Source organism: Azorhizobium sp. AG788 (assembly GCF_943371865.1).
GTDB lineage: Bacteria > Pseudomonadota > Alphaproteobacteria > Rhizobiales > Xanthobacteraceae > Azorhizobium.
In genome coordinates, this window is the sequence record NZ_CALRWL010000029.1 from 1 (window position 1) to 57,671 (window position 57,671).

The following is a 57,671-nucleotide window of genomic DNA, read 5'->3' on the forward strand; positions in this document are numbered from 1 at the left end:
GGGGCGCGGCGGTGTGTGCTGCCGCAGCTGTAATTCCGGCATGGCGGGATGCTATAGCGAGCCAGTGCGCATCCGAGGGGCCCATGACCGAGATCGCCACCCGCGTCTATAATCACACCTGGAAGATCGACCCCATCGTGCGGTCCGTGCTCGACACGGACTTCTACAAGCTCTTGATGGGGCAGATGATTTTCCGCCGTCATCGCGACGTGCAGGTGTCGTTCGCCATCCATAACCGCACCAGCCGGGTGCGGATCGCCGACATCATCGACGAAGGGGCGTTGCGGGAGCAACTGGACCATGTGCGCTCGCTGACCCTGTCGCGGGGCGAGTCCACCTGGCTGCGCGGCAACATGTTCTACGGCAAGCGCCAGATGTTCTCGCCGGACTATATCGCCTGGCTGGAGGGCTTCCGCTTTCCCGCCTACCATCTGGAGCGGCGCGACGGCCAATATGAACTGGTGTTCGAGGGGCCGTGGATCGAGACCACCATGTGGGAGGTCCCGGCGCTGGCCATCATCAACGAACTGCGCTCGCGCGCGGTGCTGAAAGACCTGGGCCGGTTCGAATTGCAGATCCTCTATGCCCGCGCCATGACGCGGGTGTGGGAGAAGATCGAGTTCATCAAGAGCCTCGGCCCGGTCAACCTCGCCGATTTCGGCACCCGCCGCCGCCACGGCTTCCTGTGGCAGGACTGGTGCGTGCAGGCGCTGCGCGAGGGCCTCGGCCCCACCTTTCTCGGCACCTCCAACTGCCTCATCGCCATGCGCCGCGAGGTGGAAGCCACCGGCACCAATGCCCATGAACTGCCCATGGTCTATGCCGCGCTCGCCCGCACCGACGCGGAGTTGCTCCAGGCGCCCTATCAGGTGCTGGCGGACTGGCAGGAGGATTATGACGGCAATCTGCGCATCATCCTGCCCGACACGTACGGCAGCACCGGATTTCTCGCCCATGCCCCGGACTGGGTGGCGCAGTGGACCGGCATCCGCATCGACAGCAAGGATCCCATCGCCGGCGGGGAAGAGGCCATCGCCTGGTGGCAGGCGCGCGGCCAGGACCCGACGCAAAAGCTGGCCATCTTCTCCGACGGCCTGGATGCGGACGAGGTGGCGCGCATCAACACCCGCTTTCGCGGCCGGGTGCGGCTGGGTTTCGGCTGGGGCACGTTGCTGACCAATGACTTCCGCGGCCTGGCGGCGTGTGGGGTGCTCGATCCCATCTCCATCGTGTGCAAGGTCATCGCCGCCAACGGCCGGCCGGCGGTGAAGCTGTCGGACAATCCCACCAAGGCCATGGGACCGCCGGAGGATGTGGCGCGCTATCGCCGGCTGTTCGAGGTGGAGCCGCAGGCGGCGCGGCGGACGGTGGTCTAAGCCGGCCGCGCGCTCAGAACCCGGCCCCGTCGAGACGGGCCCGGTCCAGGGGGGCGGCGGCGGTGGCCAGCAGCGAGCGGTAGCGGCGCCGTGCGCCCGCCACCGATCCGTCGTCATTGATGGCGGCTTCCTGCAATTCGGCCAAGGCCCAGTCATCGGGCACCGCGGGCAAGGCGATCACCTCCGGCATGCGGGCCACCAGTTCCAGCACGTCGCGCTGGGTGAGGGCACCGAGCGCATGGGCGGCCATCTGCCGTTGATGGGCGCGGCGATCGGGCGTCAGGGCATCCCAGCTTTCCAGCAGCGGATAGCGCGCCCGGGCCACCTCATGGGCGGCGCGGGCCATTCGCTCGATCATCTGCGCTGACATCATTCCGCCCTCGTCATTCCATTTTCTCGCAGCGGCGCGAAGATGCAGGACGTCGCCTTTCCCCATTCTTGCCGGGGCCGGGTTCGCGGGGCAGAATCGGCGCCATGGTGAATGCCCGGTTACCCGCGTCGTTCCGATGGGCCGTTGAAGCATGATGCCGAGTTGCGGGAGCCTTGCATGATCCAGTTGCGTTCGCCGTCCACCGTCCTGACCGCTCTGGCGGTGATGGGCGCGCTGGCTGCCGGGCCGGTCCGCGCGGAAGAGGCCGCCCCGCGTCCGCTGGAGGTGCTGCGCGGCGAGATCGACCGGGTGGACCAGGACCTGCTGCGCCTGCTCAATGAGCGGGCGGGCATCGTCGCCGAGGTGGGACGCGGGAAGACCAGCGCCAATGCCGCCGTGTTCCGGCCCGGCCGGCAGGCCGCGCTGATCCGTAAGCTCTCCGCCCCGGCGGGCCTGCAATCGCCGGCCACCCTGGCGCGGGTGTGGACCGCGATCATCGCCGGCTCGATTCTGCAGCAGAAGCGGGATTTCACCGTCGCCGTGGGCGATGCGGGGGATCTCGGCATCGCTTTGCTGGCACAGGATTATTTCGGCGCCCAGCCGGCCCTGGTGCGGCTGGCCTCTGCCGATGACGCCATTTCCGCGGTGGCCGCCGGGCGGGCGGATGTGGCGGTGATCGGCCTTCAGGGCACCTGGTGGCAGCGCCTGCCGGCCGGGTTCCATGTGGTGGCGGCCGCGCCTTTCCTCACCGCCGACCCGTCGGTTCCGCCCCAGGCGCTGATCGTGGCGCGCCAGCCCACCGACCCGTCGGGGGATGATCGCGCCCTGGTGCTGCTGCCGGCCAATGCGCCGCTGCCCACCGGCGGCCGGGTGCTGACCGAAGCGGGAAGCACCCGGCTGGCGGCGCTGCCCCCGGGGACGGCGCCGGTGGGGGTGAGCATCGGCCTCTATGCCAGCCCTCTGGATGCCCGCCGCGCGCCCTGACAATTTCATTCGCCCGCGCTAGGGTGCCGAAAAGGTGCAAAGAAAACCGCTGCGCAGCGCCGGTGCGGTGCGCATCCGAACTGGGTTGGAGGAGCAGGAATGTCCGTGTCTTTGGCTGATTTGAAGGTGAAGCTGTTCACCGATGGCGCCGACAAGGCGCAGATCGTGGAAATGGCCAAGCAGCCCTATATCGCTGGTTTCACCACCAATCCGTCGCTGCTGCGCAAGGCCGGCGTCACCGACTATGAGGCCTATGCCCGCGATCTGGTGGCGGCGGTGCCCGACCGGCACATTTCGTTCGAAGTGTTCTCCGATGATTTGCCCGAGATCCGCGCCCAGGCGCGCGTCATCGCCACCTGGGGGACGCACGTCCACGTCAAGCTGCCCATCACCACCACGCGCGGCGAATCGCTGCTGCCGATGGTGCGCGATCTGGTGCAGGACGGGGTGAAGGTGAACCTCACCGCCATCTTCGACGAGCCACAGGTGGTGGACGGTGTGGCCGCTCTGGCGGGCGGGGCGCCCTCGATCATTTCGGTGTTCGCCGGCCGGCTGGCGGATCTGGGCATCGATTATGTGCCGGCCATCTCCCGCGCGGTGGCGCTGGCACGGGCCACCAGCAATGTGGAAGTCATCTGGGCCTCCACCCGCGAAGTGTGGAACGTGATCGAGGCCGATCGGCTGGGCGTGCACATCATCACCGCCCCCGCCGACGTGCTGAAGAAGCTGCCGGCGCTGGGCAGCCGCACCGCGGCGGAACTGTCCCTCGATGCGGTGAAAGCCTTCCGCGCCGATGCACTGGCAGCCGGCCTGACCCTCGATCTGGCCGGTCGCGCCGCGGCCGAGTGAGCGAAAGGCCGCCCGCGCGGCGGCTTTCCGGCGGCGCGCGATTGCACAAGCGCAGCGCGGTGTTACACTCCCGACAAAGAGTGGATACGAGCGCGCGGCCATCGCACTGGCGGTGGCGCGCCGCGAGGGGATCAAGATGAGGGACGAGACGCACCGGCCCTCTCAGGGCGCGGAGCAGTCTTGCCAGGACCACACGGGTTCAGGCCGCATGGGCCTGGACCCGGCTGGTGTTGATCGCGCCGGGTTTGGGCGTTCCGGATCGGAGCGCGCGGTGACCGCGGGGTCCGTGTCCGATTGTGCGCCGCCGGTGCACATCGGGCCGGACTGTGACGTGTCAGGCCCGCCATGCGATGCGCAGGATGCACGCGGCCAAAGGGGGGATACCCCAGCGCCGGCCCATGACGGGCTCTATGCCGCCCTGGATCTCGGCACCAACAATTGCCGCCTTCTGGTGGCGCGCCCCACCGCCCGTAATTTCCGCGTGGTGGATGCCTTTTCACGCATCGTCCGCCTCGGCGAGGGCCTGACCGCCAGCGGTCGCCTCAGCGCTGCCGCCATGGGGCGGGCGGTGGGGGCGCTGGAAGTCTGCGCCGGCAAGATCAGCGCCCGCGGCGTCACCCGCATGCGGGTGATCGCCACCGAAGCGTGCCGCGCCGCTGAGAATGGCGACGAATTCTGCGCCGCTGTCACCGAGCGCACCGGCTTGGTGCTGGAAGTGGTGGACCGCCGCACCGAGGCGGGCCTGGCCGCGGCCGGCTGCGCGCCGCTGGTGGATCCCACCTGCGAGGGCGCCATCCTGTTCGACATCGGCGGCGGCTCCACCGAAGTGGTGTGGCTTGGCCGCCGCGCCGCCGGCGACGACGGCCCGCCCCGCGCCCGCATCCGCTCCTGGGCCTCGCTGCCCGTGGGCGTGGTGTCGCTCGCCGAGCGCCACGGCGGGGTGAAGGTCTCCCGCGATCTGTTCGAGGACATGGTGGCCGAAGTGGCCGACATGCTGGACGGGGTGCGCCAGAGCTGGGGCGTGCGCCAGCCGGGCCGCATGCATCTGCTGGGCACGTCCGGCACCGTCACCACCGTGGCCGGCATCCATCTGGGACTTGACCGTTACGACCGCACCCGGGTCGATGGCGCTTGGCTTTATGCCCGCGACATCTCCGAGGTGGTGGACCGCCTCATGGGCATGTCGTTCGAGGAGCGGGTGTCCAATCCCTGCATCGGCGCGCAGCGGGCCGATCTCGTGCTGGCCGGTTGCGCCATCATGGAAGCGGTGCGCGAAGCCTTCCCCACCGACCGGCTGCGGGTGGCCGATCGCGGCCTGCGCGAAGGCATGCTGGTGCAACTCATGCGGGCCGACGGGGTGTGGAAACGCAACCGCGGCCCGTCCCTAATTCAGCCGGAGCATCGCGTTTGACCACCTCTCCCCGCGGCCCTGACGCGCGTCCCCTGAAGGTGCGCGTGAAATCCTCGCGTGGCCGCACCACCTCGTCGCAGAAATGGCTGCAGCGGCAGCTCAACGACCCCTATGTGGCCCGTGCCAAGCGCGAGGGCTGGCGCTCGCGCGCCGCCTTCAAGCTGATCGAGATCGACGAGAAATTGCATCTGCTGCGCCGGGGCATGCGGGTGGTGGATCTGGGCGCCGCGCCCGGCGGCTGGAGCCAGGTGGCGGCCAAGAAGGTCGGCGTGTCCGAAGGCAACGGCAAGATCGTCGCCATCGACTTGCTGGAGATGGACCACGTCACCGGCGTCACCTTCGCCCAGATGGACTTTCTCGATCCCAAGGCGCCGGAACAGCTCCTGGCCATGCTGGACGGGCAGGCGGATGTGGTGATGTCGGACATGGCCGCCAATGCCACCGGCCACAAGAAGACCGATCATCTGAAGATCGTGGCGCTGGTGGAACTGGCGGCGGAATTCGCTCGCCAGGTGCTGGCGCCCGGCGGCTGCTTTGTCGCCAAGGTGATCCAGGGCGGCACCGAAGGCACGCTCCTGGGGGATCTGAAACGGGATTTCGCCGTGGTGCGGCATCTCAAGCCCGCCGCCAGCCGGGCGGATTCCGCCGAGCTTTATCTGGTGGCCACCGGCTTCCGCGGCAAGGCGAGCCCCACCGCATCGGACGACGCGGAGGGCTGAGGCCGCCTACGATCCCGGATGCACCTCGCCGCGCGGATCGGGCAAGGTGGAGTCTTTCTCGCGATGGCCGGAGACTTCCGCTCCGGCATCGGGGGGCAGGCGCAGGAAGCTGAACACCGACAGCGCGCTCACCACCGCCACCACCAGGAAGGCGGGGGTGAAGTCCCCCAGTTCCAGCACGGTCTCGCCGCGGACGGAGCGCATGGTCTCCAGCACCATGCCCACCAGCGCCACGCCCATGGAGAGCGCCACCTGCTGCGCCACGCTCACGAACGAGGTGGCCCGGCTCATCTCCGCCTGCGAGACGTCCGCATAGGCGATGGCATTGATGGCGGTGAATTCCAGCGAGCGGAAGAAGCCGCCCATCAGCAGCACCGCCACGATGGCGAAATGCGGCGTCTGCGGCGTGAACAGCGCATTGGCGGCGATGAAGGCCGACGACAGCACCGCATTGAACACCAGCACCCGCCAGAAGCCGAACCGCCGCAGGATCGGCTTGGCGGTGGTCTTCATCACCAGCGCCCCGGCGGAGGAGGCGAAGGTCAGCATGCCCGAGGCAAACGGCGACAGCCCGAAGGTCAGCTGCAGCATCAGCGGCAGCGCGAACGGGATCGCCCCCACGCCGATGCGGAACAGCGAGCCCCCCACCACCGCCGCGCGGAAGGTGGGGATGCGCATCAGGCTGAGATCCAGCACCGCATGGGGCGTGTGGCGGGCGTGGCGCACATAGAACACCAAGGCGATGACGCCGATCGCGGTGATGCCCCCGGCCATCCAATAGGGCACCAGATGCTGGCCGGTGACGGCAAAGCCGAACACCACCCCGGACAGGCCGATGCCGGACAGCACCAGGCCGCGCAGATCCAGCGGCGGCACGTCCTCCTCGCGCACATTCTCGATGAATCGGGTGGCGAGAATCACCCCCAGCACGCCGATGGGGACATTGATGAAGAAGATCAGCCGCCAGTCGAAATAAGTGGTGATGAAGCCGCCCAGAGGCGGGCCCATCACCGGCCCCAACAGGGCGGGAATGGTGAGCCAGGCCAGCGCCGACACCAGCTCGGACTTGGGTACGCTGCGCAGGATGACCAGGCGCCCCACCGGCACCATCATCGCCCCGCCCATGCCCTGGATGATGCGGTAGAGCACGAAGTCCATCAGGCTGGTGGACAGCCCGCACAGGATCGAGCCCAAGGTGAAGATCACGATGGCCGAGCGGAACACGGTGCGCGCCCCGAACCGGTCCGCCGCCCAGCCGGAGGCCGGGATGAACACCGCCAGACTCAGCAGATAGGAGGTCAGCGCCAGCTTGAGCGAGACCGGATCGTCATGCAGCGAGGCGGCGATGGCCGGCAGCGAGGTGGAGATGACGGTGGAATCCACCTGCTCCATGAACAGCGCGCAGGCGACGATGAGCGGGATCAGCACATGGCGGGGCAATGCGGTCGCGGGCATGCGCGCTCCGGGTTGGGGCAGCGGGTCGGGGGCCGGATCATGGCGCGCGAATCCGCCTCTCGCGTCCCATCTAAACCCGGATGCCGCCGGCCTCCAGTGCCGGACGGACAAATCGCGCGTCTGTGTGGGGCTGGCCTCCTTATGGCGGGCTTATATCCGGCGCGCGCCTTCCCGATGGCAGGCTTATGCCCAGACGCCCATTCTTCCCGTGGGTCGGGCGCCGCGGTGCGGTGCGCCGATCAATCCCTTGGGAGGCACCATGCCCCGTGCCCTTGATTATTATCGCGCGGATGCCGAACCGGCTCGCATCGAGGAACCTCCGGAACCGGGCACGCGCCTTGGCGCGGCAGCCGGCTTGGATGGCTTGGGCGATGTGGCCGCCGCGGCGCGCCTGCGCCCGCAGCATCATATCGTGGTGGTCGGGCGCGATAGCCTGTCCCTGGCGCTGGACCTGTGGCGCGCCGGTTTCGTCAATGTGGGCTGTGCGCCCCGCAGCCTGGATTGCGTCGCCCATGGCGCCGCCGATGCGCTGATTGTGGATCGCGCGCCCGAGGGGCCGGATCTGGGCCGCATCATCACCCGCAGCCGCTTCATGCTGCGCGACGGCGGCTGGCTGCTGTTGCATCTGCCCCAGGGCGGGGGCCGGGCCCTGCTGCCGGCGCTCAAGGCGCTGCTGGATGCGGCGGGCTTTGTCCTCGGCATGGGCCTGTGCGACGCCGATGGCCGCTGGATCACCGCCCAGCGTCGCCGGCCGGCGTTGCGGCTGGTGTGAACTCGCACCGGCTGTGAGCACGCCCTGACCGTTCACACCGGCCTGCGCACCGCGCCGGGCGCTGAAAGGCGCCCGGCGCGGTGATCGATCAGAAGAACCGACGGGAGGGTGCGGCCTCGCGCTCTTCCGCGGGCGCGGCGGCCTCGCGGGTCAGGCGGGCGGCTTCCTCGCCGCGGCGCACGAACTCGTCGAACGGATCCAGCTCTTCCGCCCGGGCCGGGGCGGCGGCTGGCGCCGGGTCAAAAGGGACGGGGGCGCGGTCCTCCACGCGCACCGCCGCAGGCACGGCGCGGCTGCTGTCGGTATAGCGGCTGGCCTTGGCCTCCAGCCACGGCAGCGGATAGGGCGCAGCGGCGAACGCCACCCCGTCATCCTGTTCCCAGGCCACCATATAGACCTGCTCCTCGGCCGGCAGGCCGGGCAGAGCAAACATCTGCGGGGCTTCGCGCACATGCCCGGTCCAGCCCACGGAATGGGCGAGCTGGAAGGCTTCGTCGAGGAAGAGGGTGAGCGTGGCGATCCGGTCCGCCCGCGGGGTGGTCCCCATGTCGAGGTCCATCAACTGCCGCAGATAGGCCTCCACGCTGTCGCCGGGCGCCCATTGGGCCCCTGTGGCGAACTGGTAGAGATGAACGCGGGCGCTTTCCATATGTGGCTCCGTCCTGGTTCCAACCCTGAAGGGCGGATGTCGCGGGGTAGCTTCGAACTGTGGCAGGATCGAGTGTAGCCGCGATTATCCAAATAAAGTGTAGCCAAGGAAACGCTGGGTGAGGAAAGCCGGCGACGCAATGCGCGGCCCTATCCTTGGCAGCGGCGAAACAGTCTAGCGCGCACGCCGGTGGAACCAGACGCCGGAGCGCACCGCGACGGCCAGCACCAGCCCATAGACCACCAGTCCTGCGGCGAGCGCCGCGAACAGCGCCGTGAGCGATCCGGTCAGACGCAAGGCCAGCCAGCCGCCGCCAATGGCCACCAAGACCCGCAGGAAGCCTGCCACCAGCGGCCAGAACAATCGCCCCGCCCCTTGAGATCCGAAGTAGAACGCCATGCCCAGGCCGAAGAAACCGTAGGCCGGCCCCACGATGCGCAAGTAAGTCGAACCGGTCTCGATCATGCCGGCATCCTGGCTGAACAGGCCCAGCCACGCGGCGGGCCAGAGCGCCGCGGCCAGGCCAATGGTCTCCGCCATGGCAAAGGTGATTCCGGCGCCCACCAGCGCGATATGCATGGCCCGCTCGCGCTGGCCGGCGCCGATATTGGTGCCCACCAGCGCCACCAGGGGGCCGCCGATGCCGAACACCAGGGGCACCAGCAGATATTCCAGCCGCGCCCCGGTGCCGAAGCCGGCCACCGCATCCACCCCCGCCGCCTCGCCCACCAGGCCGGTGGACAGAGCGATGGTGAGATTGGTCTGAACCGAGGTGATGGCGGCCACCGCGCCCACCCGCAGGATATCGCGGAACAAGGGCCACTGGAGGCGGGCGCGATGCAGCCGGGCCAGATTGCGCCCGGAGAGCACATACCAGCCCAGGAACAGCGTTCCGCAGACATAATAGAGCACCAGCGCCACCCCGCCGCCGGCAATGCCCAGGCCGGGCAGGGGGCCGAGGCCGAAGATCAGCAAGGGCGACAGCGGCACCAGCAGCAGGGCGCCGACGCAGATGACGAGGCCCGGCACAATCATGTTGCCGGTGCCGCGAATGACGCTGGACAAAGCGTTCATCACCCACAGGAACAGGTTGCCGGCGAACACCACATTCGAATAGCGCAACGCCGCATCCAGCGCGCCGCCCTCGCCGCCGAGCGCCGCATAGATGGGGCGCCCGAAGGTGAGCATCACGGCACTGAAGACCAGGCCAATGCCCAGGTTGATCAGCACCGCGTGCAGCACCAGCGCGTCCGCGTCGGCCCGCCGTCCCGCCCCGAGCGCGCGCGCGATGGCCGATGAGATGCCGCCGCCCATGGCGCCGCCGGCGATCATCTGCATCATCATCACCGCCGGGAACACCAGGGCCATGCCGGCGAGGGCGTCGGTGCCGAGATGGGAGAGCCACCAGGTCTCCACCAGGCCGGTGGAGGCCTGCGCCAGCATGATCAGGATGTTCGGCCAGGACAGGCGCAGCAGCAGCAGCACCGCCGGCTCCTGAAGCAGGCGCTGGGTGTGCGGGCTGAGGGCCGGCGGGGCGGGCGCTGCGGCCGAATCGCTTGGCGGCGGCCCCGCCGATGGGTCATGCCTCATGACCGCGTGCCCCGGTGGTGGGGCCCTTGCACCGGCGGCGCTACGGACGGGCGTGGGTGGGACGTCGAGTGCTTGCGATGCATTGCGCCACGCTACCCGTCGCGCCGGGGCTGCCGCAATGCACCTGCGGTTGCCGGACGAGGTTCCGGCGGCTCAGGCCTGAAGCTGCGACAGATAGCTGACGAAGGCTCCAACCGTTGGATGATCGGCGGTGACGGCGGGATAGAGCTCCACCCCGAACCATTCCTCCGCCTCCAGCACAAAATGCACCGCCATGGCCGAATCCAGCCCGAGGCCGGCAAAGCTGGTCTCCAGCGTGATGCGTGCGGGCTCGATGTCCAGAATGCTGGACAGGCGATCGCGGCAGAAGGCTTCAATCTCGGCGTCGGTGGCCATGGACATTCCGCTGTAGGGGGCTGTGCCCCGGAGGGAGGGCGGCGGGGCTCAGGACGAGGGATCCGCCAGCGGCTCGGTCGGTTGGGTCGCGCTCCACACCTCCAGCGAGCCATCCAGCCAGCGCAGGCGGGTGAGGTTGCGCTGGATCTTGCCGCTGGTGGTCTTGGGAATGGTGCCGGGGCGGATCAACACCACCTTGTGCAGCGAGACCTCATGATTGTTGACCACCGCCGCCTTGGCGGCGGCCACCACTTCATCCTCCACCAGAGCATGGCGCTGGGTGCGTTCGATCTCCTGCACCAGGATCACCTGCTCGGTGCCATTGGCGTCCATGACGCTGAACACCGCGCCGAAATCCCGCCGCAGCGCCGGATGGCTGTCGGCGACGGTGGCCTCGATATCCTGGGGATAGTGATTGACGCCGCGGATAATCAGCACGTCCTTGAGGCGCCCCACCAGATAGAGGTGCCCCATCGCATCCAGATGGCCCAGATCGCCGGTGCGCAGCCAGAGACCATCTTCTGCGGCGCCGGCGTCGTCACGGATCTGCGCCCCGAATGTGGCCGCGCTCTCCTCCGGTCGCCGCCAATAGCCGCCCGCCACGCTGGAAGCCTGGATCCAGACTTCGCCGATGCGGTTTTCGGGGGCGCGCTGGCCGCTGACGGAATCGACGATGGCCAGCGCCACGCCGTCCACCGCGGGGCCGCAACTGACGATCAACTGGCTGTCGCAGGGTTCCGCCGGGGCGATGCGCCGGTCCTGCAAGGCCTGGGCGCTCACCTCGCTCACGGTGACGCCGCTGCCGCGGGCGGCGGTGCTCACCACCAGCGTGGCTTCCGCCAGGCCATAGGTGGGCTGCAAGGCGGCGGGATCAAACCCATAGGGCGCAAAGGTTTCGGCAAAGCGCGCCATGGTGACGGCGCGCACCGGCTCGGCGCCGTTCACCGCCACCTTCCAGCCGCTGAGATCGACGCCCTCCATCTGGTCCGCGCGAAAGCGATCCACGCACAGATGGTAGGCAAAGTTCGGCGCGGCGGCCACTTCCGCCCCATAGGCATGGATGGCGCGCAGCCAGTTCAGCGGCCGGTGCATGAAGCCGGACGGGGTCATCAGCACGCAGGTGGCGCCCAGATAGAGCGGCTGCAACAGGTTCAGGATCAGGCCGAGGTCGTGATAGAGCGGAATCCAGCTCACATGGGTGGAGCCGGCGTGATTGCCGAACCGCCGCCGCATCATCTCCAGATTGTCGAGCAGATTGCCGTGGCTCACCATAACCCCCTTGGGGGTGGAGGTGGAGCCGGAGGTATATTGCAGGAAGGCGAGATCCTCGCGGGCCGGTGCGATCACCGGCAGGGACGGGCAGGCGGTGTCGCCTTCCGCCAACGCCACGGTGATGTGCCGGATGCCGGCTTCCGCCAGCCGCTGCCGCAAGGTGCCGCGGGGATCTTCGCCCTCGCCGGCGGGGCTCAGCGCGATGCGCGGGGCGCAATCGGCCATGATGGCGGCGCTGGAATCCTGGCTGGCGTTCCGCCGCGGCGGCATCAAGGGCACCGCCACCACCCCGGCCATCAGGCAGGCGAAATAGGCCACCACGAATTCCAGGCCGGTGGGAAAGATCAGCAGCGCGCGGTCGCCGGGATCGGTCTCCTGGCGCAACTGCTCGGCCAGAAGGGCGGCCTGCTGCCGAAGCCCCGCGAACGTCAGGCTGGCATCGGCGCCGGGTCGGCCGGAGACAAACACCAGCGCCCGCGCATCGGCGCTGGCATGGGCGCGGTGATCCAGCATGTGGACCAGGGAGGAAAAGGCGGTCATGGACGCCCGCCCGTCCTTGCGCCCAAGGGGGCCGTCCCGCGACCCGCCGCGGCCGGCCCGACGACTCCCCCCCGGTGTTCCGCCACCCGCAGCGTCGTGCTGCGGATTGCCCGTCCGGTCACCCACATGCCGTTAGCGTCCCCACCTCGTCGCGCGTTTGCGCGGACGTTATGATATTCAAACTGGCGCAGTGGATGTACATGGCGCAATTGCGTTCCAACGGCCACATGTTCCCACACGGAAATAGGGGAATTTGTGTCGCATAGAGGTAATATATGCGGGGCGTTCGGTTGAAGACCTCTGGTCCATGGCCGCTGATCGGCCGCGGCATGGGCCGCCCATGACGGCGCAGCCACAGGCCAGTCTGAGCGCCATGGGGCGTGAACTTCTGCCCAGCATGGAGGTTCGCCCCCCGGCCCTGCGGCGGCCGGACGGCTCGGTCTGGGTGATCTCCCCCCTGCCGGCGCGGGTCTTCCTGTACGGCCCCTTCCTGCGACTGCCCCGCGGTTCCTATCGTCTTAACTTCCGCTGCCGGCTGCGGTTTCCGGTTCAGGGCGCCCATCCGGTGCTGGGCCTGGAGGTGATCGCCCAGAACCGGATCCAACGGGCGTGGCGCGATTTCAACGCCGCCGAATTGCAGGCCGGCGACCTGGGCGTGACCTTCGAAGTGCCGGACGCGCTCAGCATCGAAGGCGGCGTGGACGCGCCGTTCGAGTTCCGTTTCTCCCATTTCGGCAACGCCGTGATCCAGATCACGGACGTGACGTTGCACCCTCTCGACGAGGGCACCCCCTCGCCCGAAATGGCGCCGGTCTGGCGGCTGCTTGGCCGCTTGCGGACCCTGCCGCGCCCCGGTGGGGTGCGGCTGTCGCCAGTCTCCATCAGCCGGCTGAAACTGGGTCGCGCCTCCGCCATCCTGCGCCTGCCGGCCGGCATCTATCGCCTGGAGGTGGCCGGCGTCGTGACCCGGGCCCGCGCGCCGGACGCGCCGGTGCTGGAGATCCGCGTGCGCACCCGCGACCGCGTACTCCTGGGGGAAGCAACCTTCCGCACCTCGGACCTCGCGGGCGGACGCTGTGCGTTCGCGTTCGAAGTGCCGTTGGATGTCAGCAGCGATGCGGGGGCGCCGCGAAGCCTCGACATTTCCATCCGCCATTTCCGCAATGGCTGGGTGAGCCTGACCGACCTGGACCTGCGGCGGCTGCTGCCGGCGGAGGCGGCGCTGGCAGCGCCGGTGTCCCGGCCCTCCACCTCGGGTCGGCGGGCGGGGACCAAGAAGGTGGTCATCTTCGGAAATTGCCAGGGCAATCTGGTGGCCGAGGCGTTCCGCGACAATCCCGGCTTCTCGCGCCATTTCTCGGTCAAGCACCATTTCATGGAGCTGCCCGCCAACCAGCACGCACAGGGCAAGCGCGACCTGGAGGAATGCGACCTGCTTCTCATCCAGGATATTCAGGAGTGGGAGCAATATCCGCTACGGGCGTTTGTTCCCGATTCTCTGCCGACCCTGCGCTATCCCTGCATTCGATTTGCCTCTCTCTGGCCATTCGACGCCTTCAACGGGCCGGACGACAAGCTGGCCCGCAACCGCGACCTGCCCAATTTCGAATTCACCTATTTCGACGGACTTCTGGCGCGCCTGCGCAAGGAAATCCCGGACCAGGATGAGCGCTTCGAGGCCTATCGCACCCTCAACGTCAGGGGCGTCATCGACGTCAAGCGCCGTCACGTGTTCGAGGAACAGCGCCTGTTGGCAATGGATGAAAAATTCTCCGGCGGGATCGGCGCCTATATTCTTGAGAATTTCCGCAAGAAGCAGCTGTTCTACACCACGGCCCATCCCAATGGGCGGATCCTGACCATGCTGATGAAACAGATCGCCAGGGAATTGGGCGTCCGCCAGCCGTTCTGGTTTCCCGGGCCGCTGGATTCCCTGCGCAGCCTGCAGGTGCCGATCCATCCCAAGATCGCCCGGGCCCTGGATGTGCGCTGGGTGAATGATGCCACCACCTATGCGGTCAAGGGCGAGCGCGTCACCTGGGAGGCGTATTTCCGAAAGTACATCTCCTACTACGGCTAGGGGAGGGGAGGCCCCGCCGGAGCGCCCCCTCTCTCTGCCAATTCGGCCCTCAACGCCGCCGTCTCGGCCTCAAGCGCCATGAGGCGGGCGGTCAGGTGCGCCGATGCGGCGGCGATCTCCGCGGCGGTGAACCGAGGGGTGATGTGTTGCGGGCAATTCCAATCGAAGGCCTCGATATGGAGCAGGAACATTCGCTCGGCACCGGCGGCGAGGGGGCCTGTCAGCCGGCTGCGCAACTCTTCATCATCAACCGGCCGGGCCTCGATGCGCGCATAGAGCTTCAGCCGGCGGCGCCGGGAATAGTCCATCAGGATCAGCGCCACGCGGTCATGGGCGGTGACATTGCCAAGGCTGATATACTGCCGGTTGCCGCGAAAATCCGGGAAGGCCAGAGTGCGGTCGTCGAGCATGCGGAGGAAACCCGCCGGCCCGCCGCGATGCTGCACATATGGCCAGCCGGTCTCCGACACGCTGGCCATGTAAAAACTGTCGCGCGTCGCAATGAACTCGGCTTCGGCGCTGCCAAGACGCACACGCGGGCGCCCCTTGGTGGCACGGTCATAGAGGCCGGCGCTGCCGTTTTCTGCTTGTGCCGCCAGCACGCTGGGCGTGGTGGCAATGTCGAGGAAGCTATTGGACATGAGCGTCTCCCTTGGGAGGACTGTCGGCGGCGCTGCCACCGATGGTGCAGGATCAGGCTGCCTCGGCGGCGTGGACCACTGGGAAGTCGATGTCGGTCTCGGCAACGTTGTTGATGTAGTTGGTCAGCACATTGAGGGCCACGATGGCGACGATCTCAACGATCTGCGCATCGGTGAAGCCCGCATGGCGAACAGCGGCGAGATCACCGTCGCTGACCCGGCCGCGGGCCTCCAGAACCTTGAGGGCAAACACCAGTGCGGCATCGGCCTTGGCATCGCCGGAATGACCGGCGCGGTTGAGCGCGATTTCGGCGCCATCAATCTTGGCCAGGTTCAGCCCAAGATAGGTATGGGCTGAGAGGCAATAGTCGCAGCCATTTGCCTGGGCGACGGCCAGCGCAATCCGTTCGCGCGTCTTCGCATCCAGAGACCGAGCGAGCGCGCCGTTCAGGCTGAGATACCCTTCCAGGGCGGCGGGGCTGCTGCCCACCAAGCGGAACAGATTGGGCACGACACCCAGCTGCTTTTCCACCGCATCCAACATCGGCTGTGACGGGGCGGGGAGGTCGGAACGGGCGGGGATCACAAGGCGGGACATGGGTTTCTCTCCAAGGGGCGGCGGTGGATTGCCGCCGGCCCGATGAACATGCCTTTTGCGGGTTTGGATGATAATTCTCTTCGTTCACACTTCATCTTTGCGGAAGTCGGGATAATCATGGATCGCCTGGATATGCTGCGAACCTTCATCGCCGTTGCCGATGCGGCGAGCTTTTCCGAAGCCGCACGCCGACTGCGCATATCGGCGACGGCGGCCAGCCGGGCGGTGACAGCACTAGAACACGCGCTTGGAGCCCCCTTGCTTCGCCGCACCACACGATCCGTCCGCCTCACCGAGGCGGGCGCGATCTATCTTGAGCGATGCCGCCTCACGCTGGCGGATCTCGATGCCGCGGCGAGTGCCCTGCGCGGCGACGGCGCCACGCCTGCCGGCGCTTTGGTGGTCACGGCTCCGGTCACCTTCGGGCGGCTGCACATCCTGCCCATCGTGATGCAACTGCTCCAGTCCTATCCCGCGCTGAATGTGGAACTGACCCTGATCGACAGGGTGGTGCGGTTGGTGGAGGAAGGGATCGATGTTGCCGTCCGCATTGGCGATCTGCCCGATAGCGCCTTGCGCGCGGTCAGGGTGGCTGAGGTGCGGCGCATCCTGGTGGCGAGCCCCGCCTATCTCGCCAGTCGGGGTATGCCGGACAGCATCGGCGCGCTGCACGGCCATGACCTGATTGCCTTTACGGAACTGGAGCGAAGCGACGAATGGCGATTTGGTGGTGCGGGCAAGCCGGCCATTCGCATCACCCCGCGCCTCACCGTGAACACGGCCGATGCCGCCATCGCGTCGGCGGCGGCTGGGATGGGGATCGCCCGCGTCCTGTCCTATCAGGCGATGGACGCGATCGCCGCTGAACGGATCGTGACGGTGCTCGGCGCCTTCGCCCCGCCTGCGGTTCCGGTGCATCTCCTGTATCCGGCCGGCCGGAGCGCGGCGGTCAATGTGCGCGCCTTCCTCACCGCCGCCCGCACCCACTTTGGCGCCCTGCACCTCACAGGGGCGACGCCGTGAAACCACTCTGCTCCCACGATGCCTGCGACTAAGGCATTTCTTGCCATTCGGTCCCAGGTCAGAAGTTGTTCTTACGTTACGGAGGGATTGAACATCGTCCTACGTCCGATCACGCGCACGGGAGGCCCTTGAGAGAGCCTCCCACCTGTGCCCACTTCTGAATTGAATTCCCATCATTCCCACTCGATGGTGCCTGGCGGCTTGCTGGTGACGTCGTAGACCACGCGATTGATGCCGCGTACCTCGTTGATGATGCGGGTGGCCGCGCGGCCGAGGAAGTCCATCTGGAAGGGGTAGAAATCCGCCGTCATGCCGTCGATGGAGGTCACCGCCCGCAGCGCCAGGACGTGGTCATAGGTGCGGCTGTCGCCCATCACACCCACGGTGCGCACCGGCAGCAGCACCGCAAAGGCCTGCCAGATCACGTCATAGAGGCCGGCGGCGCGGATCTCTTCCAGATAGATGGCGTCCGCCTGGCGCAGGATGTCCAGCTTCTCGGGTGTGATCTCGCCGGGGCAGCGGATGGCCAGGCCCGGACCGGGGAAGGGGTGGCGACCGACGAAGCTCTCCGGCAGGCCCAGCTCGCGGCCGAGCACGCGCACTTCGTCCTTGAACAGCTCGCGCAGCGGCTCCACTAGCTTCATGTTCATGCGCTCGGGCAGGCCGCCCACATTGTGGTGGGACTTGATCGTCACCGAGGGGCCGCCGGTGAAGGACACGCTCTCGATCACGTCAGGATAGAGCGTGCCCTGCGCCAGGAAGTCGGCGCCGCCGATCTTCTTGGCTTCCGCCTCGAATACCTCAATGAACAGCCGGCCGATGGTCTTGCGCTTGGTCTCCGGGTCGGAAATTCCCGCCAGTTCCTTCAGGAACAGGTCGGAGGCATCCACGTGGACCAGGGGAATATTGTAGGTGTTGCGGAACAGCGAGACCACCTGCTCGGCCTCGCCCAGGCGCATCAGGCCGTGGTCCACGAACACGCAGGTCAGCTGGGCGCCGATGGCCTCGTGGATCAGCACCGCCGCCACGGCGGAATCCACGCCGCCGGAGAGGCCGCACAGCACCCGGCCGGAGCCCACCTGGGCGCGGATCTTGGCGATGGCGTCGTCCTTGAAGGCGCCCATGGTCCAGTCGCCGGTGAGGCCCGCCACCTTGCGCACGAAATTGCGCAGCAGCGCGGCGCCATCGGGGGTGTGGACCACTTCCGGGTGGAACTGCACGCCGTAGAATTTGCGGCTCTCGTCGGCAATGGCGGCAAAGGGGGCGTTCTCGGAGGTGGCGACCACTTCGAAGCCGTCCGGCAGCGCGGTGACGCGATCGCCGTGGCTCATCCACACCAGATAGCGCTGGCCTTCCACCCACACGCCCTCGAACAGGGGAATGGGCTTGGTGATCTGGATTTCCGCCCGGCCGAATTCGCGGTGATGCCCGGCTTCCACCGCGCCGCCCAATTGGGCCGCCATGGCCTGCTCGCCATAGCAGATGCCCAGAACGGGCACATCGGCCTCGAACACCCCTTGCGGGGCGCGGGGGCTCTCGCCTTCGATCACCGAGGCGGGGCCGCCGGACAGGATGATGGCCTTGGGCTTGATGCGCGCCATGGCCTCGGCGGCCTTCTGGAACGGCACCACCTCGGAATACACACCTTCCTCGCGGACGCGGCGGGCGATGAGCTGGGTCACCTGGCTGCCGAAGTCGATGATGAGAACGGTATCGTGCATGAGCGGGCAGCCTTTGGGCGAGGGGCAAGGATTTGCGCCCTCCTTTAGCGGCAAAGCCGCCGATGAGAAAGCGCCTTGCGGTGCGGGGCACGCCCGCGTGCGGCGCCGGGCTCAGCCGGCGCGGGGCAAGGGGAACAGGAACGGCGTTCCCGTCTCCACCAGGGTCTTGAGCCGCGAGAGCGATTCCGGCCAGCCGGAGGTGACGGCGCGGCTGGTGGCGGTATCGCCGCCGAAATCGTCATGGGTGAGGGTCAGCTTGGTGCCGCTCGGCGCCGGGCTCAGCTCCCAGGTGACGCGCGAGGGCGCATCGCTGGCGACATCCGGCGACCAGCGGGCGCTGAAGCTGTGGACGAGGCGGGTCGGCGGCACCAGCTCGATGATCTCGCCGACGATCATCTCTCGCCCTTCAACGAAGAAGGTGATGGCGCCGCCCACGCGCCAGTCGGTGGTGGAGGTCATGTTGAAATGCTGCCAGAGCGGCGTCTGGCGATCGTCGGTGAGGATGGCCCACACCGCGTCCGGTTCGGCGCGCAGGAAATGCTCGTAGACGTACTTCGGGCCGCTGGTGGACATGATCTTCGCCCCCTGTTCGATGGCGTCGGAAAGGTCGCTCAGGGTCCGCGCGAAGGGGGCGGCATAACGGGAGATCCAGCGATCGGCGACCTGCTGGAGCGGCACCGGGTTGAGATAGTGCAGCTTCTCCCGCCCCACCTTGCGCGTGACGATGAGATGGGCGCGTTCCAGGACCCCGAGGTGTTTCATCACACCGAACCGCGTCAGCGGCTGGTGGCGTCCCAGTTCGGTGAGCGTCTGGCCGTCGGTCTGGCGAAGACGGTCGAGCAGCGCGCGCCGGATGGGATGGGCAAGAGCATCGAAGACCGCATCCATGCCGCCAGGATAGGTGCTGTTTTCGTCACGTGTCAATATGGTCACGTTTCTGCGTAGCCTGACGGGCGCGGCAGTGCAGGGGGCCTCAGCCCGCCCGCTTCAGCACGCTGATGAAGAAGCCGTCGGTGCCGGTGCGGCGGGGGGTGAGCATCAGCCCTTCCGGCAGGTCGAGCGCCGCCGTGCGCAGGGCAAGACCGCGGCTGCCCAGGGCCAGGACGGTCTCGGTGGACGGGATCACCGCAAAATCGGGACGCTTGGTCAGCAAGGCGCGGATCTGCGCGCCATTCTCTGCGTCCAGCAGCGAGCAGGTGACATAGGTCAGGCGACCGCCGGGGCGCACGTAGCGGGCGGCGCGTTCCAGAATGGCGGCCTGCTCGGCGGTGCGCTCGGCCAATGCGCCGGGACGGACACGCCATTTGGCGTCGGGATTGCGCCGCCAGGTGCCGGTGCCGGTGCAGGGGGCGTCCACCAGCACCAGATCCATATGGTCTTCCAGGTCCGCCAGCACGTCCATGGGGCCGCGGGGGGCGCGGATCTGCACATTGCGCACCCCGGCGCGCTGGAGGCGCTCATGGATCGGCTTCAGCCGGCGCACATCGCTGTCGTGCGCATAGAGCTGGCCCTTGTTGTCCATCAGGGCTGCCAGTTCCAAGGTCTTGCCGCCGGCACCGGCGCACAGGTCCAGTACCTGCGAGCCGGGAATGGGGGCGGCGAGGATGGCGGCGATCTGCGAACCTTCGTCCTGCACCTCGATGTCGCCCTTGGCGAAGGCGGGCTCGGAGGTCAAAGGAGGCTGCTTGCCGTCCGCATCCAGTTGGATGCGCAGCGCCAGAGGCGACCATTGGCCGGGCTCCGGGGAGAGATGGGCGAGATCCGCCAGCACGTCCTCGGGCTTGGCCTTGAGGGTGTTGACGCGCATGTCCAAAGGCGCGCGGGCGGCCAGCGCCCGGGCTTCGTCCACGCGATCCTCGCCGAACACCGCTTTCAGTTCGCCGTCCAGCCACTGGGGATAGTCCCCGCGAACCCAGGGGGCGGCGCCCTCCAGCGAGGGGCTTTCCAGGCGGGTGCGCTCATCTGCGGTGAGCGGGGCGGGTGCGAAGCGGCCACCGTCGCAGAGGCGTTCGATGGCAGCGAGATCCAGACCGCGCACGGTGGCCAGCATGCCCAGCACCAAAGCGCGGGGCTCTTCCGAGCCCATCACATAAGCGCTGGAGGCGCGGCGGCGCAGGGTGTCGAACACGATCCCCGACAGAGCGGCACGGTCACCAGAGCCGGCGAAGCGATGGGCCAGCCCCCAATCCTTGATCGCATCCCCCGCCGGTCGGCGGCGGGTGATGAGATCGGCGAGGATGTCGATGGCGGCGGACAGGCGGGCGGAAGGGGTCACGCGGTATTCCGGGTCGGGAGGGTCAGGGTGCCGGCGCGCAGCTGATCGCTGAAGTGGTCAAGGGCGGTGCCGAGCTTCTCATCGATGATGTGCAGGTATTCCGTCCAATCCTCAAGCCGCGCAAGCTCGGATTTTCCGTCGCTGATCCCGCGCAGGCCCAGGGTGGGCACATCGAAGCGGGCAGCGGCGCGCAGCACCGCATAGGTTTCCATGTCCACCATGTCGGCATCGATGGCGTCATAGGCCGCCCCGGAGATGATGGCCCCGCCCGTGGACAGCGAGGCTGAGGCGAGGCCCGGGATCTGCGGTTCAATCGGGATGATGGCCGGCGCGTCCAGGAAGGGGGTCCGGCCTTTTTCGAAACCGAGCGCGGAGGCGTCCATGTCGCGATAGGCGACGCTCGCCACCTGATAGAGGCCTGCATGGTCCAGGCTGCGGGAGCCTGCCGACCCCAGGGTAAAAACCAGGTCCGGCAGGTCGTTCTTGGCGGCGAGGTGGGTCAGGGCGATCCCGGTGCCCGCGGCGGCTTCCACGGGGCCGACACCGGTGATGAGCGGCGTGATGCGCGCCGACAGATGCGGCCCGAACTCAAACGTGGTCGCCATCGCGAACAGGATCTTCACGCCTGCGATGGTGGCGACATGACGGGCCGGATTGTCCATGGGCATGCTCTCCTTTGCCGCCTGTGGTCGTCCGACGGTGCCCGCCTGTCAATGCGGGCCTCAGATCCCGTTCCGGTCAGGGCTGACCGTGTCCAGTGGTTAGATGTTCAGCAGGATGGATACGGCAAACAACACCCACATCACCAGCAGCGCCACCATCCCCACGACGTGAGCAGGAAAGCGCAGGCGGATGTCGTTGGAGGTGCAGTGGACGTAAGCATGAATGACCCGCGAGAGCACGAACACCCACGCCAGCACCACAAATACGATGTCGGCCTTGCGGGTGAACAGCGCCAGCGCGGTGAGCACATAGAACAGCACCGGCAGTTCGAACTGGTTGCGGAAATTGTTTGCCACCTGCCGGGCATGAGGCGGGAAGACCGTGTCGTCGGAGACCGCCTCGCGCCCCACAGTTTTTTCGCGCACGGCGCGGCCACGCACAGCGCCCAAGGCGAACAGCACCGCGAAGGTGAGTGCCACCTGCGCGAACAGTGGGAGCAGGATCATCTGGATGGACATGAAAAGCCTCTGACGTAAGCGTTGCCATGGAGGAACCCTGGGGAGGCGGGGACGTTCCATGCTCGATCGAATTCAGGAAGTATCATCATGCCCCAAGGTGACATCGAGCCGCAGATCCAGAGCGGGCGTGCTCCGCGCCCCTTCTTCACCCGCGTCTCGCAGACGGTATCCAAGGCCGCCGGCAAGCCGGTGACATTCATCGGCGCTGTGTTGGTGATCCTTATCTGGGGCAGCACGGGCCCGCTGTTTCAGTACAATGACACCTGGCAGCTGATCATCAACACCTCCACCACCATCATCACCTTCCTGATGGTGTTCCTGATCCAGAACAGCCAGAACCGCGATACGGCCGCACTCCAGATCAAGCTCGACGAATTGATCGCCCGCACCGATGGACCCCGCAAGGCCTTGCTGGATCTCGAGGATCTCGACGAGAAGACGCTGGACCGGCTGCGCGCCGAATATGCCCGGCTGGCGGACAAGGCGCGCGGGGAAGCTGACGAGGGGGCCGAGGTCGAACCGCTGGGGCGGTCCATTCAGGACATTTGCGCCGAGACGGCGGACGGCGCCGTGATGCGCGATACCGTGGAGGTGAAGGTGGTGTCGAAGGCCACCGGCGAGACCTCCGCCATGGCGGAAGCAACGGCGAGCGCCGAGGCGGCTGCCGCCGCAGAGGAGACGTTGGCCGGTGGGCACACCCGAGTTCTGAAGCGGGCTAAGTCTGCCGGGACGGTAGACACGCTGTCCCCTGCGCCCAAGCGCGCGCCGCGCTCGCGCGGTTGAGGGCTGCCGCAGCGGCCATGGCGGCCGCAGCGGGCGAATTCCCTCACGGGCGCTCTGGTGCCACATGCGGCGGCAGTATAGTCAGCAGGCCAACCGCTTTCCCCATCCGGAGCTTGCCGCATGCCGCTGTATTCCATTGATGGCGTCGAACCCGAACTTCCCGCTTCCGGCCGCTATTGGATTGCGCCGAACGCCACCGTCATCGGTCGGGTGAAGATCGAGGAGGGGGCGAGCATCTGGTTCGGCTCGGTGGTGCGGGGGGACAATGAGCCCATCGTCATCGGCGCCGGCACCAATATCCAGGAAAACTGCGTCCTGCACACGGATCCGGGGTTCCCCATCCTCCTGGGGGCGGGCGTAACTGTCGGCCACATGGCCATGCTGCATGGCTGTGTGGTGGGCGAGAACAGCCTGGTGGGCATGGGCGCGACTTTGCTGAATGGCGCCAAGATCGGCGCCAATTCTCTGGTGGGCAGCAATGCCTTGGTGACCGAGGGCAAGGAATTCGGGGAAGAGTCGCTGATCGTGGGCGCCCCGGCCAAGGTCATCCGCACCCTCGATGCGGCGATGATTGCCCGTCTGCGCAAGACCGCCGAGCATTATCAGCACAATTGGCAGCGCTTTGCGGCTGGGCTCAAGCGCATCGATTGACCGGTGAACAACCCTGGGGGGAGGGGATTTCCGGGCGAGAAGGCGCGCCGTCTCAGCGCCCGCCGCCCACCACCGGCGGCGAGCGGGTTTCGCCCAGGGAGACCCATTGGCCGGGATCGGCCTGGGATTGGCGTTTGACGAAACGGTAGCCGGTCTCGCGCCAGCGCACGATCTCGGGCGCCTGATTATCGAGGATCAGGTCGCCGCGGTCGCTCACCACGGTGAGCACCGCGTGCCCGTCGCCGTCCCGGTCGCGGACCACGGTAATCAGCAGCACCGAGGCAGGCCAGCCAAGGTTCATGAGAACCCGGCGCTTCTCCAGGACATAGTCCTCGCAATCGCCTTTGCCGTCATCCGGATAGGCCCAGCGCTCGGTGACGCCGTAATGCTCCAGGTCGGTGACCGGCTCGACTGTGTCGTTGACGGAGCGATTGACCTTCTTCAGTTCCGCCAGCTTGGGCTCGTCGAGGACCATCTCCCCAACCAGCGGGCCTGAGGGCGCGCACTCATTGCCATGACTGCCGCAGAACTCCACGAAGCCGATGGGCGCGCTGGTGTTGGCGAGGGCATCAAGCCGTTCCGGCGTGGCGGGCGGCAGGCTGGCATACCGCACCGACCCTGCGGCAGCCATCTGCGTGCCCCACAGGAGCAGTCCGATCATCAGCAGGGTGCGCGCGGGAAACAAGGGCATGACAGGGCGTTCGCCTTGCGGTTAACGAATTGATAATGCCTCAGATGCGCCACATGTGCGCCATCAACCCTTTCTTAACCTTAATGGCGGTTCCACCCCCGTAGAAGTGCCCTTGGGACGCCGCGGCATCACATTTCATCTCGGTGCGGTGTGGTCACGTTCGCGGGCGTGAGGGGTGCAAGCACAGGCTTTCCGCTTGCCCGCCGCCGCCCGGGCGCCTATGTGCGGGAGGTGCTCGACCTTACCGATCATCACCGGCCCGCCCCGCGCCAGCCGGTCTTCAACGTCCCGACCATCGTCACCGTGCTGTCGCTCGCGATGCTGGTGATCCATGTGTTGCGCACCTATGTGCTCAGCGACGACATGGACATTGAGGTCCTGGGGCTGTTTTCCTTCATCCCTGGCCGCTACGATCCCGCTGCGGAATTCCATCTGCCCGGCGGGCTGGGCGCTGAACTGTGGACCTTCGTCTCCTACGCCTTCCTGCATGCCACCTGGATGCATCTGGGCATCAATCTGGTGTGGATGCTGGCGTTTGCCACCCCGGTGGCGCGGCGCTTCGGCCCCGCGCGTTTCCTGGCCTTTTTCGCCGTGACCGCTGCCGCCGGCGCCGCCGCGCATCTGGTGACTCATCCGGATGCCATGGTGCCGATGATCGGGGCCTCCGCCGTGATCTCCGGCTTCATGGCCGCGGCGGTGCGCTTTGCCTTCGCGCCGGGCGCGTCATTGAGCGGCCGGAGCCTCGGCAATGCGGATCGCATGCCGGCCCAAAGCCTGCTGGAAGCCTTCCGCGATGTGCGGGTGATCGCCTTCGTAGGCGTGTGGATCGGCGTCAATCTGCTGTTCGGCATCGGTGTCTCGATGCCCGGTGCGGAAGATGCGGACGTGGCGTGGCAGGCCCATATGGGCGGCTTCTTCGCCGGATTGCTGCTGTTTGCGCTGTTTGACCCGGTGCCGCGCCGGGTGCGCAAGGCGAAAACCACAGCCTGAGTGCCTTTGCGGCATTGCGGGGTTGCGGAGCGAGCGTGCGGGGTGGATCATCCCCCCTGCACGGATGCGCAATCCGGTCGTCCAAGAGCAAAACCAAACACCACGACCGGCAGGAGGCCAGCGCACCGTGGGAGCGGAGGACGAAACATGACAGTCAGCGCCATCCTGCAGGGCAAGAGTAAGACGCTCATCACCATCTCGCCCGATGTCAGCTTGACCGAGGCGGTCAAGAGCCTTGCGGAGCATCGCATCGGTGCCATCGTGGCCGTCGACCCCCTTGGGAGAGTCGCGGGCATCATTTCCGAGCGCGACGTGGTGCGCATCCTGGGCGAAAAAGGGCCGGCGGTGCTCACTGAACCGGTGTCGTCGGTGATGACGCGGACCGTGGTCACCTGCACCAGCGACGAGACCATTCCCAGCGTCATGGAGCGCATGACGCGCGGTCGGTTCCGCCATGTGCCGGTGGTGGATGGCGATCGAATGCTGGGGATCATCTCCATCGGCGACGTGGTGAAGTTCCGCGTGGAGGAGATGGAGCGCGAAAGCGCCGCCCTGCGCGACTACATCATGACGGCCTGAAGCGAGGTTTTGTCGAAGGGTGTGACGACGGCGGGCGCGGGGCGCCCGCCTTTTTCATGGGTGCTTTCCGGCGCGGGGCGTGCGCGCGGTGCCGTTTGCTCTCAGGCGAGAGCGACCAGCGCCGCTTCGACGTCGCCCATGGCCCGTTCCGCCGCTTCCATGCCTGCAGCGATGGCTTCATCGGCGCGCTGGAAGTCGAACAGGCCGATCTTGGCCAGCTTGGGCGAGATGGAGATGTCCGGCGGATCGCCGGCAAGGCGCGAGCGCGCAATGCGATCCTGGGTGATGTTGAAGGCATCGATCATCACCGACGAGATGCCCCGCGGGCCGCCCTTCGGGCCGGTGAAGAATTTCCGCCGCAGCACGCGGTCGGGCCGCAGCATTGCTCCAAGTCCGGCCCGCTTCTCGGCCGGGGCGGGATCTGCGCTCTCAAAGCTGCTGCCGTGATCCTGGATCACGGTGCCCTTGCCGAACACATCCGAATTCAGGTTGACCGCAATCACCACGCGCGCGCCCATGGCGCGGGCGGCGGAGACCGGGATGGGATTGACCAAGGCCCCGTCCATCAGCCAGCGACCGCCCACTTTCGCCGGATTGAAAATGCCGGGCAGGCAATAACTGGCGTGGATCGCCTCGATCAGGTCGCCGCGGGTCAACCAGATCTCATGGCCGCTGCCGAGTTCGGTGGCGATCGCCGCAAAGACCGTGTCCATCTCCTCGATCTGGACCGCGCTCACATAGCGCCGCATCAATTCCACCAGCCGCTTGCCGCCGATCAGGCCGGGGGAGGCGATGGTGAAATCCAGCAAGGCGAGCACATCGCGCTTCTTCAGGCTGCGGGCCCAGGCCTCCAAATCGTCCAGCTTGCCGGCGGACCACAGCCCACCGACCACCGCGCCGATGGACGTGCCCGCCACCACATGCGGGCGAATGCCGTGCTTTTCCAGGGTTCGCATGACGCCGATATGGGCAAAGCCCCGCGCCGCGCCGCCGCCGAGGGCCAGTCCGATCCGGGGCCCGCCGCCCTTGCGGGTGGCGCGCGGGTTGCGGTCTGGCTCCATGTCCAACGCCACGGTGTCCAACGCAAGCGTGTCCAACGCTACCGGCGGGGGCGGCATGTCATTTTGCGTGTCGCTCGCCCAGAAGCGACGATTGAGGCCCAGGAACATGCAAGCCTCCATCGGCCGCTGGAATGTCTATGGTGAACGACCATATCGTGCCGGCTATTCTAATCCGGTTGATGTCGGAAGCGTGGCTTTGTTGCATCCACTGTGGAGCGGTTTGCCCGGCCGGGCTCAATGCTCGTGGCTGCCGCCATAGACCGCCTTCGGGTCGAAGCGCGGCTCGTCGCCGGTGAAGGCCAGGGCGGTGGCGTCCGACGGCGCTGCTCCCAGGGGGATGGTGCGATAAAAGCACGAGCGCCGGCCGGTGTGGCAGGCAGCGCCCGTGCCACCCATCTCCACCTTCAGCAGCACCGCATCCTGATCGCAATCGATGCGGATCTCGGACACCTTCTGGGTCTGGCCGGAGGTCTCGCCCTTCTTCCATAAGGCCTTGCGGGAGCGGCTGAAATAATGCGCCTCGCCGGTGGCCATGGTCAGGGCCAGGGCGTCCGCATTCATGTGGGCGAGCATCAGGATCTCGCCGGTCTGGGCATCCTGGGCGATGCAGGTGACCAGCCCGGCGGCATCGAACCGGGGGGCAAGGCGGGTGCCTTCCTCTAGGTCATGGTGGCTGGTGGCCACGGCAAAGATCGGCGTCTGGGCGCTCATGGGGGCTCTCTGGACGGCTGGCAGGACGGGCCTGCGGTCGCATTCAAATCGGATGTAAGTACCTGAAGAAGCGAATCAAATTCGCCCGCGCAGCAGGGTGATGAAGCGCACCTGCTCGGCGGGGTCGTCGCGGAAGGCGCCGGTGAACTGGCTGGTCAGGGTGGTGACGCCGGGCTTCAGGATGCCGCGCATGGACATGCACATGTGCTCGGCCTCGATCATCACCGCCACGCCGCGCGGCTTCAGGGCGTCGTCCAGGGCCGTAACGATCTGAGATGTCAGGTGTTCCTGGGTCTGGAGGCGGCGGGCGAACAGGTCGACCACCCGGGCGATCTTGGAGATGCCCACCACTCGTTCCACCGGAAAATAGGCCACATGGGCCTTGCCGAAGAACGGAACCATGTGATGTTCGCAGTGGGAGTGGAAGGGAATATCCCTCAATAGGACAAAGTCGTCGAACGAGCCGATTTCGCCGAATGTACGGTCCAAAACATCTTCGGCATCAAGCTGATAGCCGCCGTAGATTTCGTCGTAGGACTTGACCACACGTGATGGCGTATCGAGGAGTCCCTCCCGTGACGGATTCTCGCCGATATAGGCCAGCAAGGTGCGGATGGCGGCCTCCGCCTCGGCGCGCGAGGGCCGCGGCTTGCCGGAGCGCGCGACAGGCTCAAGCTTGGGCGCGCGTTCTTCCGTGTCGGCCTGTGCCATGAACAGCTTGACCACCGCGTCCATTCCCAACTCCGTCCCGCCCGGCGGGCGCATCCGGCCAAGCCGGAGGTGCGGCATCGGCCGTCCGCCCCTGGCATTTTCGCCGTTCAATTCCGACCTATATAAGAAGATCAAGGCTGCGCGGCAATTGCACGTTGCGCAGAGCGGTATCGCTGCCGACGCGCAACCGCGCGGGACAGGGACGTTTTACAGTCGCCAGAGACAAAGCTGCCCCGGAAAGCTGCCCCGGGCGGCTGGTAGGATCCGATTGATGATAAACGATGTCTACAATGCCCGCATCCTGGCGCTTGCCGCCGAGATTCCCCGGCTGGGGCGCCTGGCCGATGCGGATGCCACCGCCACCGCCCATTCCCGGCTGTGCGGCTCCACGGTCACCGTGGACCTCAAGATGGACGGGGATGTGGTGACGGACTTCGCCCATGAGGTGCGCGCCTGCGCCTTGGGGCAAGCCTCCTCCTCGATCATGGCCAGCCATGTGGTCGGCGCCAGTGCGCAGGAATTGCGCGATCTGCGCGAGCGGGTGCGGGCCATGCTGAAGGAGAACGGCCCCGCACCCGATGGCCGCTGGGCGGTGCTGGAAGTGCTGGAGCCGGTGCGCGACTACAAGGCGCGGCACCCCTCCACCTTGCTCACCTTCGATGCGGTGGTGGATGCCATCGGCCAGATCGAAGCGGCTCGTGCCGAGGCGGCGCAGGCCGCCGGGTGACGCCGGCGCGCTTAGCGCGCGGGCGCTGCGGCTGCGGGCAAAGGCAGGAGCGGCGCTGAGGCCGGGACCGGCGCAGCAGGCTCGGCGCCCGCTTGCAGCGGCGGCAGGCCCAGCGCGCTGCGCACTTCCACGGCGGCGCGGGCGAGGTCCGCCTGAAATGCGGCGCTGCGCAGCAGTTCGGCGGCCAGCACGCTGCCGGTGATGCGGCCGGCTTCCACGTCGCTGGGATAATGCACGCCGCCGATCAGGCGCTCGAAGCCAAACTGGGTCCCGCGCGCGAAAATCACCGTCGCCTTCTCCGGCACGATGGCGGCGAGAAGGATGGCCATCTCCATGCCATAGGTGGCATGGCCGCTGGGATAGGAGGGGGTATTCTCCGCCGGCACCGCCAGATGGATGGCCGGATCGGCCAGATACGGCCGCTCGCGCTTCCAGTGCTGCTTGACCGCCGTGACCAGGGCATAGGATTGGTCCCACGCCCGGTCGATGACCGCATTGGCCACCGGGGCTGCGGACTTGGACAGATCGGTGCCCACCGCCTCGGAGAAGCGGGACAGGTTGCGCACCACGTCGGCATTGGCGGCGGCGACCGCCGCGGGGGTGCGCAGCGCCTGGAGGTCCAGGAGCATGCGCAGATCCTCCTTGGTGGTGGTGGACCCCGGCAGCGGGGCGGGGGCGAGGATCTTGATCAGGTCCACTTGTCCCGGCCGGATATAGACGGGGGCGTCCTGCGCCAGCGCGGCCAGCGGCGAGGCGAGGGCCAGCAGGGCCACCAGCAGGACGACCGACCAGCGGTGACGGTGTCCGGCTATGGTCCCCTCGGCGGGGCGACACGGGGAGAGCGCGGTGCGAAGACGATCAGACATGGCAGTCCCAGACCAATGAGAAGGCGCTGAAGAGGTATCATGCCAATCCCGCGCTTTCGACTGCGGCGTCGCTCGCCGGCCTTTGACGCCTTCGGCCCGGATCGCCGCCTGTGGTCCGGGGTGCGCCGCCTGCCGCGCCTGATGCTGCGGGCGCCGATCCTGGTCTATCGCTACACGCTCTCGGCCTTTCTGGGCCGGCAATGCCGCTATCTGCCCACCTGTTCGGCTTTTGCGGACGAGGCCATTTCCCGTCACGGCGCCTGGGCCGGGGGATGGATGGGGCTGGCGCGCATCTGCCGCTGCCATCCCTGGGGCGGGCATGGCTTCGACCCGGTGCCGCCGGACCTGCCGGCGAGCGCCCGCTGGACCCGCCCCTGGCGCTACGGCAACTGGCGGCAGGGGCCACCGCCGGCGGACGATGAGAGCGCGCACCGATCCGATTGACGCCCGCCGATCGGAGACTGCGTGCGCTTGGGAGGTATGGTTTTAGTCCTGCCATGACTCCGGCATGTTGGCGCGGTATCACCTCCCGGTTGCGGCTTCCTCGGAGGGTATGATGCGGGTGCGTGGTTTGTTTTTGGCCGTCACCATGATGGCCGGACTGGCAAGTGGCCTGACCGGCGCTGCCGCTGCGGCCACGCAGGGGCCGGGCGGTGACGCCTTCTATGTGCCGCCGTCGCCGCTGCCGGCGGGGCCGAAGGGCTCCGTGGTCTGGGTGCGCGGCCTGATGGGCACCATGGCCCTGCCCAGCGCGGCGCGGAACATCCTGGTGCTCTATCGCTCGGAAGATCCTGCCGGCGCGCCGGTGGTGGTGTCCGGCACCGTCTCCATTCCCAAGGGCACCGCACCGGCGGGTGGCTGGCCGGTGATCACCTGGACCCACGGCACCACCGGGATCGCTGCGGCCTGCGCGCCCTCGCGCGATACGCCCACCGGGCCGGAACACGGCTATATCGCCGACATCCAGGTGCTGCTCGACCAGTTCGTGGCCAAGGGCTATGCGGTGGTCGCCACCGACTACCAGGGGCTCGGCGTCGCCGGTTTCCACCCTTTCCTCCAGGGCGTGCCCAACGGCAAGAATGCCCTCGACATGCTGCGCGCGGCGCGCGAGCTGGAGCCGGAGATCGGCACCAGATATGCGGTGATGGGCCATTCCCAGGGCGGGCAGGCGGACCTGTTCACGGCTGCGGAGGGGCCGACCTACGCGCCGGAGTTCCAACTGGTGGGCAATGTGGCCATGGCCCCCGGCAGCCATATCGCCGAGCGCTTCGCGGTGGTGCGGGCCTCCGACAAGGTGGAACTGGCCCTGCCTTACGTCCTCTATGTGCTGCAATCCTACGCCACCACCGACAAAGCCATTGATGTGGGCCGCATCTTGACGCCCAAGGCCCAGCCGCATTTGGCTGATCTCATGAACGGCTGCATGACCAAGGCGCTCACCGAGAGCTATTGGTCCAATGCCATTGCCAAGAACCAGTTCCTGCCCAATCCGGACCTGACCGCCTTCCTTAAGATGGCGGCGCAGAACGAGCCGGGGTCCTTGTCCTTGTCAGTGCCGAGCCTCGTCATGCAGGGCATGGCGGACACGACCGTGCGGCCGCAGGACACCGACGCCATGGTGCGCGAGCTGTGCGCCAAGGGCAATGTGGTGGACTACAAGGCCTTCGCCGGCACCGACCATGACGGGGTGATGAAAGCCGGCTCCGGCGATGCCCTGGCCTTCATCGCCGACCGCTTCGCCGGCAAGGCGGCGGCGGGCAATTGCGCGGCGCTGCCGAAGGCCGGGCCCTGAGCGTTACAAAGTCTAGGGCTGCCCTATTCGTTCGTCATGCCCGGGCTTGTCCCGGGCATCCACGCCGAGCCGATCGTGCGAGCCCTTGAAGCGGGAGGACAAGCCTCGCCGCGTGGATGGCCGGAAGTCGGCTTTTGCCGACTTCCGCAGGCGCAGGCCAAAGTCGGAAACATCCGACTTTGGGGACAAGCCCGGCCATGACGACCGACCGGGGAATAGCGACGCACTGCTCGCTTCAGCGTGGCTGACACAGCAATCCGCCCGCCCTTTGCATGACTCCAGGGGCGTGTGTTTCTCTCACTGTGTGCGCGCCCTCATCGGCCTCCAGCCGGCCCGCTCGCGGATTTGCGGAATTCCGCTTGCCGGTGCGCGGTCAGCTTCGCACCGGCTTGGCGCTTTACGTGCCGCCCGCGGCGGCCTAGATGAGGCCCCTTCAACAACAGCCTACCTGCGGGGTGCGCAGGAGTGGGCAGGAGAAGAAGATATGCTGACCTTGACCTTTCCCGATGGTGCGCAGCGCGAATATGCCCCCGGCACCAGCGGTGCCGACGTGGCCGCCGCCATCTCGAAATCCCTGCTCAAGAAGGCGGTGGCGGTGACCCTCGACGGGACGCTGACCGACCTGTCCGAGCCCATCACCCAGGATGCCCGCATCGAGATCGTCACCCGCGACCAGGAACGCGCGCTGGAACTGATCCGGCATGACGCCGCCCATGTGCTGGCGGAGGCGGTGCAGGAGCTGTTTCCCGGCACCCAGGTGACCATCGGCCCGGTGATCGAGAACGGCTTCTATTACGATTTCGCCCGCAACGAGCCCTTCACCACCGACGATCTGCCCAAGATCGAGGCCAAGATGAAGGAGATCATCGCCCGCGATAAGCCCTTCACCAGGGAGGTCTGGTCGCGCGACGAGGCCAAGCGCGTGTTCCGCGACAAGGGCGAGGCGTTCAAGGTCGAACTGGTGGACGCCATCCCCGAAGGCCAGGATCTCAAGATCTACAAGCAGGGCGAATGGTTCGACCTGTGCCGCGGCCCGCATCTGCCCTCCACCGGCAAGATCGGCACCGCCTTCAAGCTGATGAAGGTGGCCGGCGCCTATTGGCGCGGCGACAGCAACAACCCCATGCTGACCCGCATCTATGGCACCGCCTGGCATGACCAGGCCGAGCTGGATGCCTATCTCCACCGCCTGGAAGAAGCGGAAAAGCGCGACCATCGCCGGCTGGGCCGGGAGATGGACCTGTTCCACTTCCAGGAGGAGGGGCCGGGCACGGTGTTCTGGCATCCCAAGGGCTGGAGCCTGTTCCAGGGCCTCGTCTCCTACATGCGCCGCCGCCTCAAGGGCACCTATGACGAGGTCAATGCCCCGCAGGTGCTGGACAAGTCGCTGTGGGAGACCTCCGGCCACTGGGGCTGGTACAAGGAGAACATGTTCAAGGTGCAGTCTGCCGGCGAGGACACCGACGACGAGCGCGTGTTCGCCTTGAAGCCCATGAACTGCCCCGGCCATGTGCAGATCTTCAAGCACGGCCTGAAGTCCTATCGCGACCTGCCGCTGCGCATGGCCGAGTTCGGCGCGGTGCATCGCTACGAGCCGTCCGGCGCCCTGCATGGCCTGATGCGGGTGCGCGGCTTCACCCAGGACGATGCCCACATCTTCTGCACCGAGGAGCAGATGGCGGCGGAGTGCCTGAAGATCAACGATCTCATCCTCTCCACCTATGCCGACTTCGGCTTCGACGAGGTGATCGTGAAGCTCTCCACCCGGCCGGAAAAGCGGGTGGGGTCCGACGCGGTGTGGGATCATGCCGAAGAGGTCATGACCCGCGTGCTGGAGCAGATCGCCGAACAGTCGGGCGGCAAGATCAAGACCGGCATCCTGCCGGGGGAGGGCGCCTTCTACGGGCCGAAGTTCGAATATACCTTGTCGGATGCCATCGGCCGGGAATGGCAGTGCGGCACCACCCAGGTGGACTTCAACCTGCCGGAGCGGTTCGGCGCCTTCTATGTGGATGCGGACGGGCAGAAGAAGACCCCGGTGATGATCCATCGCGCCATCTGCGGCTCGATGGAACGCTTCACCGGCATTCTGATCGAGCATTTCGCAGGCCATTTCCCGCTGTGGCTGGCGCCGACCCAGGTGGTGATCGCCACCATCACCCAGGACGGCGACGAGTATGCCCGCGAGGTGCTGGAGGCGACCCGCGCCCTGGACCTGCGGTCCGAAGCGGACCTGCGCAACGAGAAGATCAACTACAAGGTCCGCGAGCATTCGCTGGCCAAGGTGCCGGTGCTGCTGGTGGTGGGCCGCAAGGAAGCGGCCGAGCGCACGGTGTCCATCCGCCGCCTCGGCAGCCAGGAGCAGGTGGTGATGCCGCTGGATGCCGCGCTGGCCATGCTGGCGGGGGAATCGGTGCCTCCGGATGTGCAGCGCCGGACCGGCGTCAAAGCCGCAGCCTGAGGGTACAGACTGCGAGTGTAGGTATTCAGTTCTGCTTTCGCCCTGGTTGAAGCCAGGGCGAAAGCAAAATCGGTGTTTATATAGCCTATAGGGGTGGCACTTTCCGGCCATAATCTGGAAACGCTCTCGCCATACTTCCCCCCGCCGCCTACGGTTCCCGCGCCAATACCGCAATATGTGGCAGGCGATGGGGGCCTTGATGTCGAGTCTGGTAGCGCGGCGCCGCATTCTTTTGTCCGGCGTCAAATCGATGATTCTCGCCAGTGTCGGCGCGTGCGGCATGATCGCGGGGGCGCAGGCGCAATCGGTCGCGCCGACCTCCTATCAGACGCTGAATTACGGCACCTCGGGCACATTCCTGACCGGCATCCGGGGCAACACCATCGTCGGCAATTATGTGGTGCCCGGCTCCGGGGCCACGGGCGGGCTGCTCTATGACATGACGTCGGGCGTCTGGTCCGCTCTGCCGGTGGCGACCGCCAACGGCGTGAATTATCCCGGTGCCATCGGCTCCTCGCCCTACGGGCCGAGCTTCGGCTCCCAGACCGGCGTGCTGCGGGCCGTGGGCAGCTATATCACCGCCGCCTCCTCGCCCAATGATCTGAGCTATCTCTATGACGCGGCCGCCGCGCCGGGACAGCAACTGACGACGCTCATCTATCCCAGCGCGTCTGGAAACCCGACCCTGTTCACCATCGCCCACAGCACGTTCGGCGACACGGTGGTGGGCAATTATGATACCCGCTACGCCACCGGCAATGCGATGATCTACACCATCTCCACCGGCACCTACGCCACCAACAACAAGCCCGGCGCGGTCAGCACCACCGCCTATGGCGTCTATGGCGACATGATCGCCGGCGGCTATGCCAATGTGGGTCCCGGCGGCGGCATCGGCTTCGAGCACGGCTATCTCTACAACACCGTCACCGGCACCTGGACCACCTACGACCATCCCGGCGCCATCATCACCCATCTGGAAGGCATCACCGGCGCGGGCCGCTCCGGCGAGTACAATATGGTGGCGGACTGGGTGACTGCGGACGGGGTGGTGCATGCGGGCGTGCTGCATGTGGATGCCCTCGGCATCCCCACCTGGTACGAGATCAACATTCCCGGCGCCTCGCTGGTGTCGTCCAATTCGGCCTATGGCGATCTGGTGGTGGGCATCTATCTCACCCCCGGTTCCACCACCCCCAACGGCTATGTCGCCACCCTTCCCGGCATCTACAATCCCATCCGCAACACCGGCACGCTGACCTCCAGCGCCGAGAATACGGCGGCTCTGTCCGGCGCCAAGGGCGATGACATCGTCAACAGCGGCACGGTGCGGGTCTCCGGCACCGGCGGCATCGGCATGCGGGGCGAGACCTATGGGGTCCTGACCAATACCGGGACCGTGGTCGCCACCGGCGTGGCCGGCGCGGCCGTGGACCTGCACGGCCTCTACGGCACCTTGCTGAATTACGGCACCTTGCAGACGACCGCCGTCGCCGACGCCGTGCGCACCGGCGCCGACGCCGTCGGCACGGTGATCGTCAATTCCGGCGTCATCGACGGCCGCATCGCCGCCACGGCAGGCCCGGACAAGCGGCTTGAGAACAGCGGCTGGATCGGCGTCTCGGGCACCGGCGTGCCGATCGCCAGCCTGTTTGGCGGCACCTTCGTGCAGACCGCGGCGGGCACCTTGTCCCTGCGCGTCACCTCCAGCGGCACCGATACCCTGAGCATCTTCGGCGTGGCGCGGCTGGCCGGCACGCTGGCGGTGCCGTTCCAGACCACGTCCCTGAGCCGGAACTACACGCTCTTCACCGCGACCCAGGGCTATACGGGCACCTTCACCACCCTGGCGACCACCGGCCTGCCGAGCTTCATGGGCGCGTCGCTGGCCTATGAGCCCAACGCTGTCAGCCTCACCCTCACTTCCGGCATGGCGCAAGTTGCGGGGCTGACCACCAATCAGGCGGCGGTGGGCGCTGGCCTGGATCGGGCGTTCAACACGCTGGCCGGCGTCTCCGGACCGCTGACGGCGCTCTATGCCCTCGACGGCAGCCAACTGCCCCAGGCCCTCAGCGCGCTTTCGGGCGAAGCCTATGCCAGTGAGCAGTCGGTGCTGATCGGCGACAGCCTCTACAGCCGCCAGTCGGTCATGGGACGCCTGCGGCAGGGCACCTATGCGGATCAGGCCGGCCCCCTGGCGGCGCTGGCCTATGGCGGGCCGACCCTGGCCTATGCCGCAACGGAATCGGTCCTGCCGGCGGGGGCGGCGGCCACCGCGCTCGCCTATGCCACCAAGGCGCCGGGCGCGATCGCGGCGCCCGCGCCCGGCCCCACGGTGTGGGCGCAGGGCTATGGGGCCTGGGCCAATTTCGGCGGCAATGGCAATGCCTCCGGGGTCAGCGAGACCATCGGCGGCATCGTCAGCGGCATCGACGGCACCATCGGCAATTGGCGGGTGGGCGGCGCGCTGGGCTATTCCCAGTCCAATGCCAGCACGGACACCGTGTCCGGCTCCTCGCAGGCGGACAGTGCCCTGATCGCCCTCTATGCCGGCACCAGCGCCGGCCCGTGGAACCTGCGCCTCGGCGCCAGCTATGCCTTCAACGCGATCGATACCACCCGCACCATCGCCTTCCCCGGCTTCGCCCAGCAGGCCAGCGCCAGCTACAATGGCGGCACGGGCCAGGTGTTCGCGGAAGTCGGCTACGGCTTCGCGTTCCAGTCCGTGGCGCTGGAGCCCTATGCGGGACTAGCGTGGGTGCATCTGAACACCGACGGCTTCACCGAGACCGGCGTGCCCGGCGCCGTCAGCGCGGGGGTGACCGCGGGCTCCACCTCCACCGATGTGGGCTATGGCACCTTGGGCCTGCGGGCCGCCACCACCGTGCCGTTGGCGAACGGCATGGTCCTGGCGCCCCACGTCTCGGCCGCCTGGCAAACCGCCTTCGGCGATCTGACCCCCAGCGCGCAACTGGCCCTGACCAGCGTTGCCGGCTCGAACTTCACCGTCGGCGGCGTGCCGCTGGCGCAGAACACCGCGCTGCTGGAGGCCGGTCTCGACCTCAAGCTCAGCGCCCAGATGCGGGTCGGGGTGTCCTATGTGGGGCAGTTCGCCGACAGCGTCACCGTCAACGGATTCCAGGCCAATCTGACCTGGAATTTCTAGAGCGCGATCCGATCAGAGGGACTCCATCTGGTCGGACAACGCGGTCTCGCGAGGATAGGGGGGCGGGGGCCCCTGCCTGGGCGCGCCGCCGGGGGGCCGGCGCGCTCAGGTTCCCTTGCGGTGGAATGAGCAACTGACACGCGGGGCGGGGGCGTCCGTGTCGGTCCAGCGTCCTGCCTATTTGCGGACCACTTCCACTTCGCGGTCCTTGCCGGCTTCCACCTTGAAGTCGCGGCTGACCACCTTGCCGTCATTGCGGGCGATGGCCACGTAGTCGCCTTCGGTCAGGACGAAGGTGGGAAATGCCCCGATGGACTCCTTGATGGTGTCGCCGCCGGGGGTGATGACGGACCATTGCGTGTCCGCCTGGGCCTCGCCGCCCGGCTCCTTCACCAGCTTGAGCATGATCTGCGCCGCGCGGTGGTGGACGGTGGCGTCGGTGAGCTTGCCGGCCTGCACGCTCACGTCCGCCCGCACCACGGCGTTGGCGTCGCCATAGGTGGACACCACGTGATAGGTGCCCTCCGGCAGCTGGATCACCTCATTGGCCAGCGCCCCGCGATAATAAGGCTGGGTGGAGGTGCGGCCCTGGAGGAACGAGCCCTCGAAAATATCGAAGGAGACCTTCTGGTTGGTGATGGCCTTGTTGTCCACGTCCGCCTGCAGCCGCAGGCCGCCGGCGGGCAGCACCACCACCTCGCGCCGGGAGGTGGCGCCCAGCACCACCCGCTGCGCCTGGGAGGCAAATCCATAGGTGACGTGCACGATGTAGCCACCCGGATTGAGGAAGAACACCGGCGCGGCGTCCGTGCTCTCCGCCACCAGGGGGAAGGCGCCGGAGGCTTCCGGCGTATCGGCGAACACCCGCCAGGTCAGCGCCCGGGGCACGGGCGCGCCATCGGCGCCGAACTTGGCGAACACGCCCAGCGTGATTTTCCCGGCCGGGGCCTGGGGGAGCACCGCATGGGGCTCGCGGGCGCCCGGCGTCGCGCCGGGAGGCGCCGCGGCGGTGCGGCCCGAGGGCGCCAGCGGCGGCGGCAGCACGAAGCCCGGCGCGGCTTGGGCGGGATTGGATGGCCCCGCGAACGGCAACGGGGTGCTTTGCGCCCCCGCGCCGTCGGCGGCCAGCGGCAGCACGGCCAATGCCAGCATGGCGGCCAGCAGGGGCGCCGGGACATGGGCACGGGGAAAAAGGGGCAAGCGCATCCGGGCGGGGCCGGAGGCACGATCTGAACGGCGCATGGCGATGACGTGCCCTGAAATCCTGTCGGTTTCAAGTCGCGCCGCAGCGGGGCCGGGCGGCGCTCTTTCGGCGGGATGGCGCCGTGTGCTAGAGCAGCCTCCGGCTCGACGCTCCGCTCAAGCCGGCGGCCCGGTGTTTTGGGCGGTTCGGCAGGGGCGCGCACCCGGCCTGATCTTTGTGATCCGGCGGCCTTTTCTGATGATCGTTCAAGGGATTTTGATCATGCCCGACGCTCTCGACCTGCTGCGGACCCGCCGTTCCTCCCGGGTTCTCGATCTCGTGGCGCCGGGGCCGTCGGGGGATGATCTGGACACCATCCTCACCGTCGCCGCGCGGGTGCCCGACCATGGCAAGCTGGCGCCGTGGCGGTTCATCGTGTTCGAGGGCGAGGGACGGCTGCGCGCCGGTGCGGCTTTGGCCCAGGTATTCGCCGCCGCCAACCCCGACGCCGCCGAGCGCCGGCTGGAGGAGGAGCGCAACCGCTTCGCCCGTGCGCCTTTGGTGGTGGCGGTGGTGTCGCGGGCGGCGACCCATGTGAAGATCCCGGAATGGGAGCAGTTGCTCTCCTCCGCCGCGGTGGCGCAGAACCTGCTGCTCGCCGCCGCCGCGCTGGGCTATGGCGCCGCCTGGCTCACGGAATGGCCGGCCTATGACGCCAAGGCCCGCGCGGCCCTTGGCCTGGAAGAGCACGAGCGCGTCACCGGCTTCATCTATGTGGGCACCGCCACCCAGCAATTGGAAGATCGGCCGCGCCCGGCGCTCAGCGAGGTCGTCACCCGCTTCTGATCGGCGCGCCGCCGGGCGGCGTCAGGAGGCCTTGGCCTTGTCCGCCGGCGGCACCGAAAGGCCCGCCGGCGTGCCGACGCACGGCAGCCCGCGTTCCACCGGGGCATAGACCACCAGATCCGGCTTGAACCGCCCGATGATGCCCCAGTCGAACCGGCAGTTGCGGTGGTGGGTCCAGGCGAAGGCGCTGGAGCGCGCCGCCAGCAGGCCGGGCCAGAAGCGCTGCGAGAACGAATCGCCGATGATCAGGATGCGCGGGCCGGGGTGGCCGGTCTCGAAGGCGTAGGAATCGAACGGATCGCCGGGGACGGGGGGCGGGAACAGGCCGGTGATGGGCTTGAGGTCCGCCGGCACGATCATCGGCCCCTTGAGGGCCAGGTCGGTGTCGCCGGTGTCGCTGCTCTCGCCCAGATAGCGGGCCAGATCCCCGGTTTCCTTGGCCACGGGCGCGCCCAGGGCGGCGGCGGGATCGATCTGGAGGTCGTCGCGTCCCACCGCGCGCATGGCGGCGTTGAAGCCCAGAACCGCGCCGCGCGAATTCCAGTGGGTGTCGGTCTTCTGATAGACCGGGCCACCGGCGCGGGCCTCTTTCAGGATCGGGCGCAGATCCACGAACGAGATGCCGTTCGCGGTCAGGCTCTTGGCGGCAAAGTCGTATTCGGTGGGGTGGCGCTGCTCGGCCTGCGCCCATTCGGGCATCAGGTCGCCGATCACGCTCTGGGCGTTGGGGGGCGAGACCACCCCGAAGCGGATGCCGGCTTTATCCAGCTCCTGGCGCATGCGCTCGGTCACGCGCACCAGCATGTCCATCTGCCCGGTGCGGAACAGGCGGCCGAGGGACTGATCCAGCGCCCCCTCGCCGGTATAGAACAGCTGGCCATCCTGCCCCACCAGCACCGGGCGCTCGCGGGTGGATTTCATCGCCCGACCATAGGCGGCATGGGCGGCCATGAACACCCCGCGCAGGCCGTAATTGTTGTTGATATAGGGGTCGAGCCGTTCCGTGGCCCGCTCCCACCACACAGGAGGCACCGCCCGCGCCGCCCGCAGCGGGGCCGGCATGTCGGGGGTGAACAGGCCGATGGTGGGCAGCAGCAGCAGGCCGAGGAAGACCAGGCACCACCAGCGGCGATAGGCGAGCAGCAGCGGCATCCGTCAGAACCTGAAATAGAGGAACGGGCTGTAGGCCGCCGCGCCCACGGTGATCACGCACAGCACAAACAGCGCCAGCACCGCCACGCTGTCGCCCCACGCATAGGCCTTCAGCCGGAGGCGGTCGCTCACCAGCCCGCGCGGCGGCAGCGGCAAGCCGAACATGGCCAAGGGCCAGCCCAGGATCATCATGGTGATGGTGAGCGGCTGCAGCGCCTGCAACAGGCCGGGCGAGAAGGTGCCGAAGCCGTTCAGGCCCGCAAGGCCGGCAAACAGGCCATGGGCCTGGTCGAGATCATTGGCGCGGAACCACACCCAGCCGGTGAGCACCACCAGCAGCGTATAGCCATTGGCTACCACGCGGGGCGCGCGGGCCAGCGCGCGCCCGAATGCGGTGCGCTCCAGCACCAGGAAGGCGCCGTGATGGGCGCCCCAGATCACGAAGGTCCAGCTGGCCCCATGCCACAGGCCGCACAAGAGGAAGACGGTCCACAGATTGAGGGCGGTGTGGAGATGGCCGTGCCGGTTGCCGCCGAGCGGGATGTAGACATAGTCCCGGAACCAGCTGGACAAGCTCATGTGCCAGCGGCGCCAGAAATCGGTGATGGAGCGCGACCCGTAAGGCATGCGGAAGTTGCGCGGGAACTTCAGCCCCATGGCCAGCGCCAGGCCGATGGCCATGTTGGAATAGCCGCCGAAGTCGAAATAGATCTGCAGCGCATAGGCCAGCACGCCAATCCAGGCGGCAAAGAAGCCCGGCGCGGCGGTCTGGTCGAACACCACCGAGGCCAGAGGCGCCACTTCGTCGGCGATCAGCACCTTCCAGGACAGGCCGATGACGAAGATGCGCAGCCCGGCGGAAATGCGCCCCGGCGTGGTGCGCCGCGCCCGGATGCGGTGGGCGATGGTGGAATAGCGCACGATTGGCCCCGCCACCAATTGCGGGAACATGGTGATGTAGACCGCAATCTCCTCCAGCCGCCGATTGGCGCGGACCCGGCTGCGATAGACGTCCACCAGATAGGAGATGGCGTGGAAGGTGAAGAAGGAGATGCCCAAAGGCAGCGGCAAATGCACCACCGGCACCGCAAGCCCCAGCGGGGCGATGACGGCGTTGAGGTTTTCCGCCAGGAAGCCGGCATATTTGAACACCACCAGCCCGGCGATGTTGATGGTGATCGCCAGCCCCAGCGCCCGCAGGCGCCAGCGGGGCGAGCGGGCATCGATGAACAGCGCGAGGCCGTAATTGCCCACCATGGAAATGCCCAGGATGAGCAAATTCGCCAGCCCGCCCCAGGCGTAGAACACCAGCGAGAAGGCCAGCAGGACGAAGTTCTTCGCGCGCACGGTTGGTGTCGCGAAATAGCAAATCAGGAATGCCGGGAGGAAGTAATAAAGGAACGTGACCGACGAAAAGATCATTATTCGTTCATTTGCTCTGGTCGCGCAGGGCGCTCAATAGATGAATTGTTCACGCAGGATGCGCTCGTCGAGGCCATGGTCGGGATCGAACAGCATGTCGATGGATGACGTGTTGTCCAACCGCGCCGACACTTCCACGATGTCGCGCACTTCCTGGTGGTCCGCCACCGCGCTCACCGGCCGCTTGTCGGCCTCCAGCACGGTGACATGGATGGTCGCCCGATCCGGGATCAAGGCGCCGCGCCAGCGGCGCGGGCGGAACGGCGAAATGGGCGTCAGTGCCAGCAAAGCGGTGCCCAGCGGCATGATCGGCCCATGGGCGGAGAGATTGTAGGCGGTGGAGCCGGCGGGGGTCGCCACCAGCATGCCGTCGCAGATCAGTTCCTCCAGCCGCACCTTGCCGTCGATGGAGATGCGCAGCTTCGCCGCCTGATAGGTCTGGCGCAGCAGCGAGACTTCATTGATGGCCGGCGCGCTGAAGCGCTCCCCATGGGCGTCCACCGCTTCCATCATCAAGGGATGGATCACCACATGGCTGGCCGCCGCGATGCGCTCGCGCAAATCGTCCTCGCGGAAGGTGTTCATGAGGAACCCCACCGAGCCGCGGTGCATGCCGTAGATCGGCACGCCCTGGTCACGGAAGCGATGCAGGGTCTGGAGCATGAGGCCGTCGCCGCCGAGGGCGACGATGACGTCGGCCGCGTCCTCATCCACCGCCCCATAGCGCTGGATCAGCCGGGCGCGCGCGGCTTCCGCCTCGCGGGTCTGGCTGGCGACGAAGGCGATCCGCTCGATACGTCGTGGGATTTCACTCATGCGGACGGTCGCGCTGGGCGGCCCCTTGCTCAGCGGCGCCGAGGCGCGCCACCGCTTCCGTCTATCGGTCGGGGCACCGATTGTCGAGGCGGGCCGGTGCCGCGGCACGTCACGAGCGGGTCATGGGCCGGCGACACGGGCGCCGTGCTAGGCCACTGTGCGCGATCGCAACCCCGTCCGGAACCCGCCATGGACCTGAAACTCGTCTATGCCACCTATCCCAGCCTGGCCCTGGCGGAGGCCGCCGCCCGGGAACTGGTGGCGGCGCGGCTGGTGGCCTGCGGCAACATCCTGCCCGCCATGGTCTCCATCTACCGCTGGGAGGACAAGGTGGAGCGGGCCGACGAGGTGGTGCTGCTGCTGAAGACCACGGCGGCCCTGGCGGATCAGGTGGTGGAGGCGGTGCGCGCCGGCCATCCCTACGACGTGCCGGCGGTGTTCATCCTGCCGGTGGAGGGCACCCACCCCGCATTCCTGGCCTGGGTCGGCGCGGAGACGACGCCCCGCGCCTGAGCGGGCTCAGTCGATCCGGGTCCAGGGCACCGGCACGAAGCGGTAGCCGTCGCCATCGGCCTCCAGATGGGCGGCGCCGGGGAAGGGATAGTGGAAGCCCGCCACCAGCAGGCGTTCCGCCGCCACCCGCGCCAGCATGCGCCGGCGGCTCTCTTCCGCCAGGGCCGGGTCCATGTCGAACATGGCGTGCCAGCCCGGATTGCGGGCGAACAGGAACGGGGTGTTGGTCAGGTCTGACTGGATGAACAGCTGGTCCTTGCCGGACTCCAGCATGAAGGAGGTGTGGCCCGGCGTGTGGCCCGGGGTGCCGATGGCGACGAGGCCGGGGGCGATCTCCTGCTCCCAGTTGAAGCGGAACACCCGCTCGGCCACCGCATCGAAGACCCGCGCCACATTGGCAAACGCCGCCTTCTGCCCTTCGGGGGCGCGGCTGGCGTTGCCGGCGTCGGTCCAGAACGCCCATTCGTGTTCGGGCACCAGCACTTCGGCGTTGGGGAAGGCGGCGGCGCCGTCCGGCCCCAGCAGGCCGTTGATGTGATCGCCGTGGAAGTGGGAGATCACCACCGTATCAATGTCACCGGCCTCGATGCCGATGGCGCCGAGCGTGCCCTGCAACTGGCCCACGGGCGAGGGGCCGGGCTGCGGGCCGTAGCCGGTATCCACCAGGATCCGCCGGCCGGCGATCTCCAGCAGCACCGGGTTGAAATAGATCGTCAGCTGGTCTTCCGGCAGAAACGCCGCCTTCAGCGCCGCATTCACCGCGTCACGGGGCGCATTGCGCACGAAGCCGTCCGGCAGGGGCATGGTGCGGCTGCCATCGGGAATGGCGGTCACCGTCACATCGCCGACGCCGTAGCGATAGGCGGTGGGCGCAAGCGGGGGGAGAGAGGAAGCCATGGAGATGTTCCGTTCCTGCGTTCGGCGGACGGTGAAAGGCAAGGCGCGCCGGTTCCGATGTCTGGCGCCGCCCCTTGCCTGAGCCCTTTAGCGAACCGGCGGAGGCCGGGCGGTCACAGGGCCGTGAGGGCATAAAAAAAAGCTGCCCGCGCGGGCGGGCAGCTTCGTCTTGAGGGCAGTGCGTGTTCAGCGCACCGGCGGGGCGTACTGGATGCCGCCGGCGCTCCAGAGCTGGTTGACCCCGCGCGGGATCGCCAGCTTGGAGCCGGTGCCCACATTGCGCTCGAACACTTCGCCATAATTGCCCACGGCGCGGATGATGCGCACCGCGAAGTCCTTGGTGAGGCCCAGCGGCGTGCCGAAATCGCCGTCATTGCCCACGAGGCGCTTCACGTCCGGCTTTTCCGACTTCAGCGCGTCGGGCAGCGACAGCGACGACACGCCCAGCTCTTCGCCGTTCAGCATGACGAAATGGGTCCACTTCACCACGTTGAACCATTCGTCGTCGCCCTGGCGCACCACCGGGCCGAGCGGCTCCTTGGTGATCACGTCCGGCAGCACGATATGGTCGACCGGCTTGGCCAGACCCGTGCGCAGCGCATAGAGCTGCGACACGTCGGTGGTGAGGGTGTCGCAGCGGCCATCCTCATAGGCCTTGACCAATTCCTGAACGGTGGGGAGCGTGATCAGCTCCACCTTCATGTTGTTGGCCTTGAAATAGTCGGTGGCGTAGCTCGCCGCCGTGGTGCCGGCCTGCACGCAGACCTTGGCGCCGTCCAGTTCCAGCGCCGAGGTCAGGTTGCGGGCGCCCCGCACCATGAAGCCCTGGCCGTCATAATAAGTGATCGGCCCGAACAGCAGCTTGTAGGTGGTTTCCCGCTCCAGGGTCCAGGTGGAGTTGCGCGAGAGGATGTCCACCTTGCCGCTCTGGAGGCCGGTGAACCGCTCTTCGGCGTTCAGCGGCACGAAGGTCACCTTGGCCGGATCGTTCAGGACGGCGGCGGCCACGGCGCGGCAGAAGTCCACGTCGAAGCCGCTCCACTTGCCGCCGTCATTGGCGGAGAAGCCGGGAATGCCCTGGCTGACGCCGCAATTCAGCGTGCCGCGGTCTTTCACCGCCTTGAGGGTCTGGGCGTCGGCACCCTGGGTGCCGAGGGCCAGCATGGCCCCCGCCAGGAGGGCCCACATGCTCTTGGTGCCAAAGCGTGCCGTCATGGGAAGTGCCCCGGAGAGGAAGGAGATGGCGCCGGTCACAGGGTGACGGCCTGGCGGATGATGACCTTGGTGCCCACGGGCACGCGGTTGTACAGGTCGATGACGTCGCTGTTCACCAGCCGGAAGCAGCCGGAGGAGATGGCGTAGCCGATGGTGTCGGGCTGGTTGGTGCCGTGGATGCGATAGACCGTGCCGCCCAGATAGAGCGCGCGGGCACCCATGGGATTGCCGGGGCCGCCGGCCATGAAGCGCGGCAGATAGGGCTGGCGCTGGATCATCTCGGCGGGGGGCGTCCAATCCGGCCATTCCGACTTGCGGGTGACCTTCTCCAGCCCCTGCCACTGGAAGCCGTCGCGGCCGACGCCGATGCCGTAGCGCAGGGCGCGGTTGTTGCCTTCCACCAGATAGAGATAGCGATCCGAGGTGGAGATGATGATGGTGCCGGGCGCTTCCGTGGTGCGGAAATAGACCGGCTGGCGGCGATAGGCCGGATCCAGCTGGGCTTCGTCTTCCGGCGTCGGCACCAGGCCGGGCTGGTCGCCGATGTCCAGCGTGGCCCCGGGGGTGCCGCGCGGGGGCACCGTCCCGCCGGGAACGGAAGCGTTGGGGACCGGGGCGCGGGTGCCGAAGGATTGGGCCATGGCGGCGCTGCCGAGCGCCATCGTGCCCATCTGCAACACCGCTGCCAGCGCGATAATTCTGAATGTCGATGTCATGATGCCGACCTCACTTCTCCCCGCCCCCGCGGAACGTCGGGAGGAGCATAGCGGAACATGGTTAACATCCCACGACCGGATCTTGCCCGGCCCCGGGGTGTGCCTGTGCCGCATCCTCCCACAAGCGTCCTTGGGTACGGCGCCCGGTGGGACGCACGTACCGATTCTCGGATAGCCGAGCGGCGCCGTAAGGAAAAGCGAAAAAGACGGACCGCAGCGGCAAGGTCTGGAAATCTGGCGATGGCCCGCCGCGATGAGGCGTCTAGAACTTCAGCAGGAAGGTACCCTTGAACGCATTGTCATAGGCATTCCCCGCCACCATCCCGTTATAGGCCAGGCTCAGGCTGCTCTGCGGGGTAAGGGCCATGTCCAGGGACACATCCAGCAGCAGCGCGTCGGTGGCCATGGGCGCGCCCTGGATGGCAAACGGCGTGCTGCCGCTGGCGAAGCTGAACACGGTGGATGGGGCGGTGTCGCCGAACGCATGCTGCCAGCCGGCGGATGCCCGCGCCTGCGCCGCGAGCGCGCCGATCTGGAACGGCAGCGCGCCGCGCAGCCCCAGGGTGGTGTAGACCACAGCGTCATCCTGCGCCTGGGCGGTGAGGGCGGCGGCACTGCCGTTCTCCGAGAAGCCGTTCACATGCAATTTGACATAAGCGGCATTGGCGAACGGCTCCAGGATCGCCGGACCGACCGGAAGCGGCAGGCCCAGTTCGCCATAGATCTGCGCCGCCTGCGCGCTGGCGTCGGCCCGCGCCAGGCCGGTGAAGCCGGTGAAGAACACCGAGCGGCTGGTGGAGATGTCATGCCAGGTGAAGGCCGCCCCCAGCCGCAGATCCACCGGCCCGAGGCGCGTGCCGCCGTACAGCGCCACATGATAATCATCGCTGGAGCCGGATGAGGTGCGGGCGTTCACGTCGAAGTCGGTGGAGCTGTAGCCGGTGGCAAATCCCACCCGCCAGAGATCGCCGATGTGCCCGTCCAGGCCGGCGAACACCCCGGCGACGGTGCGGCTGATGGCGCCGGCATTGGCCGTTCCATCCACCGAGCCCCAGGAGCCGAAGGCCTGCGCCCAGCCGATGCCGGTGCCGGCGTCCGCGGCGCCGGGCTGGGGGGTGATGGCATCGGGCAGCCGGGCGCGGGCCAGGGTCGCCTCGCGCAGGAAGCGGCTGTCGGCCAGGAACATGCCTGCGGCGCTGGGGTGGATCTCGCCCGACAATTGGTCGAAGGCCACGTCCGCCTGCGCCGCATTGAGCGAGAGGATGTCGTTATAGATCACGTTGCCGTAGCCCAGCGATTGCGTGCCATTGGCCGCCGCCGCCTGGTTGGCAGTCACCGCGACGCTGGCGAACGGGATTTCGTTGGGCGCTAGAACCAGGCGGGCCTGATTGTCCACATAGCTCACATTGGGCGTCAGGAAGGTGAGGTCCGTGGTGACGCGGTCGAACACGCCCACCAGAGTGCCGGCGGTGAGGAAGGTATAGGTGTAGTTGACGCTGTATCCGGCCTGGGAGTTGATCTGGAGCAGGCCGGCGAGGATCGCCGTGCCGCTGACGTTCACCACATCGCTGCGCACCGGGTCGATCTCCAGCGTGGAGGTGGAGCCCGTGCCGAGGCGTAGATTGCCCTGGATGGTCAAGGTGCCGATGGAATGGCCGGGCGAGAGTTCCGCCCCGGACGCCAGGGTCACCGAGCCCACGGTGCCATGGCCGCCCAGCAGCGCGCCGCTGGCCACCGCCACCTGCGAATTGGCGATGGAGGCGCTGCTGCCCGCAGCATTGCCGACGATGAGGGCGCCGCTGCTCACGGTCGTCGGCCCGCTGTAGGTCGAGACGCCGTCGAGGATGAATTCGCCGCTGCCGGTCTTGGTCAGGCCGCCGCTGCCCGAAATGACGCCGGAAAACGTGCTGCCCGCATTGTTCGCGCCGGTGGAGAGGGTGGCGGTGCCCAGCGTCACGGCCCCGCTTCCGGACAGCGCGCCGATGGACTGGGCGTGGCTGGCCAGATCCAAGGTGGCGCCGGCGCCGATGCTGACGCTGGTGGCGGAGGACAGGGCGCCGGCAACGTCGGTGCGCAGCGTGCCGCCGCTGATGGTGGTGGCGCCGGTGAAGCTGTTGGCCGCTCCCAGCGCGAGGGTTCCGTCGCCGGTCTTGGTGAGGCCGCCGGCACCGGAGAGGATGCCGTTCAAGGTGGCCCCGGCGGCGGTGGTCTGGATGGTGCCGGTGCTGCCCGCGGCCAGCGAGATGGGATTGGCCAGCGTATAGGCGCCCAGCAGCGAGAGTTCGGAATTGCTCAGGAATGCCAGGGCCCCGGTGCCGAGCGCGCTGGCGTTGGCCATCACCAGGCTTCCCCCATCCAGGCTGGTGCCGCCGGTGTAGCTGTTGGCGCCGGAGAGGGTGAGCGTGCCGCTGCCGGTCTTGCTGATGCTGCCGCTGCCGGAGATCACGCCCGAGAGCGTGATGGGATAGCTGGAGGTGTCGATGGTGCTGCTGGCATCGGCGGCCAGCGCGATGGTGTTGGCGAGGCTGTAGGCGCCGGCAAAGCCCAGGGTCGCGCCGCTGAGCACCGTGAGCCCGCCGGTGCCGAGGGCGCCGTCGGCCCCCACGGTGAGGGTGCCGCCGGCGAGCGCGGTGTCGCCGCTATAGGTGTTGGTGCTGGACACGGTGAAGGTGCCGCTGCCGGTCTTGGTCAGGCCGCCGGTTCCCACCAGCACGCCTGAGAAGGTGGTGGAGCTGTTGTCCGCCCCGGTCACCAGCGACGCGCTGCCCAGGAGCACCTGCCCGGCGCCGGCCAGCGAGCCGATGGTCTGCGCCGTGCTGTCCAGGTCGAGGGTCGCCCCCGCGGCCACCTCCACCGCGCTGGCGGCGGGCAGGGCGCCGGTCACCGTGGTGCGCAAGGTGCCCTCGGTCACGGTGGTGGGGCCGGTGAAGGTATTCACCGCCGCCAGTTCCACCGCCCCCGGCCCGATCTTCGCCACGCCGCCGGCACCCGAGATCACGCCCGCCAGCACCAGGGTCTCGGTATGGGTGTCGAGAATGGCAATGGCGCCGCTGCTCACCGCGATCGGATTGGTCAGGGTGGCCGCCACCGTATAGTCCAGCTCCGCCGAGCCGCGCACCGACACCGGCCCTGTGCCCAGCCCCGCGGCATTGGTGACGATGAGTTCGCCGCCGGTGAGCACGGTGCCGCCGGAGTAGGTGTTGGCCGTCGCGAGGGTGAGCGTTCCGGTGCCGGATTTTGCCAGGGCGCCGGTGCCGCTGATCACGCCGCTGATGGTGGCATCGAAGCCCGCGGTGTCGAAGGTCGCTTCGGCTCCTGTCGCCAGCTCCACCGCATTGGCGAGGGTGAAGGCGCCGCCAAAGGCCAGCGTCCCGCTGCCGAGGAAAGTGAGCGCACCGGAGCCAAGCGCGCCCGCGTCGCCAATCGCCAGGGTGCCGCCGGACAGGCTGGTGCCACCGGTATAGCTGTTGGCCCCGGCCAAAGTGAACGTGCTTGCCCCCACCTTGGCGAGGCTGCCGCTGCCGGAGAGCAGGCCGGCAAAGGTGCTGCTGCCGGTGTCCGCGCCCACGCTCAGGGCGGCGCTGCCCAGCGTCACCGCCCCGCTGCCGTCCAGGCTGGCGATGGACTGGTTCCAGCCGGACAGGTCCAGCGTGGCGCCGCTGGCGATCCGCACCGCACCGCCCGAGGGCAGCGCCCCGGCAACGTCGGTGCGCAAGGTGCCCTCGTCGATGACGGTCGTGCCCGCATAGGTGTTGACGGCGGCGAGCGCGACCACCCCGGCCCCGATCTTCGAGATGCCGCCGTCGCCGGAGATGACGCCGGCCAGAACCAGCGTTTCGGTGTGGGTATCGAGCACGGCGGTGCCGCCGGCCGCCACGGCCAGCGTGTTGGTGAGGGTTGCGGCCACCGTATAGTCCAGCTCCGCCGTGCCCTGGACGGTGATGGCGCCGGTGCCGAGGCCGGCGGCATGGGTGACGATCAGTTCGCCGCCGGTGAGCAGGGTGCCGCCGGAATAGCTGTTGGCGGCGGCCAGCGTCAGCGCGCCGTCGCCGGCCTTCACCAGCATGCCGCTCCCGGAGAGGGTGCCGGCGAGGGTGGCGGCATAAGCGGCGGTGTCGAAGGTGAATGCCACCCCGGAGGCAAGGGCGAAGGTGTTGGCCAGGCTATAACTGCCGTCGAACCGCAGCGCGGCGGTGCCGGTCACATCCACGGCGCCGGTGCCGAGCGCATCGGCATGGGCCACCACCAGCGTTCCCGCCGCGAGGCTGGTGCCGCCGGAATAGCTGTTGGCTCCGGACAATGTCAGCGTGCCGCTGCCCGCCTTGGCCAACTGGCCAGCGCCGGAGATGTCTCCGTCGAGGCTGACGGTGTGGGCGGCGGTGTCCACGGTGCCGGTGACGCCGCCGGCCAGGGCAATGGCGCCGCCCACGCTGGCGGCGCCGGTGAAGGCCAGGGTGCTGGTACCGAGGAAGGCGAGCCCGCCGCTGCCCAAGGCGGACGATCCGGCCACCGCCAGCGTGCCCCCCGACAGCGAGGTGCCGCCGCTATAAGTGTTCACCCCGCCGAGGGTGAGGGTGCCGAGCCCGGATTTGGCGAGCCCACCATCGCCGGACACGCCACCGGAGAGGGTGACATCGAAGCCGGCGGTGTCCACGGTACCGATGGCGCCGTTTGCCACCGCGACGGCGGTGCCGAAGTCATAGGCGCTGCGGAAGGCCAAGGTGGCGCTGGCGCCGAAGGTCAGCCCGCCGGTGCCTAGGGCCGTGGGGCCGGCTACCGCCAGAGTGCCGCCGGTGAGGGTGGTGCCGCCGGCATAGCTGTTGCTGCCGCCGAGGGTCAGGGTGCCGCTGCCGGATTTCACCAGGGCGCCCGCGCCGCTGATGGCGCCGTTCAGCGCGACGGCCGCGCTGCCGGTGTCCACGGTGGCCGATGCCCCCGCCGCCAAAGCGACCCCATTGGCCAGGCTGTAGGTCGCGGCCGGTGTCTGCACGAAGCCAAGGCTCGCGTTGGCGCTGATGGCGAGCGTGCCGCTGCCCAGCGCCGCATCATTGCCCACCACCAATGTTCCGGCGCCGAGCTGCGTGCCGCCCGCATAACTGTTGGCGCCCGACAAGATGAGGCTGCCGGTGCCCGCCTTCGCCAGCCCGCCCGCGCCGCTGACGGTGCCGGCCAGCGTCACCGCGTTCGCGCCGGTATCCAGCGTCGCCACCGCGCCGCTCTGGACGGTGAGGGCATTGGCCAGGCTCATGTCGGTGCCGAACAGCAGAGCGGCGGATCCCAGCACATCCACCGTGCCGCTGCCGAGCGCATGGTCATTGCCCAGCGCGAGGGCGCCGGCGGAGAGGCGGGTGCCGCCGGAATAGCTGTTGCTGCCGGACAGGGTGAGGGTGCCGGTGCCGGTCTTGTCGAGGCCCCCCGTTCCCGAAAGGGTGCCGGCGAACGTGGTGCTGGTGTTGTTGCCGCCGGTGGCGAGCCGCCCGCTGCCGAGGCTCACGTCGCCGGCGCCGGACAGAGCGGCCACGGTCTGGTCGTGGCCGGCCAGGTCCAGGGTGGCGCCGCCGGCAATGCTCACGGTGGTGGAAGCGGCGAGGGCGCCCGCCACATCGGTGCGCACCGTGCCCTGGGTGATGGTGGTGGCGCCGCTATAGGTGTTGGCCGCGGCCAGGGCCAGGGTGCCGGTTCCGGTCTTGGTCAGCCCGCCGGCCCCGCCCACCACGCCCGCCACCGTGGCGGTGTTGCCCGCGGTGTCGAAGGTCACGGTGGTGCCGGTGCCAAGGGTGATGGCATTGGCGAAGGCGAAGGTGCCGTCGAGCTGGAACGTGGTGTCGGTCAGGAAGGTCAGCCCGCCGGTGCCCAGGGCCGAGCCATTGGCCAGCACCAGCGCCCCGCCGCTGATGATGGTGCCGCCGGAGAAGGTGTTGGTGCCCGCGAGGGTCAGCGTGCCATTGCCGCTCTTGGCGATGCCGCCGCTGCCGGAGATCACGCCGTTGATCACCACCGCATAGGCGTCGGTATCGAAGGTGGCGGTGGCGCCACCGGCGACGGTGACCGCATTGGCCCATTGATAGGCGCCGCCGAAGCTGACGGTGCTCGTGCCGGTCACGGCGAGAGCGCCGGTGCCCAGCGCCGCGGCATTGCCCAATGCCAGGGTGCCGCCGGCCAACGTGGTGCCGCCGGTATAGCTGTTGGCGCCGGAGAGGGTCAGCGTGCCGCTGCCGTTCTTGGCCAGGGCGCCGTCGCCGCTGAGCGCCCCCGCCAGGGTGACCGCATGGGCGCCCGTATCCAGCGTGCCGGTGGCGCCGGTGGCGAGCGAGATGGCATTGGCGAGGCTGAAGTCGCCGCCCACGGCGAGGGTGCCATTGCTGGTGAAGGTGAGGGCGCCGCTGCCCAGGGCGCCGGCATTGCCCAAGGCCAGGGTGCCGCCGGCCAGCGTGGTGCCGCCGGTGTAGCTGTTGGTGCCGGACAGGGTGAGGGTTCCGCTGCCCGCTTTCGCCAAGGTGCCGTCGCCGCTGAGGGCGCCCGACACGGTCACCGCATTGGCGCCGGTGTCCAGGGTGCCGGTGGTGCCGGTCGCCAAAGTGATGGCATTGGCCACGCCATAAGCGCCGGCAAACCCGAGGGTGCCGGAGCCGGCAAAGGTGAGGGCGCCGCTGCCCAGGGCGCCAGCGCTGCCCACCACCAGCGTGCCGCCGGACAAGGTGGTGCCGCCGGAGAAGCTGTTGGAACCGGACAGGGTCAGCGTGCCGGACCCGGTCTTGGCCAAGGTGCCGCCACCGCTGACGGTTCCTGCCAGCGTCACCGCATTGGCGCCGGTCTCCACCGTGCCGGTGGCGCCGCTGGCCAGGGTCATGGCATTGCCGATGCTGAAGGCGCCGCCCACCGCCAGGGTTCCGCTCTGGGCGAAGGTGAGCGCGCCGGTGCCGAGCGCTGAGCTGCTGCTCAGTGCCAGCGTCCCGCCCGCCAGCGTGGTGCCACCGGTGTAGCTGTTGGTGCCGGAGAGGGTGAGGGTGCCGGCGCCGGTCTTGGCCAAAGCGCCGTCGCCGCTGAGCGTGCCCGCCAGGGTGACGCCATAGGCGCCGGTATCCAGGGTGGCGGTGGCGCCGCTCGCCAAGGTCATGGCATTGCCGATGCTATAGGCGCCGCCGAACGCCAGCGTCCCGCTGGTGGCGACGGTGAGCGCGCCCGTGCCCAGTGCATCGGCATTGCCCAGCGCCAGGGTTCCGCCCGCGAGCGTGGTGCCGCCGGAGAAGGTATTCGCGCCCGACACGGTCAGCGTGCCGCTGCCGGTCTTGGCCAAGGCGCCGCTGCCGGTGATGCTGCCGGACACGGTGACTGCATTGCCGCCGGTGTCCAGTGTGCCGACGGCGCCGCTGGCGAGGGTCATGGCATTGGCGAGGCTGAAGCCGCCGCCGAAGGCGAGGGTTCCGGTTTGGGCGAAGGTCAGCGCGCCGCTGCCCAGCGCGGTGGCGCTGTCCATCTGCACGGTTCCGCCGGCCAGCGTGGTGCCGCCGGTGAAGCTGTTGGCACCGGACAGGGTGAGGGTGCCGCTGCCGGATTTGACCAAGGCGCCGTCGCCGCTGAGCGTTCCGGCCAAGGTGACCGCATGGCTGCCGAGATTGAGGTTCGCGGTGGCGCCGGATGCCAGGGTGATGGCGTTGGCGAGGCTATAGGCGCCGGCGAACCCCAGGGTTCCGCTCTGCGCGAAGGTGAGGGCGCCACTGCCCAAGGCGGAGGCGCTCCCCAGCATCAGGGTGCCGCCGGAGAGCGTGGTGCCGCCGGTGAAGCTGTTGGCGCCGGCGAGGGTCAGCGTGCCGCTGCCGGTCTTGGCCAAGGCGCCATCGCCGGTGAGCGAGCCGGCGAGGGTGGCCCCGAAGGCTCCGGTATCCAGGGTGCCGGTGATGCCGGCGGACAAAGAGATGGCATTGGCAAGGCTGAAATCGCCGTTGAACGCCAGGGTGGCGCTGGTGGCGAAGTTGAGCGCGCCGGAGCCCAGCGCACCGGCATTGGCCAAAGCGAGCGTGCCGCCGGAGAGCGTGGTGCCGCCGGTGTAGCTGTTGGCGCCGGACAGGGTCAGGGTGCCGGCCCCGGTCTTGGCGATGGCGCCGGTGCCGGAGATGATGCCGCCCAGGCCCACCGCGTTGCCGTTGGTGTTCAAGGTGGCCGTCGTGCCGGCCGCGAGGGTCAGCGCATTGGCGACCTGATAGGCGCCGTCGAACGCCAGCGTTGCGGTGCCGGCCACCGTGAGCCCGCCACTTCCGAGCGCGTCGGCGCTGCCGAGGGCGAGCGTGCCGCTGGCCAAGGTGGTGCCGCCGGTAAAGCTGTTGGTGCCGGACAGGGTCAGGGTGCCGGCGCCGGTCTTGGTCAGCGCGCCATCGCCCGAGAGCGTGCCGGTGAGCGCGACCGCTTGGCCGCCGGTGTCCACCGACGCGGTCATGCCGCTCGCCAGCGCGACCGCATTGGCCAGGCTGTAGCTGCCGCCGAATGCCAGGGTGCTGTTGCTGGCGATGGTCAGCGCCCCGCTGCCCAGCGCCGTGGCGCTCCCCAGCATCAAGGTGCCGCCGGAGAGCGTGGTGCCGCCGCTGTAGCTGTTGGCGCCGGTCAGGGTGAGCGTGCCGCTGCCGGTCTTGGCCACGGCGCCATCTCCGCTCACCAGCCCGGCCAGCGTGACCGCATGGGCGCCGAGATCCAGGCTCGCCGTGGCCCCGGCTGCCAGGGTGAGGGCATTGGCGAGGCTGTAGGCGCCGCCGAACGCCAGGGTTCCGCTCTGGGCGACGCTGATTGTCCCCGTGCCCAATGCCGTTGCGCTGGCCAGCGCCAGGGTGCCGCCCGAGAGCGTGGTGCCGCCGGAGAAGCTGTTGGCGCCGGACAAAGTGAGGGTGCCGCTGCCGGCCTTGGCCAAAGCGCCATCGCCCGAGAGCGCGCCCGTCAGCGTGACGCCATAGGCCCCGGTATCCAGCGTTCCCATCGCCCCGGCGGAGAGGGTGAGGGCATTGGCGAGGCTGAAGCCTCCGCCGAAGCTGACGGTGCTCGTTCCGGTCACGGCGAGGCCGCCAGTGCCTAGCGCCGATGCATTGCCCAGCGCCAGGGTGCCGCCGTTGAGCGTGGTGCCGCCGGTATAGCTGTTGGCGCCGGAGAGGGTCAGCGTGCCGCTGCCGGCCTTGGCCAAGGTGCCATCGCCGCTGAGTGCTCCCGCGAGGGTCACCGCGTGGGTGCCCGTATCCAGCGTGCCGGTGGCGCCGGTGGCGAGCGTAATGGCGTTGGCGAGGGAGAAATCGCCGCCCACCGCCAGGGTGCCGCTGCTGGTGAAGGTGAGCCCGCCGGACCCGAGCGCGCCGGCATTGCCCGCGGCCAGGGTGCCGCCGGCCAGCGTGGTGCCGCCGGTGTAGCTGTTGGCCCCCGAGAGGGTGAGGGTGCCGCTGCCCGCTTTCGCCAGGGTGCCGCCGCCGGTCAGCAGGCCCAACAGGGTCACGGCGTTGGCGCCGGTGTCCAGGGTGCCGGTGGCGCCGGCCGCCAAAGTGATGGCGTTGGCGATGCCATAGGCGCCGGCGAAGGCCAGGGTGCCGGAGCTGGCAAAGGTCACGGCGCCGCTGCCCAGGGCGCCGGCGCTGCCCACCACCAGCGTGCCGCCGGACAAGGTGGTGCCGCCGGAGAAGCTGTTGGCGCCGGAGAGGGTCAGCGTGCCGGCGCCGGTCTTGGCCAAGGTGCCGCCGCCGCTGAGGGGTCCCGCCAGCGTCACCGCATAGGCGCCGGTCTCCACGGTGCCGGTGGCGCCGCTGGCCAGGGTCATGGCATTGCCGATGCTGAAGGCGCCGCCCACCGCCAGGGTTCCGCTCTGGGCGAAGGTGAGCGCGCCGGTGCCGAGCGCTGAGCTGTTGCTCACTGCCAGAGTCCCGCCCGCCAGCGTGGTGCCGCCGGTAAAACTGTTGGCGCCGGACAGGGTGAGGGTGCCGGCGCCGGTCTTGGCCAAAGCGCCGTCGCCGCTGAGGGTGCCCGCCAAGGTGACGCCATAGGCGCCGGTGTCCAGGGTGGCGGTGGCGCCGCTCGCCAAAGCCATGGTGTTGCCCAGCGTATAGGCGCCGCCGAAGCTGAGCCCGGCGCTGCCGGTGAAGCTGACCCCGCCGGTGCCGAGGGCGGCGGCATTCGCGAGCGCGATGGTGCCGGCCTGCAACTGCGTGCCGCCGGAAAAGCTGTTGGCCTGGCTCAGCGTCAGCGTCCCGCTGCCGGCCTTAGCGATGCCGCCGCTGCCGGACAGCGCGCCGCTGAGCGTGACCGCATGGGCGCCCGTATCCAGGGTGGCGGTGGCGGCGAGGCTGATGGCATTGGCCACGGTGCCATCGAATCCGAAGCCGAGCCCTGCGGAACCGCTGACCGCCAGTGCGCCCGTGCCCAAGGCGCCGGCCTGGCCGAGGACCAGGGTGCCCGATGCCAGATTGGTGCCGCCGCTATAGCTGTTCGCCGCGCTCAAGGTGAGCGTGCCGAGCCCGCCTTTGCCCAGCGTGCCGGCGCCGGAAATCGTTCCGGCCCAGTTGATGTCCTGGCCATTGGTGTCGAGGCTGGCCTGAACATTTGCCGAAAGGCTGAGGGCGTTCTGCACCGTATAGGCGCCGCCGAAGCCGATGGTGGCGTCGGTCGTCACCGCCAGGGCGCCGGAGCCGAGTGCCGCGGCATTGCCGAGGGACAGGTTGCCGCCGGACAGCGTGGTGCCGCCGGCATAGCTGTTGGCGCCGGACAGGGTCAGGCGTCCGGCTCCGACCTTGGAGAGAGCGCCGGTGCCAGACAGGGCGCCACTCAGTTCGGCGTCAAAGCCGTTGGTGTCGAGGGTTGCGGTGGCGCCGGTGGCCAGGGTCAGGGCGTTGCTGACGCCGTAGGCCGCCGCGAAGCGCACGGTGGCATTGCCCAGGATCGCCAGCGCGCCGCTGCCGAGGGCGGTGGCATTGGCCAGCACCAGCGTGCTGCCGGAGAGGCTGGTGCCGCCGGAATAGCTGTTCGCCCCGGCCAAAGTCAGCGCGCCCGACCCGGATTTCACCACGGCGCCGGTGCCGGAGATGACGCCGGCCAGCGTCACGTCGAACGCCCCGGTGGCGAGGGTGGCGCTGGTGCCGGCACCCAGATCCATCGCGTTCTGGACCATGTAGGCGCCGCCGAACGCCAGTGTTCCCGAGCCGGCGAAGCCGAGCGTGCCGGTGCCCAGGGCCGCCGCATGGCCCAGCGCAAGCGTGCCCGCCGACAGCGTGGTGCCGCCGGAATAGCTGTTGGCCGCCGCCAATGTGAGCGTGCCGCTTCCGGTCTTGGCCAACGCGCCCGCGCCGGAGAGCGTGCCGCTCAGCGTGGTGGCGAAGGCGCCGGTGGCGATCGTGCCCGTGGCGCCGCTGCTCAGCACCAGGTCATTGCCGAGGCTATAGGCCCCGTTCACGGCCACGGTGCCGTCCGCCGCGATGGTCAGGGCGCCGAGGCCCAGCGCCCCGGCATTGGACAGGGCCAAGGTGCCCTGGGACAAGGTGATGCCGCCGCTGAAGGTGTTGGCCGCCGACAGGGTCAGGGTGCCCGCGCCGCTCTTGGCCAGGGCGCCGGTGCCAGAGAGGATGCCGCTCCAGGTGGCGCCAAGCCCATTGGTATCCAGGGTCGAACTGGTGCCGTCCGCCAGGGTCGCCCGCGCGCTGGAGGTGAGTGCGGACCCGATCACCTGGAGCGTGCCGCCGCCGAGGTTCAGCGCATAGGTGCCGGTGGCATTCACACCGCCATAGGCCGGTTGCAGCGAGGTGCCGCCGATCTCCAGCGTGCCGCCGTTCAGATTGTAGGTGCCATTGCCCAAGGAGGAGA

General features: G+C 68.3%; 45 protein-coding genes (1 of these 45 running past the window's edge). 19 read left to right on the top strand and 26 right to left on the bottom strand.

The window, feature by feature from the left end; translation table 11 throughout:
• The first annotated feature begins 83 nt into the window (after positions 1-83).
• Positions 84-1,376 (top strand): nicotinate phosphoribosyltransferase, encoded by a 1,293-nt coding sequence (gene pncB, locus AAG816_RS16725; protein WP_341990797.1) that lies wholly within the window; start codon positions 84-86, stop codon positions 1,374-1,376.
• A gap of 13 nt (positions 1,377-1,389) precedes the next feature.
• Here pncB and AAG816_RS16730 read toward each other — a convergent pair whose 3' ends face one another.
• On the bottom strand, positions 1,390-1,749 hold the full coding sequence (locus AAG816_RS16730; protein WP_341990798.1) for a hypothetical protein: 360 nt from the start codon (positions 1,747-1,749) through the stop codon (positions 1,390-1,392).
• Positions 1,750-1,923: 174 nt separating this feature from the next.
• Between AAG816_RS16730 and AAG816_RS16735 the strand changes: the two genes are divergently transcribed.
• From AAG816_RS16735 to AAG816_RS16750, 4 genes are all read left to right on the top strand, one after another.
• Positions 1,924-2,730: a chorismate mutase gene (locus AAG816_RS16735; protein WP_341990799.1), complete on the top strand. Its 807-nt coding sequence runs from the start codon at positions 1,924-1,926 to the stop codon at positions 2,728-2,730.
• 99 nt (positions 2,731-2,829) lie between these two features.
• Positions 2,830-3,579 carry a transaldolase family protein gene (locus tag AAG816_RS16740; RefSeq protein WP_341990800.1) on the top strand — a complete coding sequence of 250 codons (750 nt, stop codon included), beginning with the start codon at positions 2,830-2,832 and terminating at the stop codon, positions 3,577-3,579.
• Positions 3,580-3,910: 331 nt separating this feature from the next.
• Positions 3,911-4,990: a Ppx/GppA phosphatase family protein gene (locus tag AAG816_RS16745; protein WP_341990801.1), complete on the top strand. Its 1,080-nt coding sequence runs from the start codon at positions 3,911-3,913 to the stop codon at positions 4,988-4,990.
• Positions 4,987-5,709 (top strand): RlmE family RNA methyltransferase, encoded by a 723-nt coding sequence (locus tag AAG816_RS16750; protein ID WP_341990802.1) that lies wholly within the window; start codon positions 4,987-4,989, stop codon positions 5,707-5,709. The genes AAG816_RS16745 and AAG816_RS16750 overlap by 4 nt, the downstream gene beginning before the upstream one ends.
• Positions 5,710-5,715: 6 nt before the next feature.
• Here AAG816_RS16750 and AAG816_RS16755 read toward each other — a convergent pair whose 3' ends face one another.
• The gene (locus AAG816_RS16755) at positions 5,716-7,164 is read right to left on the bottom strand and encodes an MFS transporter (protein WP_341990803.1); all 1,449 of its coding nucleotides are present in this window, start codon (positions 7,162-7,164) and stop codon (positions 5,716-5,718) included.
• 259 nt (positions 7,165-7,423) lie between these two features.
• Here AAG816_RS16755 and AAG816_RS16760 point away from each other — a divergent pair, with 259 nt between their 5' ends.
• A complete protein-coding gene (locus AAG816_RS16760; protein ID WP_341990804.1) occupies positions 7,424-7,936 on the top strand; it encodes a hypothetical protein in 513 nt (170 codons plus the stop codon).
• A gap of 88 nt (positions 7,937-8,024) precedes the next feature.
• Here AAG816_RS16760 and AAG816_RS16765 read toward each other — a convergent pair whose 3' ends face one another.
• The 4 genes from AAG816_RS16765 to AAG816_RS16780 form a co-directional block, all read right to left on the bottom strand.
• Positions 8,025-8,585 (bottom strand): hypothetical protein, encoded by a 561-nt coding sequence (locus AAG816_RS16765; RefSeq protein ID WP_341990805.1) that lies wholly within the window; start codon positions 8,583-8,585, stop codon positions 8,025-8,027.
• A 174-nt stretch (positions 8,586-8,759) separates the two neighbouring features.
• Positions 8,760-10,175, bottom strand: a complete 1,416-nt coding sequence (locus AAG816_RS16770) for an MATE family efflux transporter (RefSeq protein ID WP_341990806.1) — start codon at positions 10,173-10,175, stop codon at positions 8,760-8,762.
• Positions 10,176-10,328: 153 nt separating this feature from the next.
• Entirely contained in the window at positions 10,329-10,571 is a 243-nt protein-coding gene (locus tag AAG816_RS16775; protein ID WP_341990807.1) for an acyl carrier protein, read from the bottom strand.
• A 48-nt stretch (positions 10,572-10,619) separates the two neighbouring features.
• A complete protein-coding gene (locus AAG816_RS16780; RefSeq protein WP_341990808.1) occupies positions 10,620-12,383 on the bottom strand; it encodes a fatty acyl-AMP ligase in 1,764 nt (587 codons plus the stop codon).
• A gap of 340 nt (positions 12,384-12,723) precedes the next feature.
• Between AAG816_RS16780 and AAG816_RS16785 the strand changes: the two genes are divergently transcribed.
• The gene (locus AAG816_RS16785) at positions 12,724-14,463 is read left to right on the top strand and encodes a WcbI family polysaccharide biosynthesis putative acetyltransferase (protein ID WP_341990809.1); all 1,740 of its coding nucleotides are present in this window, start codon (positions 12,724-12,726) and stop codon (positions 14,461-14,463) included.
• On the opposite strand, the gene AAG816_RS16790 is transcribed toward AAG816_RS16785, so the two are convergent.
• Positions 14,460-15,104 carry a pyridoxamine 5'-phosphate oxidase family protein gene (locus AAG816_RS16790; protein ID WP_341990846.1) on the bottom strand — a complete coding sequence of 215 codons (645 nt, stop codon included), beginning with the start codon at positions 15,102-15,104 and terminating at the stop codon, positions 14,460-14,462. The two genes, AAG816_RS16785 and AAG816_RS16790, sit on opposite strands and share 4 nt — an antisense overlap.
• A 52-nt stretch (positions 15,105-15,156) precedes the next feature.
• Complete coding sequence (locus AAG816_RS16795; protein WP_341990810.1) at positions 15,157-15,702, bottom strand: carboxymuconolactone decarboxylase family protein; 546 nt, start codon at positions 15,700-15,702, stop codon at positions 15,157-15,159.
• Positions 15,703-15,819: 117 nt separating this feature from the next.
• Between AAG816_RS16795 and AAG816_RS16800 the strand changes: the two genes are divergently transcribed.
• Entirely contained in the window at positions 15,820-16,725 is a 906-nt protein-coding gene (locus AAG816_RS16800) for a LysR family transcriptional regulator (protein ID WP_341990811.1), read from the top strand.
• A 173-nt stretch (positions 16,726-16,898) separates the two neighbouring features.
• Here AAG816_RS16800 and guaA read toward each other — a convergent pair whose 3' ends face one another.
• The 5 genes from guaA to AAG816_RS16825 form a co-directional block, all read right to left on the bottom strand.
• A complete protein-coding gene (guaA, locus tag AAG816_RS16805) occupies positions 16,899-18,446 on the bottom strand; it encodes a glutamine-hydrolyzing GMP synthase (protein ID WP_341990812.1) in 1,548 nt (515 codons plus the stop codon).
• A 111-nt stretch (positions 18,447-18,557) separates the two neighbouring features.
• The gene (locus tag AAG816_RS16810) at positions 18,558-19,379 is read right to left on the bottom strand and encodes an SRPBCC domain-containing protein (RefSeq protein ID WP_341990813.1); all 822 of its coding nucleotides are present in this window, start codon (positions 19,377-19,379) and stop codon (positions 18,558-18,560) included.
• A 40-nt stretch (positions 19,380-19,419) separates the two neighbouring features.
• Positions 19,420-20,721, bottom strand: a complete 1,302-nt coding sequence (locus tag AAG816_RS16815) for an RsmB/NOP family class I SAM-dependent RNA methyltransferase (RefSeq protein ID WP_341990814.1) — start codon at positions 20,719-20,721, stop codon at positions 19,420-19,422.
• Positions 20,718-21,383 (bottom strand): 5'-methylthioadenosine/S-adenosylhomocysteine nucleosidase, encoded by a 666-nt coding sequence (locus AAG816_RS16820; RefSeq protein ID WP_341990815.1) that lies wholly within the window; start codon positions 21,381-21,383, stop codon positions 20,718-20,720. Before AAG816_RS16820 ends, AAG816_RS16815 begins: the two co-directional genes overlap by 4 nt.
• A gap of 99 nt (positions 21,384-21,482) precedes the next feature.
• Complete coding sequence (locus tag AAG816_RS16825; protein WP_341990816.1) at positions 21,483-21,902, bottom strand: MAPEG family protein; 420 nt, start codon at positions 21,900-21,902, stop codon at positions 21,483-21,485.
• Positions 21,903-21,989: 87 nt separating this feature from the next.
• Here AAG816_RS16825 and AAG816_RS16830 point away from each other — a divergent pair, with 87 nt between their 5' ends.
• Positions 21,990-22,685, top strand: a complete 696-nt coding sequence (locus AAG816_RS16830; RefSeq protein WP_341990817.1) for a low affinity iron permease family protein — start codon at positions 21,990-21,992, stop codon at positions 22,683-22,685.
• A 120-nt stretch (positions 22,686-22,805) separates the two neighbouring features.
• A complete protein-coding gene (locus AAG816_RS16835) occupies positions 22,806-23,336 on the top strand; it encodes a gamma carbonic anhydrase family protein (RefSeq protein ID WP_341990818.1) in 531 nt (176 codons plus the stop codon).
• Positions 23,337-23,388: 52 nt separating this feature from the next.
• On the opposite strand, the gene AAG816_RS16840 is transcribed toward AAG816_RS16835, so the two are convergent.
• Positions 23,389-24,027 carry a transglutaminase-like cysteine peptidase gene (locus AAG816_RS16840; protein WP_341990819.1) on the bottom strand — a complete coding sequence of 213 codons (639 nt, stop codon included), beginning with the start codon at positions 24,025-24,027 and terminating at the stop codon, positions 23,389-23,391.
• A 231-nt stretch (positions 24,028-24,258) separates the two neighbouring features.
• Between AAG816_RS16840 and AAG816_RS16845 the strand changes: the two genes are divergently transcribed.
• A complete protein-coding gene (locus AAG816_RS16845) occupies positions 24,259-25,017 on the top strand; it encodes a rhomboid family intramembrane serine protease (RefSeq protein ID WP_341990820.1) in 759 nt (252 codons plus the stop codon).
• Between the two features lie 147 nt (positions 25,018-25,164).
• Positions 25,165-25,596 (top strand): CBS domain-containing protein, encoded by a 432-nt coding sequence (locus AAG816_RS16850; protein WP_341990821.1) that lies wholly within the window; start codon positions 25,165-25,167, stop codon positions 25,594-25,596.
• 101 nt (positions 25,597-25,697) lie between these two features.
• Here AAG816_RS16850 and AAG816_RS16855 read toward each other — a convergent pair whose 3' ends face one another.
• The 3 genes from AAG816_RS16855 to folE form a co-directional block, all read right to left on the bottom strand.
• Entirely contained in the window at positions 25,698-26,765 is a 1,068-nt protein-coding gene (locus tag AAG816_RS16855) for a patatin-like phospholipase family protein (RefSeq protein ID WP_341990822.1), read from the bottom strand.
• Positions 26,766-26,891: 126 nt separating this feature from the next.
• Entirely contained in the window at positions 26,892-27,341 is a 450-nt protein-coding gene (gene hisI / locus AAG816_RS16860; protein ID WP_341990847.1) for a phosphoribosyl-AMP cyclohydrolase, read from the bottom strand.
• A gap of 102 nt (positions 27,342-27,443) precedes the next feature.
• Entirely contained in the window at positions 27,444-28,079 is a 636-nt protein-coding gene (gene folE, locus AAG816_RS16865) for a GTP cyclohydrolase I FolE (protein ID WP_341990848.1), read from the bottom strand.
• A 271-nt stretch (positions 28,080-28,350) separates the two neighbouring features.
• Here folE and AAG816_RS16870 point away from each other — a divergent pair, with 271 nt between their 5' ends.
• Positions 28,351-28,806 carry an iron-sulfur cluster assembly scaffold protein gene (locus tag AAG816_RS16870; protein ID WP_341990823.1) on the top strand — a complete coding sequence of 152 codons (456 nt, stop codon included), beginning with the start codon at positions 28,351-28,353 and terminating at the stop codon, positions 28,804-28,806.
• Between the two features lie 11 nt (positions 28,807-28,817).
• On the opposite strand, the gene AAG816_RS16875 is transcribed toward AAG816_RS16870, so the two are convergent.
• On the bottom strand, positions 28,818-29,672 hold the full coding sequence (locus AAG816_RS16875) for a phosphatase PAP2 family protein (protein ID WP_341990824.1): 855 nt from the start codon (positions 29,670-29,672) through the stop codon (positions 28,818-28,820).
• Between the two features lie 141 nt (positions 29,673-29,813).
• On the opposite strand from AAG816_RS16875, the gene yidD reads away from it, so the two are divergent.
• The 4 genes from yidD (at position 29,814) to AAG816_RS16895 (ending at position 37,091) form a co-directional block, all read left to right on the top strand.
• Positions 29,814-30,116 carry a membrane protein insertion efficiency factor YidD gene (yidD, locus tag AAG816_RS16880; RefSeq protein WP_341990849.1) on the top strand — a complete coding sequence of 101 codons (303 nt, stop codon included), beginning with the start codon at positions 29,814-29,816 and terminating at the stop codon, positions 30,114-30,116.
• A gap of 118 nt (positions 30,117-30,234) precedes the next feature.
• Positions 30,235-31,464 carry a lipase family protein gene (locus AAG816_RS16885; protein ID WP_341990825.1) on the top strand — a complete coding sequence of 410 codons (1,230 nt, stop codon included), beginning with the start codon at positions 30,235-30,237 and terminating at the stop codon, positions 31,462-31,464.
• A 484-nt stretch (positions 31,465-31,948) separates the two neighbouring features.
• Positions 31,949-33,925, top strand: coding sequence for a threonine--tRNA ligase (thrS, locus tag AAG816_RS16890; RefSeq protein WP_341990826.1), 1,977 nt, complete (start codon positions 31,949-31,951; stop codon positions 33,923-33,925).
• A gap of 199 nt (positions 33,926-34,124) precedes the next feature.
• Positions 34,125-37,091 carry an autotransporter outer membrane beta-barrel domain-containing protein gene (locus tag AAG816_RS16895; RefSeq protein WP_341990827.1) on the top strand — a complete coding sequence of 989 codons (2,967 nt, stop codon included), beginning with the start codon at positions 34,125-34,127 and terminating at the stop codon, positions 37,089-37,091.
• Positions 37,092-37,268: 177 nt separating this feature from the next.
• On the opposite strand, the gene AAG816_RS16900 is transcribed toward AAG816_RS16895, so the two are convergent.
• Complete coding sequence (locus AAG816_RS16900; RefSeq protein ID WP_341990828.1) at positions 37,269-38,297, bottom strand: hypothetical protein; 1,029 nt, start codon at positions 38,295-38,297, stop codon at positions 37,269-37,271.
• Between the two features lie 259 nt (positions 38,298-38,556).
• Here AAG816_RS16900 and AAG816_RS16905 point away from each other — a divergent pair, with 259 nt between their 5' ends.
• Complete coding sequence (locus tag AAG816_RS16905) at positions 38,557-39,120, top strand: nitroreductase family protein (RefSeq protein WP_341990829.1); 564 nt, start codon at positions 38,557-38,559, stop codon at positions 39,118-39,120.
• A gap of 21 nt (positions 39,121-39,141) precedes the next feature.
• On the opposite strand, the gene AAG816_RS16910 is transcribed toward AAG816_RS16905, so the two are convergent.
• Genes AAG816_RS16910 through AAG816_RS16920 form a run of 3 tightly spaced genes read right to left on the bottom strand, consistent with a single transcriptional unit; the run spans position 39,142 to position 42,510 of the window.
• The gene (locus AAG816_RS16910) at positions 39,142-40,272 is read right to left on the bottom strand and encodes a hypothetical protein (RefSeq protein ID WP_341990830.1); all 1,131 of its coding nucleotides are present in this window, start codon (positions 40,270-40,272) and stop codon (positions 39,142-39,144) included.
• A gap of 3 nt (positions 40,273-40,275) precedes the next feature.
• The gene (locus AAG816_RS16915) at positions 40,276-41,694 is read right to left on the bottom strand and encodes an MBOAT family O-acyltransferase (RefSeq protein ID WP_341990831.1); all 1,419 of its coding nucleotides are present in this window, start codon (positions 41,692-41,694) and stop codon (positions 40,276-40,278) included.
• A 33-nt stretch (positions 41,695-41,727) separates the two neighbouring features.
• Complete coding sequence (locus AAG816_RS16920; protein ID WP_341990832.1) at positions 41,728-42,510, bottom strand: NAD kinase; 783 nt, start codon at positions 42,508-42,510, stop codon at positions 41,728-41,730.
• 189 nt (positions 42,511-42,699) lie between these two features.
• Here AAG816_RS16920 and cutA point away from each other — a divergent pair, with 189 nt between their 5' ends.
• Positions 42,700-43,023 carry a divalent-cation tolerance protein CutA gene (gene cutA, locus AAG816_RS16925; RefSeq protein ID WP_341990833.1) on the top strand — a complete coding sequence of 108 codons (324 nt, stop codon included), beginning with the start codon at positions 42,700-42,702 and terminating at the stop codon, positions 43,021-43,023.
• Positions 43,024-43,029: 6 nt separating this feature from the next.
• Here the strand turns inward: cutA and AAG816_RS16930 are convergent, their stop codons facing one another.
• From AAG816_RS16930 to AAG816_RS16945, 4 genes are all read right to left on the bottom strand, one after another.
• Positions 43,030-43,920: an MBL fold metallo-hydrolase gene (locus tag AAG816_RS16930; RefSeq protein ID WP_341990834.1), complete on the bottom strand. Its 891-nt coding sequence runs from the start codon at positions 43,918-43,920 to the stop codon at positions 43,030-43,032.
• Between the two features lie 186 nt (positions 43,921-44,106).
• Positions 44,107-45,108 (bottom strand): amino acid ABC transporter substrate-binding protein, encoded by a 1,002-nt coding sequence (locus tag AAG816_RS16935; protein WP_341990850.1) that lies wholly within the window; start codon positions 45,106-45,108, stop codon positions 44,107-44,109.
• A gap of 62 nt (positions 45,109-45,170) precedes the next feature.
• Positions 45,171-45,851 carry a L,D-transpeptidase gene (locus tag AAG816_RS16940; RefSeq protein ID WP_341990835.1) on the bottom strand — a complete coding sequence of 227 codons (681 nt, stop codon included), beginning with the start codon at positions 45,849-45,851 and terminating at the stop codon, positions 45,171-45,173.
• A 262-nt stretch (positions 45,852-46,113) separates the two neighbouring features.
• Positions 46,114-57,671: the 3' portion of an autotransporter-associated beta strand repeat-containing protein gene (locus AAG816_RS16945; protein ID WP_341990836.1), read on the bottom strand. 4,909 nt of this gene lie beyond the right edge of the window; the window shows 11,558 of its 16,467 coding nt (coding positions 4,910-16,467); its start codon lies beyond the right edge, outside the window; it ends in the stop codon at positions 46,114-46,116.

Bases quoted from the DNA above. Each gene is read 5' to 3' on its own strand.
- AAG816_RS16790 (WP_341990846.1), bottom strand. From the start codon at position 15,104: ATGTCCAATAGCTTCCTCGACATTGCCACCACGCCCAGCGTGCTGGCG.
- AAG816_RS16855 (WP_341990822.1), bottom strand. From the start codon at position 26,765: ATGTTCCTGGGCCTCAATCGTCGCTTCTGGGCGAGCGACACGCAAAAT.
- AAG816_RS16775 (WP_341990807.1), bottom strand. From the start codon at position 10,571: ATGGCCACCGACGCCGAGATTGAAGCCTTCTGCCGCGATCGCCTGTCC.
- AAG816_RS16835 (WP_341990818.1), top strand. From the start codon at position 22,806: ATGCCGCTGTATTCCATTGATGGCGTCGAACCCGAACTTCCCGCTTCC.
- AAG816_RS16915 (WP_341990831.1), bottom strand. From the start codon at position 41,694: ATGATCTTTTCGTCGGTCACGTTCCTTTATTACTTCCTCCCGGCATTC.
- AAG816_RS16870 (WP_341990823.1), top strand. From the start codon at position 28,351: ATGATAAACGATGTCTACAATGCCCGCATCCTGGCGCTTGCCGCCGAG.
- AAG816_RS16930 (WP_341990834.1), bottom strand. From the start codon at position 43,920: ATGGCTTCCTCTCTCCCCCCGCTTGCGCCCACCGCCTATCGCTACGGC.
- AAG816_RS16785 (WP_341990809.1), top strand. From the start codon at position 12,724: ATGACGGCGCAGCCACAGGCCAGTCTGAGCGCCATGGGGCGTGAACTT.
- guaA (WP_341990812.1), bottom strand. From the start codon at position 18,446: ATGCACGATACCGTTCTCATCATCGACTTCGGCAGCCAGGTGACCCAG.
- AAG816_RS16840 (WP_341990819.1), bottom strand. From the start codon at position 24,027: ATGCCCTTGTTTCCCGCGCGCACCCTGCTGATGATCGGACTGCTCCTG.
- AAG816_RS16740 (WP_341990800.1), top strand. From the start codon at position 2,830: ATGTCCGTGTCTTTGGCTGATTTGAAGGTGAAGCTGTTCACCGATGGC.
- AAG816_RS16770 (WP_341990806.1), bottom strand. From the start codon at position 10,175: ATGAGGCATGACCCATCGGCGGGGCCGCCGCCAAGCGATTCGGCCGCA.
- pncB (WP_341990797.1), top strand. From the start codon at position 84: ATGACCGAGATCGCCACCCGCGTCTATAATCACACCTGGAAGATCGAC.
- AAG816_RS16735 (WP_341990799.1), top strand. From the start codon at position 1,924: ATGATCCAGTTGCGTTCGCCGTCCACCGTCCTGACCGCTCTGGCGGTG.
- AAG816_RS16895 (WP_341990827.1), top strand. From the start codon at position 34,125: ATGTCGAGTCTGGTAGCGCGGCGCCGCATTCTTTTGTCCGGCGTCAAA.
- AAG816_RS16940 (WP_341990835.1), bottom strand. From the start codon at position 45,851: ATGACATCGACATTCAGAATTATCGCGCTGGCAGCGGTGTTGCAGATG.
- AAG816_RS16920 (WP_341990832.1), bottom strand. From the start codon at position 42,510: ATGAGTGAAATCCCACGACGTATCGAGCGGATCGCCTTCGTCGCCAGC.
- AAG816_RS16875 (WP_341990824.1), bottom strand. From the start codon at position 29,672: ATGTCTGATCGTCTTCGCACCGCGCTCTCCCCGTGTCGCCCCGCCGAG.
- AAG816_RS16730 (WP_341990798.1), bottom strand. From the start codon at position 1,749: ATGATGTCAGCGCAGATGATCGAGCGAATGGCCCGCGCCGCCCATGAG.
- AAG816_RS16850 (WP_341990821.1), top strand. From the start codon at position 25,165: ATGACAGTCAGCGCCATCCTGCAGGGCAAGAGTAAGACGCTCATCACC.
- folE (WP_341990848.1), bottom strand. From the start codon at position 28,079: ATGGCACAGGCCGACACGGAAGAACGCGCGCCCAAGCTTGAGCCTGTC.
- AAG816_RS16765 (WP_341990805.1), bottom strand. From the start codon at position 8,585: ATGGAAAGCGCCCGCGTTCATCTCTACCAGTTCGCCACAGGGGCCCAA.
- cutA (WP_341990833.1), top strand. From the start codon at position 42,700: ATGGACCTGAAACTCGTCTATGCCACCTATCCCAGCCTGGCCCTGGCG.
- yidD (WP_341990849.1), top strand. From the start codon at position 29,814: ATGCTGCGGGCGCCGATCCTGGTCTATCGCTACACGCTCTCGGCCTTT.
- AAG816_RS16820 (WP_341990815.1), bottom strand. From the start codon at position 21,383: ATGGACAATCCGGCCCGTCATGTCGCCACCATCGCAGGCGTGAAGATC.
- AAG816_RS16935 (WP_341990850.1), bottom strand. From the start codon at position 45,108: ATGTGGGCCCTCCTGGCGGGGGCCATGCTGGCCCTCGGCACCCAGGGT.
- thrS (WP_341990826.1), top strand. From the start codon at position 31,949: ATGCTGACCTTGACCTTTCCCGATGGTGCGCAGCGCGAATATGCCCCC.
- AAG816_RS16910 (WP_341990830.1), bottom strand. From the start codon at position 40,272: ATGCCGCTGCTGCTCGCCTATCGCCGCTGGTGGTGCCTGGTCTTCCTC.
- AAG816_RS16830 (WP_341990817.1), top strand. From the start codon at position 21,990: ATGCCCCAAGGTGACATCGAGCCGCAGATCCAGAGCGGGCGTGCTCCG.
- AAG816_RS16900 (WP_341990828.1), bottom strand. From the start codon at position 38,297: ATGCGCTTGCCCCTTTTTCCCCGTGCCCATGTCCCGGCGCCCCTGCTG.
- AAG816_RS16905 (WP_341990829.1), top strand. From the start codon at position 38,557: ATGCCCGACGCTCTCGACCTGCTGCGGACCCGCCGTTCCTCCCGGGTT.
- AAG816_RS16760 (WP_341990804.1), top strand. From the start codon at position 7,424: ATGCCCCGTGCCCTTGATTATTATCGCGCGGATGCCGAACCGGCTCGC.
- AAG816_RS16800 (WP_341990811.1), top strand. From the start codon at position 15,820: ATGGATCGCCTGGATATGCTGCGAACCTTCATCGCCGTTGCCGATGCG.
- AAG816_RS16795 (WP_341990810.1), bottom strand. From the start codon at position 15,702: ATGTCCCGCCTTGTGATCCCCGCCCGTTCCGACCTCCCCGCCCCGTCA.
- AAG816_RS16755 (WP_341990803.1), bottom strand. From the start codon at position 7,164: ATGCCCGCGACCGCATTGCCCCGCCATGTGCTGATCCCGCTCATCGTC.
- AAG816_RS16780 (WP_341990808.1), bottom strand. From the start codon at position 12,383: ATGACCGCCTTTTCCTCCCTGGTCCACATGCTGGATCACCGCGCCCAT.
- AAG816_RS16825 (WP_341990816.1), bottom strand. From the start codon at position 21,902: ATGTCCATCCAGATGATCCTGCTCCCACTGTTCGCGCAGGTGGCACTC.